The organism is Bacillus timonensis, assembly GCF_004799755.1.
Taxonomy (GTDB): Bacteria; Bacillota; Bacilli; order Bacillales; family Bacillaceae_L; genus Ferdinandcohnia; species Ferdinandcohnia timonensis_A.
The window spans coordinates 1-57671 of record NZ_SLUB01000002.1 but is presented as its reverse complement, the minus strand read 5'-3'; the positions used below and the strand labels follow the sequence as shown (position 1 = coordinate 57671).

Here is a 57671-nt window from a genome sequence, read left to right as displayed (position 1 = left end):
ATAAGAATTCTTTTCATTATCATTGATATTCACAATTTCCTCTAAAATTTGAACAATAAATGCAGTATCACACAGACCATTTAAAAAATAGAGATGTACTTCCTTATTTAGAATCTTAAACTTTCTAACACCAATATCAAAATTTGTCGTTCCTAAACCTATGCGCGATTCGAAAAATTTATCATTTTTAACTATATCAGGAGAAATTGGAGTCTTACTTGAATTCTTTTCCTTTCCGATCATAACCACTCCTTTCGAGTATTAGATCCACTGCTTTTCTTGTAATGGGGGCACCAATTTTAAGATCATCTTTACGTGCCATTTTTCCGATATCTCCCATTCCTACGATTATTGGAACATCTAGTGAATCTAAACAATACACTGTATCTCCGTTTATTCGACCAATGTCATATTCAGGAATCCCACTTTTATCGACTCCGTATTCTGTCAGATTACCGTCTCTGTCAATATTTATGTCTACTTTTGTCCATTCAGTTTGGTGGGTCTTCGAAGCAACAGCAATAACACCTAATACTTCAATTTTAGGATGAGTTGCGACATACTTTAATGCATGTTCGCCCATTCCTTCCCCCAACAATCCACTATCATCGAACATAACAAAAACAGGGTCGTAAGGGGTATCTAAAATGTACTCCACCATTTCTTTTCCTGATAAGGTTGTTGGGTTTCCATGTGATTTGGAAATACATCGTCCCCCTACTTCTTTTGCAATGTATTCTAATGTCTTTTTTGCATATTCATCGCCATCTGTTATTAGAATCACTTTTCTTCTAGCTTCGTCCATATATTTTATCCTTTCGCTCTGAAAATCAATGCAACTAAAAAGGAGAATAATATTGCAGAGGATATTCCCGCTGAAGTTAATTCAAATATCCCCATCGCAATTCCAATAAATCCATGTTCCTCCGCACTTTGCATCGCCCCATGTAAAAGGGAATGTCCAAAGCTTGTAATTGGAACTGTCGCTCCAGCACCTGCAAATCGGATTAAATTGTCGTAGAGATTAAAACCATCCAAAATACTACCTAATACGACAAAAACACTCATTACATGAGCGGGTGTTAACTTTGCAAAATCAAGTAAGAGCTGTCCAACCACACATATTGCTCCACCAACTAAAAATGCGTATAAGTATTCCATTACCTATTCACCACCTTGAACACGTTCCAACACAACACCATGTGCGATCGTAGGGATGGTTTCCTTTTGCTGTATCATTGTCGGGCTAAGAAGTGCACCTGTTGCAACAATAAACACCTTGTTTAAATTGCCACTGATAAGTTCTTTTACAATGTGCCCATACGTCACAATGGCTGAACAAGCACATCCACTCCCACCAGCAAAAACCTCTTGGTCTGAGTGATAAAGCATCAGTCCGCAATCGTTATGTTTATTGCCCAAATCATACCCTTCTTCTTTTACCATCTCTTTTAAGATTGGACTGCCAACACCTGAGAGATCACCAGTCGCTATCAGGTCATATTCATCCTGATTAATATTTAAATCCTGAAAATGTCTGGTGATGGTATCCGCCGCTGCTGGTGCCATTGCAGAACCAAGGTCAAATGGATTTGTTATTCCTAGGTCCACCACTTTTCCTATTGTCGCTGAAGTAATCCGTATCGGTCCCTTCTCTTTACTTACTAGAGCAGTACCACCACCTGTTGCTGTAAAGGTTGCTGTATCTGGCTTTTGTCCTCCATATTCGGTTGGATATCGGAATTGTCTTTCAGCCGTGGCGTTATGACTACTCGTCGATGCTAGAATTCTGTTTGCAAATCCTGCATCAACAAGAGCTGATCCTACAGCAAGAGTCTCCATAGATGTTGAACAAGCACCAAACATGCAGATTAACGGGATTTGATGATGTCTAGCAGCATAGTTTGTCGTCACATTTTGATTTAATAAGTCCCCTGCTAAAAAGAAATCTATATCATCATTTGACAAGTTCACTTTTTGCAGGCAAGAATCAATCGAATCCACCATAAGCCTTCTTTCGGCAGATTCCCAAGAATCTTCGCCACAGTGCAATTCATCATACTTTATATCAAAACTTGTACCTAAAGGACCTAAGCTTTCTTTTGGTCCAACCGCAGTTCCTGTTGAATTTAAAAAAATTTGATTCTCAAATACCCATGTTTGTTTTCCAACTAGCCTCATGTCATTCACTCCTTGCAATCAAGATATTGTGAGATTAAAGAAATAACGAATAATCCCAACAATATACGCAGAAACTGCTCCAAACACAATTACGCTGCCTGCGAGCTTAAACATATTCGTGGCAATTCCTAATACAACACCTTCGCTTTTATACTCCATTGCGGCACTTGTCATCGAATTTGCAAATCCTGTAACAGGTACCGCCGAGCCCGCACCTGCAAATTGTCCAATCTTGTCGTATAAGCCAAACCCAGTTAATAACGAGGAGATTAGAATAAGAGTTGCGACAGTTGGGTTTCCCACATCTTTTTCCGTAAAATCAAATACGGTCATATAGAAGTTCTGTATCCCTTGTCCAATAATGCAGATAAAACCTCCAACCAAAAATGCTTTAATGCAATTAAAAAAATACTTTGGTTTTGGCTGGTACTTTTTGATGCTATTTTTATAATCGTCTTTTATCTTTTTCTTAGTAGCCACTCTATGTTCACTCCCTGCGTTGTAAAATATATATCCGTTATAAGATCATTTCACATAGTACATCCATTGAAATAATGACCCGGCGATTTTCCCGAACACGATCGCCATCACTAAAATAATGATTTTATTTTCGATTCCTATGCGTTTAGCTAAGATTGGAAAAACATTTAGTACTTCTGTAAGTGCAGCTGCCAGCATCCCGACGAATATCCCACTTGCTAATCCAACGGGAAGTACTAAAATCTCCCAAAGATTAAAGATATAATCATTTAGAGTAAACCAGCCACCAAACACTGCTCCTAATACAACCCCCCATTCATAAAATCGAATGAATTTCATGGTTTTCGTTAGTTGTGTTAATCGTGGAATAATCCCTAAGACGGCTAAAAAAGCAACAAAACCGCCTCCAACAGCAAGTCCACTTCCTAGTCCAATAAACATAATTAAAAGGACTTTAATTGTCATCAATGTGTTTCATACTTTCTTTGTTTTCATTAAATATTAAATAATTATCTAAATCCTGTTGGTAATTAAACATTTCAACTTCTAGTGGACTTGGTTCTTCGTTGAGACGCTTACGGAAAAAATGATTAAAAAATAAAATCATCCCTAGTCCCAAACCTAATGAATATGGAATTTGAAATAACAAGGGTTTAGGAACTACGTCACCTGTTATCATGGTATAGATGCGCAAATGAACCTCTCTCATTGACACATCTTCATGGAAATTCATCATTGTAAGGGCTGCTCCTGTAAATAATAAAAACCAAACGGCTACAAACAGCGCAGAGGCAAATCGTTTTTTCTTAATAGCTACCTCAATGATGGTTTGTGCGGGACCAACTGTCTGAATATCAACATGAGGAAATCGCCTCCTAATTTGTTCAATCACTTTCATCACATCAATGACAATAATATTTTTGTCTTTTTTGCTTACTTGATGGATGACGATCTTTTTAATAGCCTGTACGATGCTATCCTCAGCACTTATTTGTATGATTTCACCAATAGTTATTGTTGTATTGGGTTGTACCAGTACGCGATGGCGCATTCGAACATAAATTGATTTTTCCATCACTTTCACACCCCACACATTGTTTTCCTTATATAAATAGTATGTTAAATCTAATTTATCTAATGCGACTGGTGTACAAACACCAATAATTACCACGATAAAACGGAAAAAACCGAATGGATCATACGTCCATTCGGTCTTTCATTTGTTGTAATATTTTTTTCTCTAGCCTCGACACTTGTACTTGCGATATTCCCAACCTTGTTGCGACTTCGGATTGGGTTTGGTCCTTATAATAGCGCAGGAAAACAATTAATCTCTCACGTTCATCTAGCTCGCGAATCGCTTCCTTTAATGCTATTTTATCAAACCACTTTGTTTCGTTATTATCCGCTATTTGATCAAGCAATGTAATCGGATCACCATCATTTTCATATACGGTTTCGTGAATGGATGAAGGTGCACGACTTGCCTCTTGAGCTAATACAACATCCTCAGGAGTGATTTCTAAGTATTCCGCAATCTCTGCGATTGTCGGAACTCTACCGAACTGCTTTGAAAGTTCATCCTTAGCTTTCCGGATTTTATTTCCGGTCTCCTTTAATGAACGACTCACCTTCACTGTTCCGTCGTCTCTAATGAAGCGCTGGATTTCACCGATTATCATTGGTACAGCGTAGGTTGAAAATTTAACATCATATGATAAATCAAATTTATCGACAGACTTCAATAATCCAATGCAGCCTATTTGAAACAAATCATCTGGTTCATAGCCTCGATTTAAAAATCGTTGTACAACAGACCAAACTAACCTCATGTTCTTCTGGACGATTAAATCACGTGCCTCCTGTCGTCCTTCTTGACTTAGTTTGATTAAATTCTTAACCTCGTTGTCCTTTAAATACGTTTCACTATTGTTGTTCTTGACCTCCACATCCATTGGCAAGTCTCCTTAATTGCATAACGCTTTACTCTTTGATAAATGCTTTGTTAGCCGTAAAGTTGTACCTACGCATGAACCTGTTTCTACTTCAAACTCATCCATGAAATTTTCCATAATTGTGAATCCCATACCTGATCGCTCAAGCTCTGGTTTTGTTGTAAACAATGGCTGCCTTGCTTCATCTAGATTGTTAATTCCAATTCCTTCGTCTCTAATGGTGATATAGACTGTACTGTCTTCAATTTTGCATGAAATGTAAACAATCCCACTCGGATCACTTTCATATCCATGAATAATTGAGTTTGTTACGGCTTCTGAAACAACTGTCTTAATTTCAGTTAATTCGTCCAGTGTTGGGTCGAGTTGTGTGATAAACGCAGCTACAGCAACACGAGCAAACGACTCATTTTGGCTTAGTGCTGAAAATTGAAGGTGCATTTCGTTTTTCATTACGCCACCCCCAATGACTGAAGCGCAAAAGACTCATCACGCTCTAACCGAATAATTTTGAAAAGGCCTGACATTTCAAATAAACGTTCGACCTGTGGGGAAATTGAACAAACAACCATTTCTCCACCTAGATTTTTGATTTGCTTGTATCTCCCTAAAATTACACCTAATCCCGAGCTATCCATAAATGTCAGCTTTTCAAGATTCAATAAGATGTGATTAATTTGATTGCTTTCAATCGTATCTGTTACCTTTAATCGCAATTCATCAGCTGTATGATGGTCTAACTCACCAGTAAGCCGAATACATAACACATTGTGTTTTACCTCAAGTTCAATTCCAAGACTCACTTTACAATGCCTCCTTTAAATCGTATAGTGAGTCTTTTCGCTATTGATACAAAAGAATCCTTCTTGATGACAAAACTAGTGTTCATTCGGCAAAAAAAACCGAAAAGCGCAAGTGCCTTGAAGTGGAACATCGACTAACTACTGCCACGTCCTGTGGCAAACGTCGATGTCAGCACTTCCTCGAAAATGCTATGCATTTTCTTCGTGCGAGGATCATGCTGTCGAAGCTTTCCTTGTCCTGTGCAAGTCCGACAAGCACAAGACGAGCTGGCTAGAAGGTTGTTCTTTGACCTTCTTGACAGATTGGATTGTGACCTCGAGGGGCTAGGCGCTGGAGCTAGACATCGAGAACTAGGTCAAAAAAGTTAAGGGGTTTTATTAAACGTACCCATAGTACGTTTAAATAATTTCCACCAACTCGCAGAATCGATGTCTTTTGCTGCTACAAGCGGGCTTTCACTTAATACCTTTCCATCTTTTTTAATCACCAGTTTTCCGATTTTGTCACCTTTTTTTATCGGAGCTTTCAGCTTTTCATCAACAACCACTTCTTTTTGTACATCATCAATTTTTTCACCTTTTTTTGTTAACAGTGAAATTGGCTCGGATGTAACAAGCTTTATTCTCTTTTCACTCCCTTTACTTACCTTCGCTTCAGCAACTTCCTGATTACGCTCAAATAAAGGATGTGTCTTATACTGACTAAAACCAAAGTCTAGCATTTTTGTTACTTGCGCATTGCGTTCCTTCGGTGTTGGCGCACCAAAAATAACAGATATTAAACGCATATCCTCTTTTTCAGCAGTGGCTGTTAAACAATATTTTGCCTCTGTCGTAAAACCTGTTTTTAACCCATCTACACCAGGATAAAATCGAACAAGGCGATTTGTATTGACAAGCCAAAATTTGTCGTCGGAATTTTCACGTAAATAATCCTCATATTTACCTGTAAATTTAGTGATTTCTTCGTATTTCAGTAATTCCTTAGACATGATTGCCATATCATGGGCAGAACTGTAATGATTGTCTGCAGGAAGACCAGTTGGATTTTGAAATAAAGTATTTTTAAGACCTAATTCCTTCGCCTTATTATTCATCATTTCAACGAAAGCTTCTTCAGAACCAGCTATCTTTTCTGCCATGGCAACGGATGCATCATTACCTGAACCAATAGCAATCCCTTTTAACATTTCCTCAACTGTCATTTCTTCGCCAGGCTCAAGAAATATTTGTGATCCTCCCATTGATGCGGCATGCTCACTTGTTCTAACTTTTTCAGAATAGGTGATACTACCTTTATCAAGAGCTTCCATGATTAACAGCATTGTCATGATTTTCGTCATGCTTGCTGGGGGAAGCTTTTCATCACTATTTTTTTCGTAAAGAATCTTCCCCGTATCACGTTCAATTAAAATTGCAGATTTTGCATTATTCGCTAGATCAACAGATGATTCCTTTGCAGAAGCGAAAGGGCTACTAGTAAAAATCATGATTGTTGAAAGTAACAGACTAATAAATACGCGTTTCATCCCAAACCCTCCATTCTTTATACTTTCCCATTTTTTCCAAGAAATAAAAAAATATACATTTTAAAAAGGGGCTTTGAGGTAAAAATGCATAAAAAAAATCCGAGGATTATTTTATCCCCGGATTTTGAATTATGATATTTTATCAATGATTAATGTAGGTGGTTTTACTGGATTTGACGAAATCGAGATACTTTCAGATAACTTCTTTTTGATTTCCGCCACATCTTCAAAATTACTATGAATCGTAACAAGGCTATCTCCTTTTGAAACCTTGTCACCCATTTTTTTCCGAAGAACAAGCCCAACTGCTAAATCAATTGTGGACTCCTTTGTTGCTCTTCCTGCACCTAGAAGCATAGCCGCTGTACCGATGGAATCGGCAATGATCTCTGAGACATATCCATCAGATTCTGCTTCAAACTCAAATTGATATTTTGCTTTTGGAAGCTTTTCTGGTGAATCAACGACAGAAGCGTCACCCCCCTGTGATGATAAGAAGGTTTTAAAGGATTCTAACGCTTTTCCATTTTTAATCGATTCCTCAAGTAGACTTCTTGCTTCTTCGATCGAATTCGCTTTTTTCCCTAGTAAGACCATTTGGCTTCCTAAAACGAGACAAAGCTCTTGGAGGTCGGCAGGTCCTTCTCCTTTTAACGTGTCAATCGCTTCTTTTACCTCTAGTGCGTTACCAATCGCAAAACCAAGTGGCTGACTCATATCTGAAATAATCGCCATCGTATTTCTGCCTACATTATTCCCAATATCAACCATTGTTTTAGCCAATTCTTTTGCATCATTTAAATCCTTCATAAAAGCACCTGCGCCAGTTTTCACATCTAAGACAATCGCATCTGCTCCTGCCGCAATTTTCTTACTCATAATGGAACTAGCGATTAATGGGATGCTATTAACAGTTGCTGTTACGTCCCGCAATGCATAAAGCTTTTTATCTGCAGGTGTTAGGTTTCCACTTTGTCCTATAACCGCAACCTTATTTTGATTGACGAGACGAATAAAGTCGTCGTTCGTGATTTCAACATGGAAGCCCGATACAGATTCAAGTTTATCAATCGTTCCACCTGTGTGACCAAGTCCACGCCCTGACATCTTCGCAACCGGCACCCCAACAGATGCAACTAAAGGTGCAAGTACCAATGTGGTCGTATCACCAACACCACCTGTACTATGTTTGTCTACTTTGACTCCTTCAATCCCTGAGAGATCAATTGTATCACCCGATTGAACCATTGCCATTGTGAAATCTGCTTGTTCTTGTTTGGTCATTCCACTAAAAAAGACCGCCATTGTAAAAGCACTCATTTGATAGTCAGGAATTTCACCTTTTGTATATCCATCTACCACAAATGAAATTTCATTTGAAGATAATTCCATTCCATCTCGTTTTTTTTCAATTAAGTCAACCATTCTCATATTTTTCACCTTTTTCTTGTGACTTACATTTTCTTCACAATTTGTTTAACAAGTGATAAAAAGTCAGTTTTTACTTTTTCTGTCGTTTCAATTACTTCATCATGGGTCAAAGGCTGATCTAAAATACCTGCTGCCATATTTGAGATACAGGAAATGCCAAGTACCTTTAAATTTGCATGACGTGCAACAATCACCTCAGGAACCGTTGACATCCCAACTGCATCCCCGCCTAGTGTACGTAGCATTTTAATTTCCGCTGGTGTTTCGTAAGAAGGGCCTGTCATTCCAACATATACCCCTTCTTGAATTTTCATATTCAATTCATTCGCCACTTCTCTAGCAAGTGTACGAAGTTCTTTTGTATAGGCTTCTGACATATCTGGAAATCTTGCTCCGACCTTTGAATCATTTGGGCCAATTAATGGGTTTTGCCCGAAATTAAGATGATCGGTAATAATCATTAAATCACCTGGTTCGAATGTTTCATTCACTCCACCCGCTGCATTTGTCACAATTAAACTCGTTACACCAAGTTCTTTCATCACACGAACAGGGAATGTGACCTTATCGAGGGAATATCCCTCATAATAATGAAATCGTCCCTGCATCGCAACAACTGATTTTCCTTGCAATGTACCAAATACTAGTTGCCCAGCATGACCTTCGACAGTTGATACTGGAAACTCTGGGATTTGGTCATATGGGACTTTAATTGGATTTTCGATTTCATCTGCCAACACACCCAAACCAGAGCCCAAAATTAAACCAATTTCAGGAGCTTTTGGGCTTTTTTCCTTTAAAAATTGTGAAGCTCTTTCTATGATCGATTTATCCATTCCTATTTTCCCCCATTAATCTCGGAAAGAAAGCTCTTTCCATGTTTAGGTAATGTTACATTAAAATTATCAGCGACTGTTGCACCAATGTCAGCAAATGTTGTTCGTAATGGTAATTGCTTACCACTATTCATTTTTTTGTTATATACCAGTAATGGGACATACTCTCTTGTATGATCGGTTCCAGGAGCAACGGGGTCATTTCCGTGATCTGCTGTAATGATTAATAAATCATCTTCGGTTAGTTTTTCAAATACTTCAGGTAAACGTGCATCGTACTCCTCAAGAGCGTTTCCGTACCCTTTTGGATCGCGGCGATGTCCAAATAATGCATCAAAGTCAACGAGATTTAAAAAGCTTAAGCCTGTAAAATCCATATTTAGGGTCTCAACTAACTTATCCATACCATCCATATTTGATTTTGTACGCAAGGCCTGTGTGACGCCCTCACCATCATAAATATCTGAAATTTTTCCGATTGCGATCACATCAAAACCTTGATCACTTAATTCATTCATAACCGTACGTTCAAATGGTTTTAATGCATAATCATGTCTGTTTGATGTTCTTGTGAAATTGCCAGGTTCACCAACAAATGGACGAGCGATAACACGTCCAACCATATACTTTTCATCAAGTGTTAACTCACGTGCAATTTCACATATTTTATATTGCTCATCTAATGGCACAATTTCCTCATGTGCGGCGATTTGCAAAACAGAATCCGCAGAGGTGTAGATAATTAATTTTCCTGTTTTCATATGTTCTTCGCCAAGTTCATCAATAATGGCGGTTCCGGATGCTGGCTTATTCCCTAATACCCCTCGTCCAGTCCGTTTTTCAAGTTCATCTAGTAATTCCTTTGGAAAACCATTTGGAAAAACCTGAAAAGGTGTTTCAATATGTAAGCCCATGATTTCCCAATGTCCAGTCATCGTATCTTTTCCATTAGAGGCCTCTTGCATTTTTGTATAGTATGCTAGTGGTTGATCTTGAACGGGAATTCCTTTTATTTCTCGAATGTTACTCAAGCCGAGCTTCGCCATATTCGGCATATGTAGACCATTCATTTCTTCCGCGATATGTCCTAACGTATCTGAACCCTCATCACCAAACTTTTTTGCATCTGGTGCTTCTCCAATTCCAACAGAATCCATGACAATTAAGAAGATTCGTTTATATGTATAAGCTGACATGTAGTTCCCTCCCAATGTATTCTATGAAGTATTTTCCCCTTCTAGTTGCAACTTACTCAATATTTCACATATGTTTGAATGTCGGAAGTCTGACATCTTTGAGTATAAGGGTGAGTAATCGTCTTTTCAAGTGATTTTACACGTGTTTAGAAAAAATGCCAGACGTTTTTGTCTAGCAATCTATTAATACATATTAGGCACGGGGATGATAGTTTTTATATACATCCTTCAGACGTGTTTTTGTGACATGTGTATAGATTTGTGTCGTTGAAATGTCAGCGTGACCAAGCATTTCCTGCACCGCTCGAAGGTCGGCCCCATTTTCTAATAGGTGAGTCGCAAATGAATGACGAAGCGTATGTGGGGTTAATTCCTTTTCAATACGGGCATTATTCGCGATTTTCTTTAAATTTTTCCAGAATCCTTGTCTTGTCATGCGATTCCCATGATGATTCACAAAAAAAGCGTCCGTCTTCTTTTGCTTCACGAGTTGACCACGACCATGATCTAAATATGACTGCAATGCTTTCGTCGCAACACTACCTAGCGGAACAATACGCTCCTTATTTCCTTTCCCAACGCATCGAATAAATCCCATTGATAAGTGGATATCCGCTAAATTTAAGTTTATGAGTTCACTCACACGAAGCCCTGTTGCATATAAAAGCTCAAGCATTGCTTTATCGCGTATACCCAGCGGGTTGTCCACTTTTGGTGCATCCAACAATGCCTCTACTTCGGAAATATTTAATACTTTCGGAAGTGTTCGCTCTGCCTGCGGCGTCTCAATCTGTTCGGTAGGATCATGGTCGGTTACTTTTTCACGAAATAAAAACTTATGAAAAGAACGAATTGATGCTATATGTCTAGCCAAGGTTCGTGATGAATTTCCTTGTTCCTTTAAAGCTTTTAAAAAATGAATGACTTGTACTCGTTTTACATCATTAAAGGATGAAATATTTTCAACCTTGGTTACATATTGATAATATTTTTTAAGATCCCGTTCATAGGACTTTACTGTATTGGTAGCTAGTCTTCTTTCGACAACTAGGTAATGCAAATAATCCTTCACTTGATCTTCCACTAGACTCTACTCCCCATTTCGGTAAAAAAACAGTAATCGATCTAACAGGCCCGTCTCCTTTTCTTCAATCATCGAAGCAGCCTTTACTGAGGACCCTTCTGGTTCATCATATTTGTGGTAATTTTGATATTCCTCATTAACCCATATAATACCATAATAAAAAAGAAATGTGCATCCAGTAAACAAGACAAAAACCTTTAATGTATCATATACAACGCGAAACCATTGTCCCATCTAGTAATCCTCCAATTTCATTGTTATTAGAAGATATGCCAAATTTACATGGTTTTATACACGCTTATCCCAATATTTTAAATTTCTTATTTACTTCTATAAAATAAGTTAACGCCAATGAGCTTACTTTATCTACTAAATTATGAAAATCAAAAAACCCTTTTCTTGAAAAGAAAAGGGTCGTTTATTTAAGATGATCTGTTTCTTCTTTTGCTGCTTTATCATGGCAACGATGACAAATACCATGGAAAGTTAAACGATGGTCTTTAATAATAAAATTCCAATTCTTTTCAACGATTTCTTCAACATCCTCAAGTAAATCTTCTTGAATTTCATCGACTGCACCACATTCGATACATACAAGATGATGATGAAAATGTGCAGCGCCTTCTTGGCGAAGGTCATACCTGGATACACCATCACCGAAATTTATTTTATCAACAATTTTTAATTCAGTAAGTAATTCAAGAGTCCGATAAACAGTTGCTAAGCCGATTTCAGGCGACTTTTCTTTTACAAGGAGGTAGACATCTTCGGCACTTAAATGGTCCTCTTCATGTTCAAGCAGTACCCGAACGGTCGCCTCACGCTGTGGAGTAAGCTTATAACTTGATGAATGCAACTGTTTTTTTATACGATCGATCCGATTTTCCATGTAAAACTTTCCCTCCCTCGCCATTACCTCATTATTATATCAGAAGAAGGGGCACTGTCCAAATAAAATAATTATAAATAATAAGAAATAACCATTATTAATTAATAACTTTTCTTATTTGTTAACCACATCAATTATTTCTTTCATGAGAACTGGTGAAGCGAATGCCTCTATAGCTGATGCCATTAAAATGACAAAACTTACACCAATCATCAAAAGCGAATATCGGGTCAACAACTGTAATACGGGTTCATTCATTCGTTTCATAAATTGCTGTCTGATCATTTTTAATGAGAATGCGACAGCCACTGTACCGACGATAATAAAGGTTGGAATGATTAATAGATTTTGTGGAAGTACGGAAACAAATGATAAGACAAACCCGCTCCAGCCCATTTGATTAACGAGAAAACCAACCGTAAATCCAACTACTACCCCTTTTAGGAACAACAGAATTAAGATAATTGGCAGCCCGATAATGGAGATACCTAGAATCCACATGAGTCCGACATATTTAAGGTTATGAAGTATGCTCTGTTTGAACATATCGGTCGAATTGGCATAAGTTCCTTCAGATACCTCTCCAAAGAATCGACTTAAATAGAAAAAGAGGTCTTCTTTTTGACTGGGGTTTAAGCTATTTACGACAATAGCTCCAAAGATGACACCCATTAGAAATAATACGGAAATAAATAAATATATGGATGAATGTTCACGAAAATGGTTAACGACGATTGTTTTATATGGCTGTTGCTTTCTCATCTATCGTTCCTCCCTATCAATCTTCTAGTAGATTCTATGAGGGAAAATAGATTTCTATGACAACTTGCCAAAACTATTTCTAGTGATTCGCGCCTCCCATTAAAAAGAAAGAGACTCCTTTTATTCGGAGTCTACTTTTCCATATTTACCGCCACCCCCTGATTTCAGGCGCAGTTTTCCCTCACGTGCTTGTATGATAATATCGACAATTGAACCTTTCACCACATGTCTTAGTTCTTCTTCAGGTACTTCATGTAGAATAGCCATTTCTGTTTTGAAATGGTCCCTCAGTTTTTGTAAGGTTTTTGGCCCTAGCCCTGGAATAAATTCTAACGGAACTTGATGAACATATGGAGGTCGGAGTGCATATGGTTCATCTGTGTCTTTTAACTCCTCGAGCCGGTCAAAAACACCTTTTACAAATCCTTTATGCCCACAGCTTGGACAAGCCTCTGCCATGACATCATCTATGATTGTTAAACATTTATCACAGGTTGTTTTATGATATTTTCCTAACAGTGGATCTAGTCCATAATTTGCAACAACCTCCCTCCCATCTTTTTGATGGAGTGCAAGTCTGAGTTCTTCGAAAGTGGGCTCCTGCATTTTTATGATTTGATATTCCCTCGCAATCTTTGGAAGGGAATGTGCGTCTGAATTGGATACAAAAGTGAATGAATGCAATTCTTTAATTTGGTCAGCCATATTTGTATTTGAGCTCAAACCAAGTTCAATTGCATCAATTAAATCCCCATCAAACACTTCGGTTAACGATTGTTTTACACCTCTACCATACATACTTTTGTAAGGAGTAAAGACGTGGGCAGGAATAAAAATGCCTGATAACTCTTTCACCTTTCGTTGCAGCTCTCTTCCACCCACATAGATTCTTTGTGAACTCAATGTTATATTTTTCATTCGTTCGGATAGCCATGTGGAGAATAGCTTCATTTTTTCAATCGTCGGCATAAACGCAAGGACATGTATGGGTCCTTTACAATTTTCATCATAGATTTCAAGCTCACTCCCTAAAAGGAGTGTTACATTCTTAAAACGTAAACCACCTTCTTCATAAGGATACACTTCTCCCATTTCGATTAAGGCTTCAAGCTCCCCAATGACTTCCGGAACATGACAATCTATAACACCAATCATGTCCATCCCTTTAATTTCAGTGGATTCCTGCAGGATGTTTCCTATAGTAAGTGACTTGGCACCTGTAATTTTTACTGGCCTACCGGAATTCGTTCTTCCTATATGAATATGGAGGTCAACATAGTAATTGTTCATCTGGCCTATTCTCCTAATGCTTGTTGTAATTGTAAATACTGAACCGCGTAAGCCGTCTTCGCATCATATATTTTCTTTTCTTTTATAAATTCAACAGCTTCCACTAATGTAACCTCGAGCACATCGACAAATTCATCCTCGTCCAAACCTGCTGGGTTCTCGATCTTTTTTAAACCTTTTGCCATAAAAAGATGGACTAATTCATCTGCAAAGCCTGGAGAAGTATAAAATGAAATAAGCGGCATCAATGTTTCACAACCATAACCAGTTTCTTCCTCTAATTCTCGCTTTGCGGTTACTTCTGGGGCTTCTCCTTTTTCAAGCTTTCCAGCTGGAATCTCAACAATTACCTTCTCTAATGCTTTTCGATATTGTTGCACCATTACGAGTTTGCGATCGTCAGTTATAGCTAGTACAGCAACAGCTCCAGGATGTTTAATAAGTTCTCGTTTACTCGTATGTCCATTCGGTAACTCTACCTCTTCAATATGTAAATCTATAATCTTTCCTTCAAAAAGAACTTCCTTACTAATTGTCTTTTCTCGTAAATGATCCATTACAGCCAGCTCCTTGTTCTACTAAATGTTTATACTTCATACATTTTAGCATAGTTCTCTTCACTTTTTTTAACCCACAAGGAGGTTTGCAATGAAAATTGTGATTGGTGAAAATCGGGTTACGCTTGTTGGCAAGGCTTGGGAAATACGTGCCAAACTAAAGGAATATAGTCGTTCCTTTCAAACTGTCCAGGAGTGGATTAATCAGGGAAAAATGGAAAAGGAGAAAAAATGAACTCGATTGACTCCTCTTTCAAATCATTTGTGATTCAGACATCAAAAGGATAAAATATGTCTAGATGTAAGAAGAATGACAAATTTGGGAGGGGATCATAATGGACAAAAGAAGGATTGGGGCTTCGGACTTATATGTAAGTAAACTAGCACTTGGCTGTATGTCCATTGGTACGGAAGAAAAAAAAGCCCTACAGATCATTGATGCTGCTTTAGATTTGGGAATCAATTATTTAGATACGGCTGATTTATATGATCAAGGTCTAAATGAAGAATTCGTTGGTAAAGCTCTAAAATCAAAAAGACAAGATATTATTTTAGCGACTAAAGTTGGAAACCGCTTTGAAGTTGGAAAGGAAGGATGGTCCTGGGACCCGTCAAAAAAATACATAAAGTCCGCCGTTAAGGACAGTCTCAGACGTCTCCAAACCGATTATATTGATCTATACCAACTCCATGGTGGAACCATTGAAGATCATATCGATGAAACAATTGAAACGTTCGAGGAGTTAAAAGAAGAAGGTGTCATTCGCTATTATGGAATCTCTTCTATCCGCCCAAATGTGATCCGGGAATTTGTGAAGAAATCTTCCGTCGTTAGCGTGATGATGCAATACAGTATTCTTGACCGACGCCCCGAGGAGCAGATGTTTTCCTTTTTAAAAGAACATGAAGTCAGTGTCGTTGCACGCGGTCCCGTAGCTAAAGGCTTACTCACCAATCGACCTGTTGAGGATGCAAGTCAAAGTATAAAACATAATGGATACCTAGATTATTCTTTTGAAGAGCTTAAGTCTGTGATTTCTACCATACAATCAGATGTGGCAGGTAATAAACCATTAACTGAAATCGCACTCCAATACTGCTTATACGAGGATGTTGTTGCTTCAGTCGTAACCGGGGCAAGTTCACCCCGTCAAATTGAAAAAAATGTGGAAGCTGCTAATGCAATATCTTTAACAGCAGAAGAAATTCAGAAAATCAGAGAGCGATCAAAAGCTTCAATCTACACACAGCATCGATAATTCTAAAAGTGAACCCCACAGAATCTGTGGGGTTTTAACATTATTTGTAATCAGACCATTTAAGGTTACTCTCGTTGAATAGCTCCTCAAATGACTTATTTTTTTCTCGTTGTCTTCTTTCCTCTCTTTGTCTTTCAAGCTCTTCTTCTTGTTTCTTCTGAGCTTCTTCCTTCAACTGTTGTTGTGTATTTTTTAACTTCGAAACAATATCGTCATTCAGTAAGTCTCCAAGGCTTAATTTCTCATCCTTTTGCTTTTTAACAGATGGCTTTTGCTTCTTCTTAGCCATAGTATTCCCTCCATGCATCAACCGTTTGACTACTATTATAGCAAAAAAAGCGAATAACCGCATGGTAGGTTATTCGCCGAAGTTTCCTTTAGTAAGCATCGAGTACGACATCATTATCGATTAGTAGCTTTGGCTCAGTAGATGCTATTATGTCTTCTACCGTATACCCTTTTGCCACTTCTACTAATTTTAAACCGGTGTCGGTCACATCGATGACAGCACGATCAGTGATGATGCGATTTACGACACCTTTTCCGGTTAAAGGCAGGGTACATGTTGTTAAGATTTTCGCTTCTCCTTTTTTATTGACATGATCCATAATCACAATGATTTTCCTGGCTCCATGAACAAGGTCCATTGCCCCGCCCATTCCCTTTATCATTTTTCCTGGAATCATCCAATTTGCAAGGTCACCCTTCTCGGAAACTTCCATTCCACCAAGGATTGCAATATTGATATGTCCACCGCGGATCATTGCGAATGATTCCGCACTGTCAAAATAAGCTGCACCCGGAATCGCAGTAACCGTCTCTTTTCCGGCATTGATTAAATCTGGGTCAACATTTTCCTCATTTGGATATGGACCAATTCCAAGCAACCCATTCTCGGATTGGAGAACAACTTGTTTATTAGTAGATATATAATTTGCAACAAGGGTTGGCATTCCAATTCCAAGATTTACATAAAAGCCATTTTCAATTTCCTTCTCAGCCCTTTTTGCAATCTTTTCACGCGTGTTTGTCATCGCCTTCTCCTCCCCTCTTACTTAGATAATGTCAATCGTTCAATTCGCTTCTTTTGTTCACCTAAGACTAATCCTTGGACATAGATACTCGGTGTATGAATCATATTTGGGTCAAGTTCACCAATTTCGTAGAGTTGTTCAACCTCTGCAATCGTGACCTTTCCTGCAGCCGCAATCATCGGGTTAAAATTACGGGCCGTCTTGTTATAGATTAAATTCCCCATTTTATCAGCCTTTTCAGCGCGAACTAGACTAAAATCAGCCACGAATGCTTCTTCTAACACATATTCCTTTCCATTAAATACACGGGTTTCTTTTCCTTCAGCAATTGGGGTTCCGACTCCTGCAGGTGTATAAAACGCTGGAATCCCGGCTCCACCTGCTCTAATTTTTTCAGCCAATGACCCTTGAGGAACAAGTTCAACCTCAAGTTCACCTGACAAGGCTTGTCGTTCAAATTCCTTGTTTTCCCCAACATATGAACCGATCATTTTAGAAATTTGTTTGTTCTGTAAAAGTAAACCAAGTCCCCAATCATCAACACCACAGTTATTTGAAATAACGGTGAGATCCTTCACCCCAGATTCGGCCAATGCGATAATTAAATTTTCTGGGATTCCACATAAACCAAATCCACCCACCATAATCGTGGAGCCGTCTTTGATTTCCTTAACCGCTTCCATAAAAGAGGAATATACTGGTTTCATTTGCACACCCCATTATTCAATATTTTCAACAATTGTCGCTACACCTTGACCGCCGCCAATACATAATGTCGCTAATCCATAACGATCATTACGACGTTTCAGCTCATGAATAAGAGTAACTAGAATTCTTGCTCCACTTGCTCCGATTGGATGACCTAAGGCAATTGCACCACCATTCACATTTAAAATATCATGGTTAAAATGAAGCTCTCGGTCTACCGCAATAGACTGCGCTGCAAAGGCCTCATTTGCCTCAATTAAATTCATATCATTAATACTTAATCCGCATTTTTTCATTGCCTTTTGTACAGCTGCGACCGGACCAATCCCCATAATACTTGGGTCAACTCCAGCATTTCCATTCGCTTTTATGGTCACTAATCCCTTAATGCCAAGCTCATCAGCCTTCTTTTTGCTCATAATGACAAATGCTGCAGCTCCATCATTAATTCCAGAGGCATTACCCGCAGTTACAGATCCATCTTTCTTAAATGCTGGACGCAGGCTTCCAAGCTTCTCAACTGTTGTGCCTGCTTTTGGGTATTCATCTGTATCAAAGACAATGCTTTCTTTTTTACGTTGTGGAATCACAACTGGCACAATTTCTTCCTTGAATTTACCTGCTTCAATTGCCGCTGCTGCCCGCTCCTGGCTACGAGCTGAAAAACGATCCTGTTCCTCCCTCGTAATCTCATATTTATCGCATAAATTTTCAGCTGTAATCCCCATATGATAATCATTAAATGCACACCATAACCCATCGGAAATCATGCTATCAATCATCTTTTGGTCGCCCATTTTAAATCCATTTCGCGCTCCCTTTAACAGAAAAGGAGCCTGACTCATATTTTCCATTCCACCCGCCACAATTACGTCTGCATCACCAGCTATAATTGCCTGCGTGGCTAAGTGTACAGCTTTTAATCCTGATCCACACACCTTATTTATTGTCATCGCTGGAGTTTCCTGTAGCAAACCTGCTTTTATCGCTGCCTGTCTTGCAGGATTTTGTCCTAAACCCGCTTGTAAAACATTGCCCATAATTACTTCATCCACAAGCTCTAGGTCCACCCCTGCTTTTTCAATAGCCGCTTTAATAACGACAGCACCTAGTTCTGGTGCTGAAACAGACTGCAAACTCCCTCCAAAACTACCAATTGCCGTTCTGACAGCGCTTACAACCACTACTTCATTACTCATTTCAACATCTCCCTTACGTTCGAACTTTATGTACTCAATACCATATATATTTCGATGCATTTTTCGAAATACCTCTTATTTTGTCTAAATTTCTATTATTCTTGATTTTTAGAAATGAGCTCCACTAGAATAAGAATTAAGACTATGTTGCTGGAGGGTTGACCATGCAATTACCAAAGCATGTCACGATTATTGAAGTCGGGCCAAGGGATGGGCTACAAAATGAAAAGAGTATAATCCCAACAGATGCAAAGATTGATTTTATAAAAAAGTTAAAAATGGCGGGCCTTCAAGAAATGGAACTTACCTCATTTGTTTCACCAAAATGGGTTCCACAGATGAAGGATGCTAAAGAAATTATCTTGTCTTTTGAGGATGGTACTCGGAATCTTGTTTTGACTCCGAATCGTAAAGGAATTGAAAGACTGTATGAAACAAATTGTAAAGCGGTAGCAGTTTTTGTTGGGGTAAGTGATCGTTTTAATAAAAAAAATATCAATAAAACGACTAGTGAAAGTATGGAGGAACTTAAACCTCTTATTCAGGAACTAAAGGAAAAGGGATATTTTGTACGTGCATGTATTTCTACTTCTTTTTACTGTCCGTTCGAAGGAAAAGTAGATGAAGAAGCTGTATTAAAGCTATGCTCAACTTTTGTACAATATGGGGTAGATGAATTAAGTGTCGCCGATACAATTGGAAGAGCAAATCCAAAAGAGGTTTTCTCCCTTTTTTCAATATTAAAAAAAGAACTATCAACTACCATGTTAACTGCACATTTCCATGACACTCGCGGCATGGCGCTTGCAAATGTGTTAGCAGCTCTTCAAGCCGGAATAGACCGTTTTGACACCTCTGCTGGTGGCTTAGGTGGTTGCCCGTTTGCACCTGGTGCGACTGGTAATGTTGCTACTGAGGATGTAGTGTATATGCTTGAAGAAATGGGGATTTCCACAGGGATCAATCTTTCAAAGCTCGTGGAGGCTATTGATGTCATAAATCCTCACCTGACCAGACCGATCGAAAGTAAATTTTACCGGCTGGCAAAAGCCAAATAAGAATATTTCGCTTTAAAACTCCACATCCTAACTATGAAAAATAAAAATGTGGTTCAAAAAGTCGACAAATCAGAAGCAAAAAGGTCAAGGAACTCGCGTCTTGAGGACCGGAGCGTATGCCTTTAATACGTGAGGACCGGAGAGACCGAGTGACGCAGAGATTTGCAGCTTATCATTTGGTGACTTTTTGAACATCCTCTTGGAAATGGAGTTGTTACCATTGGCAAAACGTGACAAAGGTCGTGCTCAAAAAGGAAAACCGAATGCTGACACGACAAACAATACGATGGCTGCTGAAGAAATGGAAAAAGCCATTCACCCTACAAACCGTCAAAATTCACAGCAATGAAAACAATCCCCTGGTTAAGTCCATCGTGACCTATACCAGGGGATTTGTTTAGATTTTCGGTGCTGTTTCTACTTTTGCTGTTGACCTTGCTTTTAATTTATTTCTTGCTCTACGCGTTTCGGGTATCCTTGAGAATGAAAACAATCGGTAAACAGCAGGAATTAACAATAATGTAATGAGCGTTGCAAACGACAACCCTGAAATGATGACAGTTGCCATTGGCGCCTGATAATTCCCAGATGCTCCGGTTTCAAGGGCAAGCGGAAGCATACCGCCAACTGTTGTCAAAGTCGTCATAAATATCGGGCGAATCCGATCATTGCCTGCTCCGATAAGTGATTCCTCAATCGTAAATCCTTCCTTTCGAAGCTGGTTTGTTCTGTCTATAAGCAATATTGCATTGTTTAAAACAATGCCTACAAGCATGATAATCCCCATTCCCGACATGAGATTTAATTCCATCTGGGTAATAAACAATCCTAAAATAACTCCAATGATTGTAATCGGAATAACGGACATTACAAGCAATGGATGCCCAAAATGGTTAAATTGAACAGCCATAACCAAATAAACAAGGAAGATTGAAATCGCAAAAACAAATATCATATCCGCCATTAGCTCCTGTTGCTGCTCTAAATCCCCACCTGCTGATAGAGTATAGCCTGTTGGAATCTCAAATTCATCAATCACTTTCTGAATATCTCGATTTACTGCACCGAGATCACGATCCTTTATATCAGCGGAAATTGTCACAAGTCTTTCTCCATCAGAATGAATGATTTCATTTGGTGTTTGAATCGTTTCAAGTTCAATAAATGTAGAAAGTGGCATTTCAACACCATTAACGGGTATTTTCATATCAAGTAAATCCGTTTTTGTATCAGGTATTTTCGTCCAACTTAGGTGTAAAGGTATTGTTTCATTATCATTCTGCATCGACCCGATTGGCATTTGAATAAAGGAAGTTTCAATAAATTGTTTAACTTGTGAAGGCAATAAGCCCGCTTCTTCCATTTCTTTTTCTTTTAAAACAACGATTTGCTCTTCAGAAGTTCTTTCAACTGAATTTGTGATTGCTGAGACTCCGTCTACTTTTTGAAGCTCATCTGCAAATTTGTTTGAAATCGTTTGAAGTTCCTCAAAACTATCACCTTTAATATTTACTTTAACAGGAAACCCTCCCCCGCCAGCCATTGCACTTTGAACACTTAAAACGGGTTGATTTTCCTGCATAGTTCGTAAGGTATCTAGAATATTTTCATTTACCTCCTTTTGTTCTACTGTAATATGATCGCCCTTGGTCATATTAATAATGATGTAAAGCATGCTTCCATTATCCATTACATAATTTGTTTCAACATCTTTTACTTTTTGCAGTCTCTGGTTTATTTCATCCACTACACTCTGCTTCTCTTCAACAGATAAGCCCGGTTCTAAGTCTACGCCAAGTTCTGCATAGCGATTTAACATATCAGGCATGATGGTCATCGGTATTTTCGATACAAGAAATAGAGAACCAACTAGCATCAGAAGAAACAGTGTCACTACGGCAAAGCTATTTCTTTTCTTTTTAATCACCCAAGCAACCACATTGCGATAGCCTTTCATAAAAATCGAGTCTTTTTTCAATTTAGATGGTTTTCTCAGCTTTAAAAATACTTCTGACAAAGACGGAATTAATGTGAAAGATATGATAACAGAACTAATTAGGGTTATTGCCACAACAGCAGACAGCATTATGACAAATTCACCCATCTCACCACCTATTAAACCAATGGGGAGGAAAACAACGATGGTTGTCAGCATAGATGCAATGACTGCCGAAGCTACTTCCTTAGTCCCTTCGATTACAGATTCGAACCTGCCAAATCCAAGCTCCTTCTTTTTATATATAGCTTCTAGGATGACAATAGAGGAATCCACCATCATTCCTATTCCTAGGCCCAGTCCAAGTAGGGTTAGCATATTAAAGCTATAATCAAATAACCACATCGCTGTGAAGGTTAATAGAACGGAAGATGGAATCGATAAAGCAATAATAAAGGTTGCTCTAATATTACGTAAAAACAGTAATAATATAGCAATGGCAATGACTCCACCAATTAAAATATTGTCTTTAACCCCATCAATGGATTCACTGACATAATCTGCTTGGGCAACTACCTCGTTTAATGCTAAGTGGTTTAAAAGACCCTCACTTTGAATTTTTTTCACTTCCGCACGTATTGCTTTTGCCATTTCAATTTGCGTGACATTCGATACACGCCCAATTTGTACGAGAATAAAATCCTGCGAACCATTTTTCCATACATATGAATTATTATCTAAGGGCTGGATTGTGATAGTAGCAACATCCTTTAATAAAACTGGTCCATTTTCCGTTGGAAATGAAATATTTTCGATATCTTTAACACTTTCTATCCTGGAACTCCATCTCAAGGAAGGTGAACCCTTATCATTTTGTAATTCTCCTAACGTCGCTTCACCGTCAGATTGTTGAATTGCTGCGACCACTTGGGAAACCTCAAGATTGTGTTCTTGTAATTTTTCACGGTCTATTTTAATGGCAGCCTCTTGCTCCATAATCCCTGTAAGTAAGACATCTCTTACCTCAGGCAGAGCTTCTAATCTTGGCTCTAAAATGTCTTTTGCAAATGTAGACATATCCTCCATGTTGCCACCAGATACATCCATAAAAAATTCGTAGCTTTGGCTTCCACCATACTGACCTGATGCAATATCAGTGATATTCGGAAACTCTGATTTTGCAGACGCAATGACCGACTCTACTTCTTTGTAAATCTCTTCGCCTCGCCCCGTCTCAAATGTAAGATCCAACGTGGTCCTTCCGATATTTGTAGTAGACTGAACCCCCTCAATACCATCCATTGCTAAAATGCGTTGTTCAATGGGCGTGGTGATCGTTCTTTCTACTTCAATTGCTGCCATTTCTCCAGCATAAATCTCAACAAACGCTCCGTCTAGTTTTACAGGTGGCATGAGCTCTTTGTCTACTTTTAATAAAGAATAGCCTCCTAATACGGTTACTAGGAAAATCATTAAGGTAATTAAGATTTTCCGTTGTACAATAAATTTCAATAACTTCACAGTTCATCTCCTCTTTCTTCCTATAGGTAAAATTTAGTATTTTTGTATAAATTAATCATATTGGCTTATGAGAAGTGCCATAATGAGCCGGAGATATATCTTTACCTAAGACCTAAGGCGTAGGAAAATTATGGAGAATCGTTTAAAAAAAGTTATAATAAAGAAAGACTACATCTTCAATCGGATTTTTTAGAAGGAGCGTTTTTTCATGAAAAGAATGAAAAAGATATTGATATTGCTTGGAATTCTCATCGGCTACATAACCACAATTGGAATGATTTTTACTAACATTGTTATGTTTATGAAGAAAAAAACCGATGATGAAATTCTTGAACGTGAAACACGGGAGGGGCGTCTTACATTAGATGAGGTTGAGTCTCTAAAAAAGGAGGATGTATCCATTCAATCTAGATTTGGATACATGATTAAAGGCTGGTTTGTAAAAGGAACCGATAAGAAACGAGTTATTATCATCTCCCATGGTGTGACTCAAAACAAACTAAATTCCATTAAATACATGAAGCTTTTCTTAGAGCGTGACTGGAATGTCCTTTTATATGATCATCGTCGCCATGGAGAGACCGGTGGAAAGACAACTAGCTATGGACATTATGAAAAATTCGATCTTGAATCGGTTGTTTCCTGGGTAAAAGAAAAATTTGGGGATGACACTACGATTGGTATTCACGGGGAATCGATGGGGGCTGTGACGACTCTACTATACGCCGGAATGATTGAAGACGGAGCAAATTTTTATATTGTAGACTGCCCGTTTTCCGATTTTGAAGCACAACTGAAATATTTATTAAAAGTTGATTATAAAGTTCCCGCCCCACTTGTTCTTCCTTTTGCTAATGTCTTTTTAAAGCTTCGCGATGGATATAGCATCAGGGATGTCTCTCCTGTTTCCGTGATTCAAAATATCAAAAAGCCCGTTTTATTTATCCACAGTGCGAAGGATGATTATATTTTGCCTGAAATGACAATGGAGCTATATAAAATGAAGGAAGGACCCAAGCAGATGCTGATTGCTGAAAAAGGCAAACATGCTTATTCTTTTGCTGATAACCAGGAAGCCTATGAAAAAGTGATTGACGATTTTCTAGACAAATATGTAGGGACTGATTGATTTCAGTCCCTTACCCAAGTACATCTGTAATGTCTGCTAAGTTCTCATCTATCCAGGCTAATGCGAGTTCAATTGTTTCAAATTCCTGAACCTCAAAAGTCACCTCATCCTGAAGCAACCAAACATCCTTTTGATCATGGTTTGCCCCTGCAATTGACCAGTGTAAGAGGCTATATGGATGGTTGTCATGTAAAAAGGAAACCCATGTTTTATCTTCTGCAATATTTCGGATTGTGTTAAGCTTGGAACTCATGTACATCACTCACTTCTACTAGCCGTAAACGTGGATTTAAAATCTCATTTGGGCTCTTTAACATATAGCAATTAGCCTGTTCAAGAAAATCGACTGTCATCTTTTCATCTAAGAACACCATTTTCGATTTTTCTACTAACAATGGTTGATAATTTGTTTCAAGGGTTAGGTCGTCTTCGTCTCCAGAGTCTACCAGCCACAATGCCGTTACCCCACTCATCACACAGCCGCATCCCTCTGTTTCATATTTTAGTTTTAATTTTTTATCTTTATTTTTAATTTGTGTATTTAGTTTTTCAATAGCCCGTTCTGTAAATGTAACGTTCATTTTGGTTCTCCTTTTTCTTTTTAGATTACGTCTATTCTAACATATCTTGGCTTCTTCTACATATCATTACAGTGTCTCTATACTTTACCAAGCGATTTGAAATTTGGTAAATCCTGGTTTATTATCAATAGTAAGATGATTACTTTAAGGGGGGATTTCGGAGATGTCGAAGGTTACCATCAAAGTAAATGATAATGGTTCATTAAGGATTACAGGTGATGTTGATTTGATTGATGCGGAAGGGAATACGTTTCCAACAAAACAAACCTTCTCATTATGCAGATGTGGAAGATCTAACAATAAGCCATTTTGCGACGGTTCTCATAAAGGTCACTTTGAATCAGTCGTACGCGCTCCAAAAGAATAATCCTTATTACACCGAATGCACTCCGCATTCGGTTTTTTCGTTATCCGGATTGCCAATTAACTATGTTACAATACGGGTAAAAGCCTTTCATGGAGGACAAAACATGCCTGATTGGTCATATCACGGACTCTTTAAGCCTATTTTATCTCGTCTAACTCCCTACCAATCCCGGGAATTTATCCACCGGGGAATGAATCTGGTTGCCTCGATACCTGGAGGAAAGCATTTCATTCATTTTCTTGGTAGAGAGGAATCTTCTGAACTTGTAAAAAAGGAAATTCATGGCGTAACCTATCCAAATCCTATTGGACTTTCTGGAAAAATCGATCCGCTTTTAACTGGTTCACACGCTTTTTCAAATCTTGGGTTTGGTTTTATTGAAATTGGCCCGGTAACAAAAGTGCCGACAAAGAACCCTTCTCTTCCAATTGTAGATTGGCAAAAACAGCAAATCGACTTTTCTACAAACTATGAATCAATCGGAATTGAAAAAACGGTTCAAAAGCTTAAAAAGTGGAAGCCGAAACAGCCTGTCTGGGCAAGGGTGGCTGGAACAAGTAAAGAACAAAAGGATTTGATTACGAAATTAGATCCATATATTGCGGCGTTTGTAACTTCTACTCCAAATATTCGGTGGACTACAGACCGTCCCGTTTATCTTTCTGTTCCAATACATGAGGTCAAGAATCTTTCATTTGATGGGATTCAGTCTACTTGTTCTGGTATCGTCATTGATGAACCTTTGGATATGGCACAGGAGCATTATTTAAGGGAACTACTAGATTCTATTCATTATTTAAGAAAAAGTGGGTTTACGCTTCCTATCATCACAGTAGGTGGCGTCTTTGAACCAGCCAATGCTCTTGCACTTTTTGATGCAGGGGCTGACCTTGTGTTACTTTCAGAAGGTTATGTTTTTTCAGGACCTGGTCTTACAAAAAGAACTACTGAAGCCCTTTTGCACCAACTTCAACCACATCCTCCGTTACATTCAGCGTGGATCTGGTATTGGCTATTTGGTTTGTCCATCTTTATTGGTGGATTAATTGCTGTTCTTTTTAGTTTGACAACTATTATTCTTCCTTATGATGAACAATTTCTTGGAATGCAAAGAGAAGAAATCCTTCTGTTTAATGAACGGATTCTCTATTTTATGGCTCATGATCGGATGACACTCGCTGGGACAATGATTTCTGGTGGTATCGTCTATATGGCATTGGCTCGTTTCGGAGTTCGAAAGCAGATTCTCTGGACCAAGCAGACTATCGATCTGGCAGCTATCCTTGGTTTTTTAGGAATATTCTTATTCATTGGATACGGATATTTCGATTGGCTTCACCTTATTTTTTGGCTCATTTTACTCCCAATCTATTTAACTGGTTTTATTAAAACGAGACATTTGAGGGGGACGCCAACATCGCTTAACACTCGTAATCACCGAGTCTGGAAACATAGTTTACTTGGACAACTAGCCTTTATCATCCTTGGATTTTCATTTGTTTTAGGCGGTATTGTGATCTCATTTATTGGGATTTCGTATGTGTTTGTTCCTACTGATATTCTCTATATTTGTATGCCACCTGAAATGTTGGATTTGTTTAATGATAAATTGATTTCAGTCATTGCTCATGACCGTGCAGGCTTTGGAAGTGCCCTTCTAAGTGTTGGATTTTTAGTGTTAACTATTTCTCTCTGGGGATTTCAGCAGGGGAATAAATGGGTTTGGTGGACTTTGCTCATAGGTGGACTACCCGCTTTTTTGGCAGGAATTTGGATTCATTTTGCAATCGGATATACGACCTTTATTCACCTTCTTCCCGCTTATTTCGCCCTTTGCTTGTTTTTTATTGGACTTATTATGACGTACCGATTTTTTCATTTGGGGAAAGATAAGTAAAAGGAGCCTCATGGGCTCCTTTCTTAGTTTTCTGGATTCCAATCCTTTGCGAGCATGCCATATACAACATGGTCCACATAGTGATCGTAGAGCCATTCGGTTTGCCGAACCACACCTTCATTCACAAAGCCTAATCTTTCTGGAATCGATCTGCTCTTATGATTTTCGACCGCTGCCCTGATTTCCACTCGATTTAGTTTTAAATGGGTAAAAGCATAATCAGTTAATGCCTTCGCTACCCTTGTCATGACTCCGTTTCCTTGGTATTGCTGACCAAGCCAGTAGCCGATGTAGGCTATTTTATTGCTCCAATCGATTGAGTTGAAGCTTGCGACACCCACGATTTCATTTTTATAGACAATAACGGTATGCAATCCTTTATTGTCTGCATAGCTTTTCCTGCACGATTCAATATAGGCTTTTGTGTCCTCTACCTTTGTTGTCATATCAAGCCATGGTAGCCATTCTCGTAAATACGCTCTTGACTGATCTGTTAATTCAAAAATTCGCTCAGCATCGCTTACCTCTGTTAATTTCAAGGACAGTTCCTCATCAATTTGGTATACAAACATAATTTTTACTCCATTCTATTCTTTTACCATATTAACTTCTATCCTTTGTCTAAAAATCCTTCTAAAATTAGTCTGAAAAGCGTAGATCGACTAATGAATGTATAGGGATGTAATGCACTTCCCCGAATTTATCAATGATATGCAATCTATTTTGTAAGTTATCGTAATGATGAATAGTGCCCAGAAGGAGTTTGTGATGTTTGGCTTCATAATGCGTGATAACCAACTCTCTCCCCTCCTCCATCGCCTGACAAAGAACACTGTTCATCTCCTCGATTTGTTGCTCATCTAGTTCTGGCTTTTGCTCATACCTATCTTCTTCTGCCCAATCTCTAAGCAATTTCACATGTTCTGGCAGCATCATTGCTGTCCATTTAATTTTTCCGCGGTCCCGTATCATCCTTATTACCTTCTTTCTTACGTCTATCTCCAGCACCTAACCCTTGAGACGCTCTACTCTGCCTTATGTCCGCCAACGAGCTTACTACGATGTCTTGATGTTCCGGCATTTGTATAGGAAACTGCACGTAGGATTGCATCTGAACCGTATTTACCACGGATACCATCCATTACGTATCCAAGCTTATGCTGCTTGACTCGATTAAGATAAAACAAATCCAACTGCATTTGTCTGTCATCCTCAATGTTGGAAAGCGCAATTGAAATTTTGCGAACCGTTTTTTGGGCATAAAATTTTTCAAATAATTCGAGACAGACGCGATACATTTCCATCGTAATATTTGTCGGAGTTTCAATTGTTTTCGACCTATAAAATCCCCCGCCAAACTCATCTTGGCTATAATGAATCCCAAGACTAATTGTTCTTCCTGCCTTTTTATGTCGACGTGCTCGCCTTGCTACCTCTTCACACATTTCAAGAATGACGTGCTTCACTTCTTCTGGGTCTGGGTAATCACGCAAGAGGATTTGGCTTTTTCCAAAGCTTATCTGCCCCTGCATAATAGGTGCACCAATTTCTGATAGGTCGACACCCCAGGCATGATAATAAAGCTGATTTCCCATCACTCCAAATTTTTTCTCAAGTAATTCAAGCGGATAGTGGGCAAGCTGACCAACGGTTGTAATTCCCATCCCATTTAAGGTTCGCTCTACCCTTCTTCCAATTCCCCACATTTCTCGTAGCGGCGACACGGGCCATAGTTTTTCGGGAATATCATCATAGGTCCATTCTGCAATTCCTTTTTTCTTTGCATCTAAATCTAAGCATAGCTTTGCTACCAGCATATTAGGACCAATCCCAACGGCACAGGTTAGCCCATATTCAGTTTCAATCTCTTTCTTGATTTTACGGGCAATCGTTGTCGCATCGCCCCATAATTTTTCAGTTCCATCAATTTTTATAAAACTTTCATCGACGCTATATACATGGATCGCATCTTTTGGCACGTACCGGTTAAAAAGTCTGGTAATTTCCGTTGAAATTCGTAAATACGTTGCCATTTTGGGATTTACTATTTTAATTTGAGGGTCCTTAGGTATTTCAAAGAGTCTTGATCCCGTTTTTATCCCAAATTCCTGTTTTAGCTTTGGCGAAGCTGCGAGCACAACACTTCCGGGGCGCTCTGTATCTCCAACAACCGCCAAATAGCACTCGAGTGGATCAAGCCCTAATAACACTGCTGCACAGCTCGCATAAAAGCTTTTTATATCCACGCATAAAATCTTTTGAACGGGCAACTGACTGTAATCCACCATCTCATATCATCTCCAAAAAGAATGTACGTTCGTATTCTATTCCTAATAATAGGAGAATATACGTTCGATTTCAATGGAAATTTAAAGCAGAACCTACATAATAGCTTAAAAGACGTTCTGTACAAATGGTAACTACCTAACCAAATGCCTCGTAACAAAAGAAAAACCAAAACGCCTAGATTGCGAATTGGTTTTTTCAGGTTTATATAGATAAGCGAAAAGCTTTAACAATAATTCCATCATTGGCTGGCTCAAAATCGTAGTGTGGCAAGCGCTCAAAGCCGTGTTTTGTATAGAGCTTAATCGCCTGTTTCATGAATTCACCAGTATGTAATCCGATAAATTGATAATTTTTTGCTCGGGAGCGCTGTATGCATTCGGTAATTAGGGCTGAAGCGACGCCTTTTCCACGAGCCTCAGGACTCACTGCTAGCATCCGTATTTCAGGATATTCCAGTTCTTCTAATTGACCTTCATATGCATCTGTGTTAGCTGGAAATAAGACTACGCTTCCGACTATTTCCCCATCGAGTTCACATACAATAAGCTCAGAACCATGGAGGCGATCAGCCTCAGATGAAATTCCCTGCTTAAGAGCTTGCCAGTGAGCAGCTGGAATTACAGTTGAATGTTCAAGATAAGCTGCAACTCGTTGCTCTCGAATAAATTCCAATTCATCCTGTTTTGCATCACGAATTTTCATTACAGATTTCACCTACCCTTAGATCAAGAACTTTTCTTTTTTTCCACTTAACTGCTCACGGTTATGTTCGGTACGCCATACTGATTCATCTGGACCCTTAGGAAGAATATTCACTTCTCCTTTTGCAGGATCAATGGTGATGGATAGATGATAATGTCGCTTAATCGCATCAAAATCAGTCGTTTCACCAAAACCAGGAGTCTGGTATAAGTCACGGGCATACCCCCATAAATTTTTAAACTCACGGATTAAATTTCGGTTTGTGCGAAAAGCAGAATAATAAGCAGCGTCAAAGCGCACCAATGTTGTATAGAAGCGGACATCAGAATCCGTAATAAAATCCCCAAATAAGAAACGATGCTTGGACAAACGCTCCTCTAATTCATCCAATCTAGTAAACAATTGATCATAGGCTTGTTCATAGGCTTCCTGAGAACGAGCAAATCCACATTTATACACACCATTGTTGATATCATGAAAAATAACGTCATTTAATGCATCAATTTCTTCGCGCAAGCTACTCGGATATAAATCAGGAGCATTTTCCTTATGAAAAGGAGCCCAAACGGTTTCAAAATAGTTGGTAAGCTTAAAATAGTCATTGTTAATCGCTTTTTTGGTTTCAAGATCAACCATGACTGGTACAGTTGGTCTACCTGTATAATCAGGGTCCGCATTCTTATAAACCTCACTCACATACTGAACATTAAGAACAGGATCCGCTCCATTTTTATCTAAGGAAAATTCCCAATCTACACGTTCAATTCTTGGTCGAAGTGGACTTACTGTTCCTAAGCTAATTGAACTTTCTAATCCAAGCACTTTGCGAACGATTACAGAGCGGTGTGCCCATGGGCAAGCAGCAGACCATAGCAAACGGTAGCGTCCAGACTCAACGGGTAGCTCGTCTGGCTGGTTTCCAAAAGGAGTTGTAAAGCGATTTGTTTGACGATTAAACGAGCCATCCGCTTTTATTTCTGCAGGTTTATTGGTTGAAGTATTGTTTGCTTCTGTGGGAATCTTACAGCTAATTGTCTGATCATTTTGTGACATATCATTCTCTCCCTCATGTTCCTTCTTTTTAATGCATAGTAACTCAATGCGTTTAATGTAGTTTACTCATTATCTAAATCATTCGTCAAGAATTAATACTCAGAAAATGGAACTTCAATCGGTGGGAATTTACCACATGTTAATGCGGGGTAGGATTAAGTGAACTCTATGTATAAGAGGAGAACAAATCAGAAAGCTGTGAGATTCCCCAATCAATCCCTTTTAAACTAGACTCAATATATGAGAGTAAGTTTGGAAGAATATATTGTAAAAATACAGATTTTTTTGTAAAATTATGCTGAAAGGATGTGGTAGATTGATTTTTAAACCTCGTGGTGAAAATATTAAATTAGAATTTTTACAATCTTTACGAGTCCACAAGAAGTTAGAGGAAAAGGATGAAAACAATTACATATACCTCGAAAAAGGCTGGCTCGGTGAAAAACAGTTCGACCAATTGCTTTTAGGCCTCACAAATGAATGCCTCATTTTAAATAACCTTCTCCTTGAAGTGAATAACACCAAATTCCAAATAGACTCTCTACTAATCACACAAAAGAAAATCTATATCTTTGAAGTAAAAAACTACGAAGGCGATTATTACATCGAAGGTGACCGATTGCACATGATCTCTGGAAAAGAAATCAAAAACCCCTTAATCCAACTCACCCGTAGTGAATCATTGTTTCGGCAACTCCTGCAAAAGTTGAGGTTTAATTTTGCTGTTGAATCTCGAGTGGTATTTATCAACTCGGAGTTTTATCTGTATAACGCACCGATGAATGGACCGTTTGTTTTTCCCACACAACTTGGTCGATATTTGAAAAGTTTAAACACAGTTGCGGCTACCGGTGTATCATCAGGTCATGTAAAATTAGCGGAAAAATTGGTTTCATTGCATATTAAGGAAGATCCATATTCACAGATGCCCATCTACACATACGAAGAGTTAGAGAAGGGGATAGTATGTGAGCGTGGATGTTCGTTTATGGAAATCGCCAATCAAAATTATCTTGTGTGTCCAAATTGTGGCAAGCTGGAGCTTAAGGAATCAGCGGTTTTACGAAGTGTGAGAAAGCTTAGTTTACTTTTTCCGGATAAGAAGATTACAACGAATCTGGTTATGGAGTGGTGTGGCGTTATTAGTTCTAGATTAACACTGAGAAAATATCTGTTAAAAAAATATAAGCTTGTAACTATTGGAAAATCATCATACTTTGTAAAAAAGGATGATGATTGAACTTCGATTATTCACTTTATTAATTGCGATATACCATTTATCGTTTTACAGCTTCGTGGTATACCGATTAACTCAATTGCGGTATATCATTTATCGTTTTTCGGCTTGATGATATACCGATTAACTCGATTGCGGTATATCATTTATCGTTTTACAGCTTGGTGGTATACCGATTAACTCGATTGCGGTATACCATTTATCGTTTTACAGCTTGATGATATACCGATTAACTCGATTGCGGTATATCATTTATCGTTTTACGGCTTCGGGATATACCTTATATCAGTTTTGAGAATTTTTAATAACCAATTACTGCTGCATTATATTTTTAGAAAATTCCCAAACAAAAAAATACCCCTTATAAAAGGAGTATGGTTGAAACTTATTTCTTAAAAAACGCCTTCCCGCCCACTTTTTCAACAAGTCGAGGAAAAAGGGTATAAAAAACACTACCTGCATTCATCCAGCCTGGCAGGTTAACTTCGCGTTTTGGAGTTAACATGGCATTTACAATTTTAGATGCTACTACATCCGGATCCAGCATAAAACGATTTACATTCTTCGCATAGGTTCCAGACTCATCTGCAATATCGAAAAAACGTGTTCGAATGGGTCCTGGATTTACGGCTGTTACATGAATATTTGTACTCGATAGCTCCATCCGTAAACTATTTGTAAAACCGAGAACCGCATGTTTTGACGCAGAATATACACTTGATTTTGGTGTCGCAATTTTTCCAGCCTGTGAAGCAATATTAATAATATGACCTGAGTTTTGCTCAATCATAGTCGGCAATATCATTTTTGTACAGGAAATGAGCCCGAAAACATTCACTTCGAACATTTCCTTCATTTGCTCTATTTTTGCATCGACAACATTCGCGAACACGCCAAACCCTGCGTTATTCACGAGCACATCAACTGTTTTTACATTGCGAAGGATGTCATCGAATACTTCTTTTACATTTTCGGTATCCCCCACATCTAATTTATAAAACAAGCAATCGATATTGTATTTTTCTTGAATATTCTTTGCGATTTTGTCCAGCTGGTCATAACTTCGAGCCAATAGAATCGGAGTTGCCCCCTGCTCTGCCACAAGATATGCAATTTTTTCACCTATCCCGCTCGAAGCCCCAGTAATAACGATTGTCTTTCCTTTAAGTCTTGAATTCATAAGAATTTTTTTCACCTCGGGAACTTGTTAATTTGAGTGATATATATGTTGTCCGTTCACTACTTCTATCTTAATTTCCCCTAATTCCTCAAGGAAGTCAAGCTGTCCAACTGTTTCAGAAATTGTGAAAAGAGGCTGCCTTAAATAGACTTTCGGGAATAACCTGGAACATACTTCAAATGCTGTCATCGGCTTTTCCTCAATCATTTTCAGAACATGATAGGCTCGTTCTTTTTGTGAGATGAATCTTTCTTGAATTAAGTGATGAGCATTCGTAATATCGTCACCATGCCCTGTTACGACCTTTGACATGTCGAGCGTTAGTAGTTTTCTTAAAGAATTATTATATTGAATTAAGGGTCTTGGTCTAGAAGTTTCACCAAATTGCGGTGGTTCAAGCAATGGATTTGGTGAGATTTTTGCTAAAATTGTATCTCCTGCAATTAGCATTCCATCCTCTTCCCGATATAAAACAATATGACTTTGGGCATGCCCAGGTGTCTCTAATACCTTAAAACCAGGTAACCCTTCAAGAGTATCTCCTTCTCCAATTGTTGAACTTAACGATCTGCGGCAAGAATATTCAAATTCTTCATCCATATTGATTAAAGCTACAAATGCGGGATTAAGCCCCAATTGAGTAAAAAGTTCTTTATAAAACGGTTCATTCTGTGCGAAGAATTGCTGATCCTGACTAATCCATGGCTGATTTTTTGGATGACCAATGATCGGAATATCCTTACTAAAATAATCAAGAAGCCCGACATGGTCTGGGTGATGATGGGTAATTACAATTTGTTCAATATCAGAAGGTGTATAGCCTAACTGAGCAAGTTGCTCCTTAAAGGATTGCCATGCTTCCTCTGTTTTTGCACCCGCATCAATTAATGTTAGTGCGTCTCCTTTAACAACATATACATTCACATCCCCGACAGAAAAAGGTGTGGGTAAGGTAATTTTAAAAACATCCTTCGTGGTCGTAAGTTTGCTCATAGTAATCTCCTTTGTACTAAATCCAAATCATTTAGGTTACATTTATCCATTTATAAGTTTACCTTTTCATCCTCATTTTGTCATTATATTCGAATAATTTCTCTGTTATGTAAAAAAATTGGGCTTGTTTTTAAAAAAATGTGCCCTTGACATCCCGCTAAAATCAGTGCATAATGACCATTAATATAAAATCGTAAAGCAATGATTAGGACTAGTAAATCATGTAATGGTGAAAGAGAATGAGATCCATCGGCTGAAAGATCTCACCGCCCGCTTCTTGGTTGAACCTACCTATGAGCTGTTAGGAAAAACTAACCGTTCCCCACGATACGGGTTCAAGTGGAACATTGAAAAATCATTTTTTTGATGTTAAGTAAGGTGGTACCGCGGATAGCTGACCTATTCCGTCCTTTAACAAGGATGGAATAGGTCTTTTTATTTTATTAACGGAGGGATCGTTATGGAAATGAAACAAAATATGGTGTTTGTTGGAGCTGGCTCAATGGCCGAGGCAATGATTTCTGGGATGCTACAAAAGGAGCTATTCTTGCCGAGACAAATTTCTGTAATGAATCGCTCCAACCATGCACGATTAGAAGAGCTAAACAACACATATGGAGTAACGATTAGTCAGAACCAAAAAGAAACGATTGAAAATGCCGGAATCATCATTCTTGCGATAAAACCAAAGGATGTTGCGGAAGCTGTTTTAGCCATAAAAGAATATGTCAATGAAAGCCACCTGATCATCTCTGTACTAGCAGGAGTAGCAACAACAACCATTACTGATTTACTCAACAAAGAAGTAGCAGTAGTCCGTGCGATGCCAAACACATCAGCTACCATCGGAAAATCTGCAACTGCCCTAGCAGTAGGAATGCACGCAAACGAAAACCATCTTCTCATAGCACGCCAATTGTTTGAAACAATTGGAATTGTTACAACAGTCGCCGAAAAAGATCTTCATGCAGTCACAGGTCTATCGGGAAGTGGTCCTGCGTATGTATATTATTTAGTTGAAGCGATGGAAAAAGCAGCTGATGATATCGGGCTCGAAAAAGGAATTGCCAAAGAATTAATTCTTCAAACGATCATTGGGGCGGCCGAAATGCTAAAAAACTCAACAAAGCAGCCCGCTACCTTACGAAAAGAAGTAACAAGTCCAGGCGGTACGACAGAAGCAGGAATAAAAGTGTTGGAGCAATTTAACTACCAGCAGGCTATGGTAGCATGTATTAAACGTGCGACTACTCGCTCCGCTGAGCTCGGAGAAGCCATGCTTCAATCCGTTTCGAAAGAAAATTAAACGTCAAAATGAAAGCAAACATAGTCAGTGAAATTTTACCAAATCCAAAAAAAGTAGTGAAGGAGGGGTAGGATTTCACTGACATTTTTGGTAAAATTATTTAGGTAACCGAAATATCACATGATGGGGAGATTCTATGAGTGCACCGCTTATGAAAGAAACACCACCACAATTGCTTATGACCAAAGAAAAAATTTGGACCCGCGATTTTACCCTTATTTGCATTTCAAACTTTTTTATATTTCTTGGCTTTCAAATGACATTACCAACCATTCCACTCTTTGTCGAACAACTCGGAGGCAATGATCAGCTCATTGGATTAGTCGTAGGAATTTTTACCTTTTCAGCACTTTTAATCAGACCTTTCGCAGGCCATCAATTAGAGAAAAAAGGACGACGCTTCGTTTTTCTACTTGGCCTTTCCATTTTCGTATTATCTGTTGGTTCCTATGGAATCATCTCCAGTTTACTCTTTTTATTCATGTTCCGAATCATACAAGGAATTGGTTGGGGCTTTTCAACAACAGCCTCAGGAACAATCGCTACAGACTTAATCCCTGCCAAAAGACGAGGAGAAGGAATGGGCTATTTCGGTTTATTCGGCAATATTGCCCTTGCGTTTGGACCTTCTTTAGGTCTAACACTTGCGGGTACCATATCCTTTACAAAACTCTTTTCGATTTGTGCCATTCTTGGATTAGTGGCACTCATCCTTTCATCTAGAATCCGCTACAAAAAAATTGAGCCAATAAAAGAAAGCCCTAGAAAATGGGACTTTTATGAAAAAACAGCCCTTCCACCATCGATTCTATTATTCTTTATAACTGTGACATTCGGAGGAATTGCAGCCTTTTTACCAATCTATACTTTACAAAAGGAAATACCCGGGATTGAATGGTACTTTCTTATTTTTGCAGTTGCTTTAATGATTTCTCGTACCTTTTCCGGTCGCCTCTATGATTCAAAAGGTCATCAAGCTATTTTTGCACCTGGAGCTGTTTTGATTGTTATAGCTATGTTTCTACTAGCATGGTTACCTAGTAGTCTTGTCCTTTATATTGCCGCCTTTCTTTATGGACTTGGTTTCGGCGCCTTACAACCAGCCTTACAAGCATGGGCTGTCCAAACAGCTCCGGCACATCGTAAAGGAATGGCAAATGCAACCTTTTTTTCATCGTTTGATTTAGGAGTTGGAATTGGTGCAATTACGTTCGGTCAACTTTCCCACCTCTTAGGTTACCATTCAATTTACATTGCCTCAGCATTCTCGGTTCTCATTTCTATTTTGCTATATTTCGTATGGATTGGTAAAACAACAACTTCAACTTCCATTTAAGGGGATCCTCTCCCCTTTTTCGTTTTTCGTCTGTAAAAATCCTTATCGTTTCGAAGAAATTTGGATAGAATGTATTTAGGATGGGAGGTTAGTTATGAGGAGAATCCTATTATTTTTATCCTTTTTATTTTTCTTATATGCCGCTTGGACGGTACTTGATAAACTCTCTGCAAAATCTGATAATCAATCAGTTTTCGATACTATTACGTCTGAGATTGACAAAGTTTCTGAATCTGAGGAAATCGCAACGATTAAAACCAAATTAAATGCTGGCATCGACTATATCGCTACCTTACTGCAAACATTGGAGGAAAAAGCACCCGAAAATTCAATTATTGGTGAGAATGAAATTGAAAAACCCGAGTTACATGTACCTAGTGAACAGGCTTTTTCGATACACAATATTGAGCTTGGAGAGAGTAAACAGAGTGTAGAAACGAAACTTGGTCCTGCGCAACGGACATCATTAAATGAATATGGAACGAACTGGTATACGTATCATGAAAACTACCATAATTTTATAATGGTCGCTTATGACTCTCGTAATAAGGTTGTCGGATTATACACAAATCAAGACCTTATTTCATCAACGAAAGGAATCAAACGTGGAACACCAAAACAAGACGTTCTCGATCTACTTGGTGAACCTATGACCCGAATCCAAAAAGGATTTGTCTATTATGAATTTCAGAAGGATCGCGACTATGACGTTTTCCAAATCGATAACACCTATGTCACCCTCTTTTATGATAAACATGAAAACAATACGGTGACTTCGATTCAGATTGTTTCAAAAGCACTCGAACAAAACAGAGCAGATTTTTATACAGATGCTAGTGATCAATTAAAAGAAGGCTTTGAATATCAATTATTTGATCTAACGAATGCATCCAGGGTTAATCACGGGTTAGGGGTACTTACTTGGGATGAACGAGTGAAAGAAACAGCACGAAAGCATAGTTCAGACATGGCAGAAAACAATTATTTTAATCATACAAATTTAAAAGGTCAATCCCCTTTTGACCGGATGCTTGAAGATGAAATATTATTTACGATTGCTGGAGAAAATCTTGCATACGGACAGTTCAGCAGTATTTTCGCCCATGAAGGTTTAATGAACTCCATGGGACATCGAGAAAATATTTTAAAAAAAGAATATACGTATTTAGGGGTGGGAGTTGCCTTTAATACAGAGTCTCATCCATATTACACGGAGAACTTTTATACAAAATAAGAAATCTCACCTATATCCCTCTCAATTTTTGGTTATCCTACCAAAGAGGTGATTTTGTGAAACTAGTACGATTTTTAGTATTACTAGGCCTTCTCATCGGCTTTCATAGTGTGACTCTTGCCCAGCAAACCGATGTTGAGTATGGTCCCTTTACAATTGTCCAAAAGGAATATATTGATTTAGACGGAGATGGTAATAAGGATATTATCGAGTTATATGCGAGAAAAAATCAATATAATCTCGCGAATGAGTGGTCTTTAAAAATCAATGGTGAACAATTAGGTACCTATCATAATAAACAGGATTTATACCAATTGGCAGACATGAAGTTTGCTGACGTCCTTCAAAATGGAAAACAAGATATCCTTCTCTATTTTCATTCTGTAGGGAGTGGAGGGATTACCGGGTTAACGGTCCTGAGCTATACAGGTGAAAAAGTTGAGGAAATTTTCAAAGACCCTAATACGTCAGGCTGGTTTGACGAAGCGAAAAAGCGTTTTTCGATGAAATACTTGGGTGATTATCAAGTTGAATTTATCGATAAACAGACTGACTTAGAGGCAATCATTCCGTTATCAGAGGATCGCTACAGAGATTTTCCTGACAAGGAAGAATTAAAAGAAAGACTTGAAGGAATCGAAACATGGGTTGACCCGGTTTCCAGCTATCGTTTTGATAAATTAACAAAAATGAAGCCTCAGGAAATCGTGGCAATTCGAGCTGTTTCAGGTATTGCCCATTATGATGTCATTGCGTATTTTGAAACAAGATATATTTTTGATAAACAAATTCAAAAATATGTGCCTACGAAAGTGGCACTCATTAGTACAGAAACGGGCAAGAAATTAGCTGAAATGCCATATAAATAAACAACAAGCATCGACAATGGTAAGGTCGATGCTTGTTTAAATTGTTATGCACAATCGATGAACTTTGGGTCATAACTTGATATACTATTTAGTGTAACGAAATACATAGGAGGCTGTAATTTTATGGAAACAGCATTGTTCTCACCTTACACAATCAAAAATGTAACCTTAAAAAATAGAATTGTAATGTCACCAATGTGTATGTATTCCAGTCATAATAAGGATGGAATGCTACAGGATTGGCATTATACCCATTATATAAGCCGAGCTGTTGGTCAAGTTGGTCTTATCATGGTGGAGGCAGCGGCTGTTACACCACAAGGAAGAATCTCTTCACAGGATTTAGGAATATGGAGTGATAAGCATATACCAGGCTTCAAAAAACTTGTTGAAATGATCAAAGTGCATGGTGCAAAGACAGCTATTCAAATTGCTCACGCGGGTCGAAAGGCAACTGTTGAAGGAGATATCGTGGCCCCTTCTGCTATTTCATTTAATGAAAGATATAAAACTCCAAAAGAATTAACAATTAATGAAATTAAAGAAATAGTTGAAGCATTCAAGGATGGAGCAAGACGCGCAAAAGAGGCTGGTTTTGATATCATTGAAATTCACGGAGCACATGGCTATTTAATTAATGAATTTTTGTCCCCTCTTTCCAATAAACGAGTGGATGAATATGGCGGAAGCAGCGAAAATCGCTACCGTTTCCTACAAGAGGTAATCGAGGCTGTTAAGGAAGTTTGGAATGGCCCCTTATTTGTTCGTATATCCGCAAATGATTATAAAGAAGATGGCTTAACTCCTGCTGATTATGTTGACTATACAAAACGTATGAAGGACCAAGGTGTTGACCTTATCGACGTTAGCTCAGGTGGCGTAGCACCAGCTAAAATTGATGTATACCCTGGATATCAGGTCGGTTTTGCAGATATGATTCGAAATGAAGCTGATATCCCTACCGGTGCAGTTGGTCTAATCACAAAAGCTGTTCACGCTGAAGAAATTCTAAAAAATAATCGAGCAGATTTAATATTTATCGCACGTGAGTTATTACGCGATCCATACTGGCCAAGAACTGCTGCAAAAGAATTAGGTATATCCATTGAAAGCCCGAAACAATATGATCGCGGTTGGCTCTAATTTTTCGCAAATCGTATAAAAGGCACTTTCCTACGTGGAAAGTGCCTTGTTTAAATCATTAGAAGCTCTTGAATATCCTCTTCCGTCAGCTTCGTATTTTCCTCAGAATCAATAAGGTCTGAAATAAGATCTCGCTTCTTTTCTTGTAACTCATTCATTTTCTCTTCAATGGTACCGCGGGCAAATAGCTTAATCACTTGGACAACCTTTTTTTGACCAAAGCGATGAGCACGGTCTGCAGCTTGTTCTTCTACCGCAGGATTCCACCAAAGGTCATATAAAATAACCGTATCAGCACCGGTCAGGTTCAGGCCTGTTCCGCCTGCTTTTAACGAAATTAAAAACAATTCCCGCTCTCCCGCATTATAACGTTGGCATAATTCCACACGTTCATCTGTAGGGGTTTGTCCGTCTAAATAAAAGAAGCTAAAGCCCCGTTTCGTAAGTTCCCTTCCAATCAACTCAAGCATTTTCGTAAACTGAGAGAAAATTAAAACTCTTCTTCCAGACAATTTAGATTCCTCAAGGATTTGAAGAAGTTGCTCAAATTTTGCCGAACTTCCCTTGTAGCCATCCACGAATAAAGCCGGGTGGCAGCAAATTTGCCTCAAGCGAGTTAACCCTGCAAGAATTCGAATTCGATTTTTTCGAATCGTATCCTTATCAAGACGCTTTAATGTATCGTGCCGGAGCTTCGCTAGATAGGCAGCATAAAGCTTTTTTTGTTCAGGTAATAACTCGGATGATTCCATGATTTCAATTTTTTCTGGTAGCTCTGAAAGTACATCTTCTTTTACACGACGCAACAAAAAGGGTCGAGCCCTTCTTGAAATGTCCTTTCTAGTTAAATGACTATACTCCTTTAAGCCTTTAAACAGTTGCGGAAAAACAACGTGATATATAGACCAGAGCTCCTCGATTGAATTTTCAATTGGGGTTCCGGTTAATCCAAAACGATGATCTGCTTTTATCCGTTTGACAGCCCTTGCTGTTTGGGTTACTGGATTTTTAAAAGCTTGAGCCTCGTCAAAGAATACGGTATGAAAGTGTTGAGATTCATACCATTTAATATCTCGTCGTATTAGTGGATAGGATGTGATAACAACATCCATGCTTGCACTCTCTTTTTGCAGCTCTATTCGTTCTGCCTTATTCCCATCAATCACAACCGCTTGAAGCTCAGGTGCAAATTTCAATAACTCATGGAGCCAATTATAGGTTAAAGAGGATGGGCAAACAATGAGTACAGGCTGCTTCTTTTCTCGGATAGTAGCAACTTCCGAAACCATAAAAGCAATGCTCTGCAAGGTTTTCCCTAGCCCCATATCATCGGCAAGGACGCCACCAAATCCATAGCTCGCTAACGTCTTCATCCATTTGTAGCCCACCTTCTGATAATCTCGTAAAATGGACTCTAAAGGCTTCGGAACATCAACAGCTAAATCACTCGGATGTTGGATAGAGTCAAGAAATTGACGGAATGATTTCTCTAACGTAAAAATATCACTGTCATCAATTGAGCCTAAAAGGGGTAAAGCCTCAATCATTGGTATATTTAAAGTTGATTCAAAATCATCATCCTGGACCGGAACAGCATGTAAAAAACGCTGTATCTCCTCCATTTCTCGCGTTTCAAGTGAGAGTAGTGACCCATTTTTCAAACGGTAATATTTTCGTTTTTCCTCAAGAGCGACTAGAATTTCTCGAATTTCTTGGTCAGCAATGCCCTTCATCTCAAATTTGAATTCGAGCCAATTGGTTCGTTCTTTTTTAATCTTCACCCTTATTTTCGGATGTTCATTTTTCGGAATGATGCGATTACGTATCGCTGTTGTGGCATAAATTTGGCAGAGTGGCTGAAGTCTTGGAATGACATGATATAAAAACTCATACTCAAGTTCCTCATTATGCATATGATATCCGCCTTCCGTTTTCGAAAGACCACTCTCATCCATGATTTGTAGGATTTCATCCTCTTTTTCCACATCTCTGAAGATCAAAGGACCAGTTGGCAGATCACGATTCTCTAATGGTTGGATGATGATATTTTCATAGTGAAATTCCAGACCTGCAAGCAACTTATGTCTCAGCCGGTCCAAATACAGCTTAGCAACAAGAGGTGTTTTCATCATCTCTTTGGATATAGCTTGAGACATATGAACAACACCTATTTTTTTCAGGCTTGGGACAATTTTCTTAAGAAAAAATTGCGCTTGCTCCTTTTGAATAGGAATATGGTTTGCTCCTGGGCTCGTAAGCATTTGTTTAAGCTCTAATAACCGGTCACAATCCTCTTCTTCGATTTGATAAAGAAGTCCATCACTCAGGACGGTGTGGTAGGATTTTAAAATACTCATACGATTGAAACCCTGGATCCTTAAGAGATAATCATTCTCTTCCCCTTCCTCAAATGAAAAATGAAGTGGAGGTGGCTCCTGAACAATCTGTAGCCCTTCATAAAATTGACCATTGTATTGTAGAAAAACGAATGGACATTTTGAAAATAAGGGAATGAGCCCTTTCCAGGATGATGGAGGAATTAACAACGTTTTAGGACTACCTTTATAATTTGAATGCCCAGTAATCATGTCTAGAAAAATTTTTTCATCCTCGGTTACTTTCACTAATTGGTGAAGAAGATTATCTGCTTCATCTAAGAAGCAATGAAGATTTGGGTCATATATAAAGTGGGAAGAAATTTCACTTTGCTCTCCCTGTTTTACCCCCTTTAAAAAGGTACGAATATCATGTATTTTGATCTGATCGATTTCAATCTCAACGTCAAATAAAATTTGGTCATCTGCAACTTTAACAGGTTGAAATATGAAGCGAGCATCCAGGACTTCTCTTTTTTCAAAATGAAGCTGGTGACCACTCGACCGCGTTGGGCGATTTAAAAAAAGGGTCATGAAATCGCTTGTGAGGTTTTCGTTTTTTGATCTTGTCGTCGTTGAGAATTCGATTGGTTCCTGACTTTGCTGTTCATGAATCGCGATTAAAACTGCTGCAATATGCTGGCAATCCTTATCGAAATTCGCAAGTGTTGGACATGTGCATGTAGCTTCCAGCTTTCCATTTATGTTTTTCTCAATGTTAACGTGAAAGTCCTCTGTCCCTTTTACAATGGCTTTGCATTGATCAGGTCCGGATTCCGTAAATGTCACTTTATTCGTTCGATAAAAAGCGTCCCCTCTTTTGAAGGAGACGGTACCACACTTTTCTTTGATCATTTTACGATTGATTTTGATATCCATGGTTCCGCTCCTTTCTCTTTGTTTTAGGGGTTACTGTTGATTAAATCCTTGTTTTTTTACAAAGTCCTTCATATACATTCGTTTCGGATTTTCAAGCATATTTGCCATCTGCCCTGTCCACGTATCTGTACGCTTCCCTTTTGTACGTTGTGTATAATAATCAGAAATTGTTTGATTGTAGGTTGCAAGTTCTTGTTTATATAGATCTTTGTCTTGTTGATATCCCTCTTCATGATAAACATGTTCGAATGGAAGTCGTGGCTTTTTATCAGGCATTTGTGCCGGATAGCCAACAGCAATTCCGAAAAGTGGAATCACAAATGTAGGGATATTTAAAATTTGACAAACCTCTTCTAGATTATTACGTAAGCCGCCAATATAGCAAGCACCTAATCCCATTGATTCTGCCGCAAGTACAGCATTTTGTGCAGCTAAAGCAGCATCAATTGTGGCAACCATGAACTTTTCTGTACTCTCCAAAGAGGTCGATAAGTCCTTCTCTTCTATTTCACTAATAACTTGGTGGCGATGAAGATCACCACAAAACACGAAGAAATGTCCATTTTCCGCAACATAGGCTTGATTACCAACTATCTCAGCAAGTCTCTGCTTTTTATTTGGATCCTTCACTCCGATAATGGAATAAGCCTGAATAAAGCTAGAAGTTGAGGCCGCTTGGGCACATTCAACAATAGTGCGGATTTGTTCGTCTGTTAATAATTTTTCTTCAAATTTACGAATCGAACGATGATTCATAATGGTTTCAATAACTGGATTCATGATTATGTATCCTCCTCATGGCGTCTTACTTGGTATGGCTTGACTTAATATCAAACTTAAAAAAATCCTTAGACATATATGTATGTTGAAACACCTGCTTCGCTTCTTCAAGGAGTTTCTGACAATCTTCTCCTTGGTATCTTGAACTAATATGAGTCAATATCAAGTTTTTAACTCCAGCCTGTCTAGCAACCTCTGCTGCCTGAGTAGTCGTCGAGTGAAAATAATCATGAGCTAAACCCGACTCATTCGAGCTAAAAGTCGCTTCATGAATAAGAAGATCCGCATTTTTTGCTAGTTCAATACTTTCTTGAACAAAACGAGTATCACCTAAAATGGTTACAATTCGTCCCTGTTTAGGCGAACCAATATATTCTTCTCCATTAATCATACGCCCATCCTCAAGAACGACCGTTTGACCTTCTTTAATTTTTTGATAGATGGGACCAGGTTTAATCCCTTCATTGGATAGCTTGTTAACTAGCAATGTTCCAGGCAGGTCTTTTTCAACAATGCGATACCCGTAGGATTGAATTCCATGGTCTAGCTCTTTTGCAGTCACACAAAATTGGTCATCTTCAAAAACCACTCCTTCTTCGATTTCAACCACATCTAGCGGATATCGAATATGAGTCGTACTTACGGTTAATGAAGTGTCAATAAATGCTTTTATTCCCTTTGGACCATAGACGGTTAATAAAGACTCTCCTCCTTGAAAGGAGCGACTTCCTAAAAATCCAGGCAATCCAAAGATATGGTCACCATGTAAATGAGTGATAAAAACCTTTTCTATTTTCCCTGGTTTTATGGATGTATATAAAATTTGATGCTGTGTTGCCTCCCCACAATCAAACAACCAGGTTGCTCTCCGCTCATCAAGCAGTTGTAAGGCAATTGAAGTGACATTCCGCTCTTTTGCAGGCACCCCTGCACCCGTTCCTAAAAATACGACTTCCACTTGAGAAATCCTCCAATTAATCGATAAGTTTATTACGTTTTCCTCTGTTTTCCTATTACCTACTATATCATATTCTGCCTTTTCTTCTCCATATATGCCCTTTTACGTCGTTCTACCGAATATCCATTCCCTGTTAAGGCATACTTTAGATGAATACAAAAAAATAATTTGAATTAGTTGATTTACTAAACAAAAAAGTATAAATTAAATAGATAACAAATTGCGTGGAATTGGGGGATTATTATGACAAATACAGCACCAAAATCAATCGTAATTATTTTTGGAGCAACGGGTGATTTGGCAAATCGAAAGCTCTATCCTTCTATATATAATCTTTATACAAAAGGAAAACTTTCTGAGGATTTTGCAGTAATCGGTGTAGCAAGACGTCCATTAAAAAATGAAGAATTTCAAGAAAACGTAAGAAATTCAGTTGCAGGACAATTTGAGGAGCAGCGAAATGATATTGAAAAATTCTCAAAACTTTTTTACTACCATCCATTTAATGTGAATGACACTGCTTCTTATCGAGAATTGAAAGTAATTGCTGAAAAATTAGATTCAACTTACAACACAGGTGGAAATAGAATCTTTTATTTGGCAATGGCTCCAGAGTTTTTTGGCACAATTGCGGTCAATTTAAAAACAGAAGGATTAACCTCAACAGAAGGTTATACAAGACTTGTCATTGAAAAACCATTTGGACATAATCTACCTTCTGCAAAACAACTAAATGAACAGCTTCGCCATGCCTTTTCAGAGGACGAAATTTACCGAATTGACCATTATTTAGGTAAGGAAATGGTACAAAACATTGAAGTCATTCGCTTTGCGAATGCCATTTTCGAACCACTTTGGAACAATCGTTACATATCTAATATCCAGGTCACTTCAAGTGAGGTGCTTGGTGTAGAAGATCGTGGTGGCTATTATGAAAAATCTGGGGCACTTCGTGATATGGTTCAAAACCATATGCTTCAAATGGTGGCACTTTTAGCTATGGAGCCACCGATTAAATTAAATACTGACGAAATTCGAAGTGAAAAAATAAAGGTATTACGCGCCCTTCGACCATTGGAAGAGGAAGATGTTAAAAAGTATTTTGTTAGAGGGCAATATGATGCTGGCACAATAAATGGAAAAAATGTACCTGGTTATCGCCAGGAAGAAAAAGTAGACCCGAATTCAAATACGGCTACATTTGTTGCCGGTAAGCTGATCATTGATAATTTCAGATGGGCAGGTGTCCCTTTCTATATCCGTACAGGAAAAAGAATGAAGGAAAAATCAACAAAAATTGTTGTTCAGTTTAAGGACATTCCTATGGATTTATATTATAGAGAAGAAAATGACCGTCAAAATCCTAACCTGCTAGTCATTAATATTCAACCCGACGAAGGCATCACGCTCTATTTAAATGCGAAAAGACCGGGACAAAATACAATGACATTACCTGTAAAGCTTGATTATTGCAATAACTGTATCGACGGCATTAATACACCTGAGGCTTACGAAAAGCTTATTTTTGACTGTATGATGGGTGATACGACAAACTTTGCTCACTGGGATGAAGTTGCCCTTTCTTGGCGTTACGTAGACTCCATTTCAAAAGTTTGGGAAAATCAAATTGCAACGGAATTCCCGAACTATCCTTCTGGATCTAACGGTCCAAAAGCAGCTGATGAATTATTGGCCGAGGACGGATTCCACTGGTGGTCAGTAGAGGATTAAAACAGCAAGAGACCCCTTCTCTAATGAGTTGAGGTCTCTTATCAAATACGCCAATGCGTATTTGCGCCCAGATTTTTAGACCCACAGGAAGTGGGTCATAAAGACGTTGCCACAGGACGTGGCGTATTTAGTCTTTGATCTTACTGCTCGAAAAACTTCCTCTAAAAAATCTGAGGCATCCGCCGGAAGCTTTAACTATATTCAGCAGAAGCCCTACTTCTGCTGAATATAGTTAATCACTTAAAAAATCCTTCTCGAAGCTCGTTCCATGTTCATTATTTCGAGGATTTTTATCTTTTGGAAGCTTGATTCCCTTTGTTAGAATCTCGTTCCCATACTTGCCTTTCAATTTGTCTATCGCCTTAAGTAATGGTTCTCTCTTTGCTTCTTTTTCATAAGAAAACAGATCGAGCTGTTTATATGCCTCATGTTTCTCAACTAGTTCCTGTGCTGTGACACCCAATAATCGGATGGGTTCACCATTCCAATGTTTTTTCCAGAGATGCTTAGCAGCAAGAAAAATTTCATTATCTTGATCAATCGGATTCTCAAGCTTTCTGCTTCTTGTTACCGTTTTTCGATCGCCATAGCGAATCATTAACTGGACATTATTTGATAGCATGTCCTTTCGTCTAATTCGACCCCCGACAGAGTTCGAAAGTCTTTTGATGACCCCAAGAAGCTCCTCTTCGTCTGTTGAGTCATATGGTAATGTTGTTGAATTCCCGATGCTTTTGAAATCTGAATAGGCATCTGGATCAACAGGGCGATTATCTATTCCATTTGCTCTTTGCTTTAGTCTTTCCCCATTAATACCTAACAATTGCTTTAATTGAATGTCATTTCCTTTTGCAAGATCACCGATTGTTTGAATTTTAATAGTCGAAAGCTTTTCAGCCGTCCGTGCTCCCACACCATGCATTTCACCAACTGGCATTGGCCAAAGGACAGTGGGTACATCTCGTTTTCGTAGAACAGTAATTCCTAACGGTTTTCTCATATCCGATGCCATTTTTGCTAGAAATTTATTAGGCGCAATCCCGATACTAGAAGGAAGCAGAAGGTTCTTTTGTAAAGTTTCTTGAATAGAGTTCGCAATTTCAATCGGAGTTCCTTTTTTATAACAGTCCGTAATATCAAGATAGCCCTCGTCGATGGAAACAGGTTCAACTATGTCCGTATATGAACGAAGAAGATCAAACATCGCTAATGATGCCCTACGGTAGCGTTCAAAATTTGGCTTCCGGACGATGAGGTTTGGACATTTTCGTTTCGCCTCCCACAATGGCATCGTCGTTTTTACCCCAAATGCACGTGCCTCATAGCTACAAGTGACGATAATCCCTTTACGCTCGTCAGGATTACCTGCAATCGCCAGTGGCTTTCCTTGTAAGCTAGGATCATAGGCAATTTCAACCGACGCAAAGAAACTATTCATATCCACATGTAAAATAACCCTTCCATTTTTTGGATACATCTCTTTCATGTTATGCACTTCCCTACTCATCCACTATCACTAGTTTATCATAGAAAAAAGCCACCTATTCTAATGGTGGCTGTGAATGTGTTCCTCAATTCGTTCGAATCCTTCTAGACCGTAAAAAAGTTTGTGAGGGTCTAGTAAAGTAATCAATCTCCCCTCAAGGGTCGCAACTCCTGTAATATAAGAGGAAAGCTGATAGGTTACATTCAATGGTTTTACTTGATTTTGAGGAATATCGATAATTTCTTTCGCATCATCAACGAGTAAGCCAACTGATAGTGTATCCGTTTTGACGACAATGATCTTCGTTTTATCCGTATGATTTACTGATTTATTAAATAAAATAATTCCCGTATCCACAATCGGAACAAGTTCTTCTCGAATGGTTAGGACCCCTAGCATGTAGTTCGGCATTTGTGGTATAGCATTAAGCCGCTGTGCCCTTTCGATGGATATCACGTTTAATACAGGGACACCAAATTCCTCGTTTCCTGCTGAAAAAACAACAACCTTTTGGTCTTCCTTCATAAGTTTCACCTCTACCGTAGTAACAACAATCTATATTCTCTTTTTATCATACTTTACCCATTTGGGAAAAGAAATAAAAAAAGAGAAACTCCCATACTAAAAGAGAATTTCACTTTTTGGAATGAACTTTATTTTGCAACCTCTTCAACAATCGCAACGATTAGTTCAGCCGTTTTAACGAGTTCTTCGATTGGCATTTTTTCATTTGTTGTGTGGATTTCTTCATAACCAACTGCTAGATTTACTGTTGGAATGCCATGTCCTGCGATGACGTTCGCATCACTGCCTCCACCACTTTGTTGTAGTTCACTTTGACGTCCGATTCTTGCAACTGCTCGTTTTGCAACCTCAACAACATGGTCACCATCTGCAAATTTAAAACCTGGATACATGACTGTCGTCTCAACCTCTGCTCTACCACCCATTTCAGCAGCTACAGATTCAAAAGCTTCTTTCATTTTTCGAACTTGGCTTTCCATTTTTTCTGTAAGTAATGAACGAGCTTCAGCCAAAATTTCAACATGGTCACAAACGATATTTGTTTGTGTTCCACCTTCAAAACGTCCAATATTTGCAGTTGTTTCTTCGTCAATTCGACCTAAAGGCATTCTTGAAATTGCTTTAGCAGCCATTGTAATCGCTGAGACACCTTTTTCAGGGGCAACACCGGCATGTGCTGTTTTGCCAATAATTGTTGCTTTCACCTTCGCTTGTGTTGGTGCAGCTACAATAATGTTACCAACCTTGCCATCACTATCAAGGGCATAGCCATATTTTGCAGTAATCATCGAGCGGTCCAATGCTTTAGCGCCCATAAGACCTGATTCTTCACCTGCTGTAATAATAAATTCGATTTTACCATGTGAAATTTGATTTTCCTTAAGCACTCGAATCGCTTCAAACATTGCAGCTAAGCCTGCTTTATCATCTGCACCTAAAATGGTTGTTCCATCTGAGACAATATATCCATCCTTGATAGAAGGCTTTATGCCCTTACCAGGGACAACTGTATCCATGTGAGATGTAAAATATATGGTATCCACATCATTTTTTGTTCCTTCAAGGGTACAAATTAAATTCCCTGCACCATGTCCGGTTTGACCAGTTGTGTCATCCTCAACAACATGTACACCCAATGCTGTAAATTTTTCTTTTAAAACCTTGGCAATTTCTGTTTCGAATTTTGTTTCTGAGTCTACTTGTACTAACTCTAAAAATTCATTGACAAGTCTATCCTGATTAATCATAATTATGTACCTCCAAGATGTATAGGCTAATGAAATTAGCCTACCACATTATCTTCAAAAATCAAATTCGTATGCCTACAAAGGAATATTTCCATGCTTTTTATTTGGGCGAGTTTCTTTTTTATTACGAAGCATTTCTAATGCCTGAACGATTTTAACTCGTGTTTCACGAGGATCAATGACGTCATCAACCATGCCCTGACTAGCTGCAACATATGGGTTGGCAAACTTTTCACGATATTCTTCAATTTTCATGGCACGGGTTTTTTCCGGATCATCACTTTCACTAATCTCACGAGCAAAAATAATATTGGCTGCACCTTGTGGACCCATTACAGCAATTTCGGCGTTTGGCCATGCAAAAACTAAATCAGCCCCAATTGATTTACTATTTAATGCCACATATGCTCCACCATAAGCTTTTCTCAGGATGACCGTTAGTTTTGGTACTGTTGCTTCAGAATATGCGTATAAAATTTTTGCACCATGACGGATAATACCTCCATGCTCCTGTTTTACCCCTGGGAAGAAGCCGGTCACATCCTCAAATGTAATAAGGGGGATATTGAAGGAGTCGCAAAAACGAATGAATCTTGAGGCTTTATCAGATGAATCGATATCAAGCCCACCAGCCATATATTTCGGCTGGTTACATACGAGACCTACAACTTCCCCTTTTATCCTCGCAAAACCTACAACAATATTTTTAGCAAAATCTTTATGAATTTCCATGAATGATTTTTCATCCACCACTTGTTCAATCACTTTGCGAACATCATATGGTCTGACTGCATCAAATGGAATAATATCTGTTAGATTAGGTCGATAATCATCATCTTCTTTTACAGGTAGAATGGGTGATTTTTCTTCATTATTTTGAGGTAGATAGGTTACTAAATCTCTTACCTGCTTTAGTACCTCCTCCTCTGTTTCTCCTGAAAAATGTGCGTTCCCACTGATTGAATTATGTACGCTTGCTCCACCTAAGTCCTCTGAACTAATTTTTTCACCTGTCACGGTTTCAATGACTTTCGGTCCTGTAATAAACATTTGAGATGTCTTTTCCACCATAAAGACAAAATCCGTAATCGCTGGAGAATAGACAGCCCCACCTGCACACGGTCCCATAATTACAGAAATTTGTGGAATGACCCCTGAATAGATTGCATTTCGGTAAAAAATATGACCGTAACCATCCAGAGAGACAACCCCCTCTTGGATTCTTGCACCTCCCGAATCATTTAAGCCAATAAATGGCGCACCATTTTTAGCTGCTAAGTCCATGACATTTGCGATTTTTTTCGCATGCATTTCACCGAGCGCTCCACCAAAAACAGTAAAATCTTGTGAAAATAAATAAACCGCTCTTCCGTTGATTTTTCCATAACCAGTAACGACACCATCGCCAGGTCCCTTTTTATCAGCTAAGCCAAAATCCGTACTACGATGTTCAATAAATGGATTTAGCTCTACAAAGGTTCCTTTATCAAGTAATAAGTCAATTCGCTCTCTAGCCGTTAATTTTCCTTTTTCATGCTGTTTATCAATCTTTTCATCACCACCGCCTAGCTCTACCTCACGACGACGATCATATAGTTCGTTTATTTTCTCATAGATATCAACCATTATTTATTTCCCCCTTACTTGGTTTCTCGCAAAGTTCATATAGAATACTCCCCGTAGATTTTGGATGCATGAAGGCAATCTTAGCACCGCCTGCGCCGAGCTTAGGCTTATCTGCAAGCATTCGAATGCCATGTTTTTTGATTTCTTGGATACGCTCTTCAATGGAGGATACACCTAAAGCGATATGGTGAATTCCTTCACCTCGTTTTTCAATAAATTTAGCAATTGGACTTTCTGGGGAAAGTGGCTCCAATAACTCGAGTTTTGACTCACCAATTTTGATGAAGGCCACTCTAACTTTCTCTGATTCTACTTTTTCAATTCCTTCTAACTTAAGATTGAGAACGTTTGTATAAAATGGAAGGGAATTTTCAATTGATGAGACAGCAATTCCAATATGGTCAATCTTTTCAATCATAGTTTCACTCCTCAAGCGAGCGCTCGCTCAATGTTGTAAGCGCTTCATAGATATATAAGTATATTTTATCACGAACTCATCAAAAATTGTGTATTTTCAGTTTAAATGAAGAGGACTTAATGGTTGTCCAACTGTCATTTTCGCGGTAAAATATGAGTAAACATGTAAGCAGAAGGGAGTATGTGACATGTCCCGTAAAACTCAAAAAATTGTGGTTTATTTAATGATTGCAGTAATGGTTATTACTACTCTTTTAGCAGGGGTAGGTATGTGGTTCTAATTCGAAGATGTAAAGTGTTACGAGGCTTGTAGACATCCTAAGGAGGTGACCTAAATGGTCACCTTTAGCTATATTATTTTACGTTGGCAACCCTTTGAATAATCTTTTTATAATTAAATATTCTTCCATTTCTTTAATAAATTGAAGAAGAGCAGCTCTTGTCTCAAACTCTTCCCGAGTTTTTGGCAATGGCATTTCCCTAAACACTTTCCTCATCTCTTCAAGTTTCTTCAAGAAAACACTTGCTGTGTTACCAGGATGAATGGATTGGCTCACTTCCAAGATAAAATCGGCAACCATGCTCCTTTGCTCAACCGACTGAGTAATCGAAGTAATCGTAGGTAACATCCTTTGCAGAATTTCAAATTGCTTTTCTCTCATTTCAAAATACGTATAATATAAATTTTCATCGCGCATGAGGTTATTTTCAACATCTCTAAATGCAATTCTTTTCGCCTTATTTAATAAATTTTCAACAGCTGTTATCTCTCGACCATCCCATATACTTTCACCAGTCCGAAGATAATGAACCATTTCATTTAAAATATTTCCAAACAGGGATTCAAGTTCTTGTTGGTAAGCCCGAAGTTGCTTGTCAACACTCGGCATATATAAGTTTATGAGTAGAGCCACACCAATCCCAATAATAATTAAACCTAGTTCATTAACAATCAAATCAAATGTTACCTTTCCGGCTGAAAATATATGCAAAATAATGACGGTACTTGTTACAATCCCATCTTTAGCTTTTACGGCTACAACAGTAGGGATAAAAAATAGCAATAACAAACCAATTGTTAATGGATGATAGCCTATTCCCTCGAAAAATACGGATGAAAATAGGATTCCAACCACACATGCAATAAATCGTTCCCACGAACTCTCCAGCGATTTTTTCCTTGTTACTTTTATACATAAAATCGTTAAAATTCCAGCAGAAGCAAAACTATCAAGTCCTATTAGTTTTGCGATTGATATAGAAATCGTTGTACCTATTGCTGTTTTTAAAGTGCGATAACCTATTTTAAACATAAATCGGCTCCTAAAAATCAATAATGGTTTTATTATATTGTTATCAATAGGAAAAATAAAACACCTATACAATTCCTAGTATGACTAAATTCACGAAAAAAGGAATGATCACATGGATCATTCCTGTTAACTTATAGAACTTTTTCTAAGAAATCTTGCGCACGTTGGCTTTTTGGATTTGTGAAAAATTCATCAGGTGTTGTTTGTTCAACGATTAACCCATCATCCATGAAAAGTACTTTGTCTGCCACTTCACGTGCAAAGCCCATTTCATGAGTTACAATGAGCATCGTCATTCCAGTATTAGCTAAGCCCTTCATAACATTAAGAACTTCTTTTACCATCTCAGGATCAAGTGCGGAAGTAGGCTCATCAAAAAGCATGATTTCTGGTTCCATTGCTAAAGCCCTTGCGATCGCAACCCTCTGCTTTTGTCCTCCAGAAAGACGATTTGGATATTCATTTTCTTTTTCTGATAAACCAACTTGCTTTAATAGCTCCCTCGCTTTGTTTTCCGCTTCACTTTTTGAAATCCCTTTTACCTTCATTGGAGCGTAAGTAAGATTTTGAAGAACCGTCTTATGCGGAAATAGATAAAAATGCTGAAACACCATTCCGATATGCTGACGAACCTTCGTAATATTCGTCTTTGCATTTGTGACTTCATCTTCCCCAACCCAAATCTGTCCTTGAGTTGGTCTTTCAAGTAAATTTAAACATCTTAGAAATGTTGATTTTCCAGAACCAGAAGGACCAATAATAGCAACAACCTCACCTTGTTTAAAGGTGGTCGTAATCCCTTTTAACACTTCAAGCTTTCCAAAAGATTTATGAAGACCTTCTACTTTAATATGATCATTACTCACTACGACGCAACCTCCTCTCAAGTCTTCCTCCTAGGAATGTGAGGATTGTAACAATAATCCAATAAACTAGACCAGCAATTAATAATGGCTCAAAATAGCGGAATGTATTGGATCCGACAACTTGAGCACGTCTCATAATATCTAATAACCCAATTGTACTTACAATTGCAGATTCCTTTGTTAAGGTTATAAATTCATTTAAAAGTGCAGGTAAGATATTTTTTACTGCCTGTGGAAGGATAATATCCAACATCATTGGGCGGTACGAAATCCCAAGTGCTTCCGCTGCTTCTTGTTGACCTTTATCTACAGCCTGAATACCCGCTCTAATGATTTCAGAAATATACGCACCTGAGTTTAATCCAAATGCTAACACCCCAGCTACAAATTTATCAATATCATAATGAAAAAGCTGTGGGACTGCAAAATAAATTAAAACCAATTGGAGGATAAGTGGTGTTCCTCTAAATATGGATGTATAAATATCCGCAAACCACTTTAAAAATGAAACCTTACTAATTTTAAAAACCGCTAAAATTGTCCCCAAAATTAAACCTAAAATTGCCGATACTAGTGCAAAGGATACCGTAAGGCCGATCCCTTCTAGTATAAACGGAATTGAAGGCACGATTCGGGAAAAATCAATATCCAAACCCATGCCTTACACCTCATTTCTACATTTATTCAAATACGTCTCGACGTATTTGCGCCTAGATTTTTTAGGCCCACACGAGGTGGGTCACAAAGACGTTGCCACAGGACGAGGCGTTCTTAGTCTTTGATCTTATGCTCGAAAACCTTCCTTTGAAAATCTGTGGCATCCGCCGGAGGCTAAACTTTATTCAGCCTATGGGTGCTCACAATCATAATATACATAATATAGATGATAATTTCATTCCCCACTTAAAGTGGAAGGACCTTTGCTGAATAAAGTTTTTTTATTTTTCGATCCATTCTTGTTCGATTGCTTTTAACTCGCCATTTTCCTTCATTTCATCTAAAACCTTATTAAATTCCTCAGTCAGTTCACTGCCTTTTGCAAATGCAATCGCCATACCTGGTGAAGCTTCTGTTGGGTCATCAAAACCTGCTAAATCAAGTTCTTCAATGAATCCTACTGCAACTGTCTTATCTAAATACACTGCATCGATTCTTCCTGCTTTTAGCTCTTGAATTAATTCTGGAGCCTTATTTAAAGCTGAGATTTCAAGATTTTTAAGTGTTTCTTCTTTAATCTTTTTAGCTCCTTCTTCTTGAATGGAACCTAATTGAACCCCAACCTTTTTACCGTCTAAATCCTCTAATGATTTAACATCAGAATCCTTTAATGTAACAAACATTTCCCCAGATTTATGATATTCTGTTGAAAAATCTACACTTTCTTTACGTTCGGCAGTTGCTGACATACCTGAAATGATAAAATCAATACGTTCTGCTTGTAATGCGCTTATAAGACCACCAAAGTCCATGTTTTCAATTTTCAGGTCATAACCAAGTTTTTCTGCAATTTTCTTCGCTAACTCAATATCAAATCCAATATATTCGCCTGTTGTCTCATCAATTGTTTCAAATGGTGGGAAATCAGCAGATGTTCCCATTGTTAAAACTTTCTTTGATTCCGTACCTTCTTCAGATCCTGTTGCATTGTCATCGCTTGTCCCACAAGCTGCTAAAAATGCAATTGATAAAATAGTAATCAATGATGCTAGTAAAAACTTTTTCATTATATTTTCCCCCTAAGACGTTATTTATAATTATTCGATAGAATGTATTTTAACACATCTGCATAAATATACAATATGTTTTTTAAAAATAATAATTGATTAATAATTCTATCATTTGCATAATGATTACAATTTATTCGGATTACAAGGGAGTTCAGAGGGAAAATTTAGTGTTTATTTTAGTGCAATCTTCATTTAATACTTTACTAATATAAACTATTAAAGTAAAAAAGTAATAAAAGATTCATCTCATTATGCATAATTTATGACAAAAAAAGAAGCCTAAAAGGCCTCTTAAACTTCTTCACAATATTCTTCAAAGGTTTCTTGTAATTTAGTGATGACATCCATTGGCTCATGCCCTTCGATTTCATGACGTTCAATCATTTTAACAATTTTTCCATCTTTTAATAATGCAAATGATGGAGATGACGGCGGATAACCTTCAAAATATGATCTGGCTTTTTCTGTTGCTGCTTTATCTTGCCCTGCAAATACTGTTACTAATTGATCTGGGCGCTTATCATAATGGATCGAATGTGCTGCTGCTGGTCTTGCAATTCCACCTGCACAACCACAAACAGAATTAACCATCACTAAAGTTGTACCCTTACGATTTAATACTTCATCCACCTCTTCAGGTGTTTTTAATTCTTGATATCCAGCATCAGTTATTTCTTTTCTGGCTGTTTGTACTATATCTGTCTCTTATACACATCT

62 protein-coding genes (1 of these 62 running past the window's edge) are annotated in these 57671 nt (G+C 38.3%); 15 read left to right on the top strand and 47 right to left on the bottom strand.

Annotated features, from left to right (window positions below):
* The 20 genes from E1I69_RS01525 to E1I69_RS01430 form a co-directional block, all read right to left on the bottom strand.
* Positions 1–243, bottom strand: the 5' end (the start) of a protein-coding gene (locus tag E1I69_RS01525; RefSeq protein ID WP_136377874.1) for a spore germination protein. 1236 nt of this gene lie to the left of the window's left edge; only the first 243 of its 1479 coding nucleotides appear in the window; the start codon lies at positions 241–243; the stop codon falls past the left edge of the window.
* Positions 215–805 (bottom strand): stage V sporulation protein AE, encoded by a 591-nt coding sequence (locus E1I69_RS01520; protein ID WP_136377873.1) that lies wholly within the window; start codon positions 803–805, stop codon positions 215–217. Before E1I69_RS01520 ends, E1I69_RS01525 begins: the two co-directional genes overlap by 29 nt.
* A 5-nt stretch (positions 806–810) precedes the next feature.
* Positions 811–1161: a stage V sporulation protein AE gene (spoVAE, locus tag E1I69_RS01515; RefSeq protein WP_136377872.1), complete on the bottom strand. Its 351-nt coding sequence runs from the start codon at positions 1159–1161 to the stop codon at positions 811–813.
* A gap of 3 nt (positions 1162–1164) precedes the next feature.
* Entirely contained in the window at positions 1165–2181 is a 1017-nt protein-coding gene (spoVAD, locus tag E1I69_RS01510) for a stage V sporulation protein AD (RefSeq protein WP_136377871.1), read from the bottom strand.
* Positions 2182–2199: 18 nt separating this feature from the next.
* Entirely contained in the window at positions 2200–2661 is a 462-nt protein-coding gene (gene spoVAC / locus E1I69_RS01505) for a stage V sporulation protein AC (RefSeq protein ID WP_136377870.1), read from the bottom strand.
* A 45-nt stretch (positions 2662–2706) separates the two neighbouring features.
* Entirely contained in the window at positions 2707–3126 is a 420-nt protein-coding gene (locus E1I69_RS01500; protein WP_136377869.1) for a stage V sporulation protein AB, read from the bottom strand.
* Positions 3116–3736, bottom strand: a complete 621-nt coding sequence (locus tag E1I69_RS01495; RefSeq protein ID WP_136378029.1) for a stage V sporulation protein AA — start codon at positions 3734–3736, stop codon at positions 3116–3118. The genes E1I69_RS01500 and E1I69_RS01495 overlap by 11 nt, the downstream gene beginning before the upstream one ends.
* A gap of 121 nt (positions 3737–3857) precedes the next feature.
* A complete protein-coding gene (sigF, locus tag E1I69_RS01490) occupies positions 3858–4616 on the bottom strand; it encodes an RNA polymerase sporulation sigma factor SigF (protein ID WP_116352444.1) in 759 nt (252 codons plus the stop codon).
* Between the two features lie 12 nt (positions 4617–4628).
* On the bottom strand, positions 4629–5069 hold the full coding sequence (gene spoIIAB, locus E1I69_RS01485) for an anti-sigma F factor (RefSeq protein ID WP_136377868.1): 441 nt from the start codon (positions 5067–5069) through the stop codon (positions 4629–4631).
* Positions 5069–5419, bottom strand: a complete 351-nt coding sequence (gene spoIIAA / locus E1I69_RS01480; protein WP_116352446.1) for an anti-sigma F factor antagonist — start codon at positions 5417–5419, stop codon at positions 5069–5071. Before spoIIAA ends, spoIIAB begins: the two co-directional genes overlap by 1 nt.
* 365 nt (positions 5420–5784) lie before the next feature.
* On the bottom strand, positions 5785–6948 hold the full coding sequence (locus tag E1I69_RS01475) for a D-alanyl-D-alanine carboxypeptidase family protein (protein ID WP_136377867.1): 1164 nt from the start codon (positions 6946–6948) through the stop codon (positions 5785–5787).
* A 129-nt stretch (positions 6949–7077) separates the two neighbouring features.
* Positions 7078–8379 carry a pyrimidine-nucleoside phosphorylase gene (locus E1I69_RS01470; RefSeq protein WP_136377866.1) on the bottom strand — a complete coding sequence of 434 codons (1302 nt, stop codon included), beginning with the start codon at positions 8377–8379 and terminating at the stop codon, positions 7078–7080.
* 23 nt (positions 8380–8402) lie between these two features.
* Positions 8403–9215, bottom strand: a complete 813-nt coding sequence (locus E1I69_RS01465) for a purine-nucleoside phosphorylase (protein ID WP_136377865.1) — start codon at positions 9213–9215, stop codon at positions 8403–8405.
* A 2-nt stretch (positions 9216–9217) separates the two neighbouring features.
* Entirely contained in the window at positions 9218–10411 is a 1194-nt protein-coding gene (deoB, locus tag E1I69_RS01460; RefSeq protein WP_136377864.1) for a phosphopentomutase, read from the bottom strand.
* Between the two features lie 193 nt (positions 10412–10604).
* Positions 10605–11495, bottom strand: coding sequence for a site-specific tyrosine recombinase XerD (gene xerD / locus E1I69_RS01455; protein WP_136377863.1), 891 nt, complete (start codon positions 11493–11495; stop codon positions 10605–10607).
* 6 nt (positions 11496–11501) lie between these two features.
* On the bottom strand, positions 11502–11729 hold the full coding sequence (locus tag E1I69_RS01450) for a YqzK family protein (protein WP_136377862.1): 228 nt from the start codon (positions 11727–11729) through the stop codon (positions 11502–11504).
* A gap of 184 nt (positions 11730–11913) precedes the next feature.
* Positions 11914–12384, bottom strand: coding sequence for a Fur family transcriptional regulator (locus E1I69_RS01445; RefSeq protein ID WP_136377861.1), 471 nt, complete (start codon positions 12382–12384; stop codon positions 11914–11916).
* A gap of 114 nt (positions 12385–12498) precedes the next feature.
* Entirely contained in the window at positions 12499–13146 is a 648-nt protein-coding gene (spoIIM, locus tag E1I69_RS01440) for a stage II sporulation protein M (protein WP_136377860.1), read from the bottom strand.
* Positions 13147–13266: 120 nt separating this feature from the next.
* A complete protein-coding gene (locus E1I69_RS01435; protein ID WP_136377859.1) occupies positions 13267–14436 on the bottom strand; it encodes an endonuclease Q family protein in 1170 nt (389 codons plus the stop codon).
* A gap of 5 nt (positions 14437–14441) precedes the next feature.
* On the bottom strand, positions 14442–14993 hold the full coding sequence (locus E1I69_RS01430) for an NUDIX domain-containing protein (RefSeq protein WP_136377858.1): 552 nt from the start codon (positions 14991–14993) through the stop codon (positions 14442–14444).
* A gap of 91 nt (positions 14994–15084) precedes the next feature.
* On the opposite strand from E1I69_RS01430, the gene mciZ reads away from it, so the two are divergent.
* A complete protein-coding gene (mciZ, locus tag E1I69_RS01425) occupies positions 15085–15228 on the top strand; it encodes a Z-ring formation inhibitor MciZ (protein WP_136377857.1) in 144 nt (47 codons plus the stop codon).
* A 100-nt stretch (positions 15229–15328) separates the two neighbouring features.
* Entirely contained in the window at positions 15329–16252 is a 924-nt protein-coding gene (locus E1I69_RS01420) for an aldo/keto reductase (protein WP_136377856.1), read from the top strand.
* Positions 16253–16292: 40 nt separating this feature from the next.
* On the opposite strand, the gene E1I69_RS01415 is transcribed toward E1I69_RS01420, so the two are convergent.
* From E1I69_RS01415 to E1I69_RS01400, 4 genes are all read right to left on the bottom strand, one after another.
* Entirely contained in the window at positions 16293–16541 is a 249-nt protein-coding gene (locus tag E1I69_RS01415) for a YqkE family protein (protein ID WP_136377855.1), read from the bottom strand.
* An 88-nt stretch (positions 16542–16629) separates the two neighbouring features.
* The gene (locus E1I69_RS01410; RefSeq protein ID WP_136377854.1) at positions 16630–17286 is read right to left on the bottom strand and encodes a CoA transferase subunit B; all 657 of its coding nucleotides are present in this window, start codon (positions 17284–17286) and stop codon (positions 16630–16632) included.
* Positions 17287–17303: 17 nt separating this feature from the next.
* The gene (locus E1I69_RS01405) at positions 17304–17993 is read right to left on the bottom strand and encodes a CoA transferase subunit A (protein ID WP_136377853.1); all 690 of its coding nucleotides are present in this window, start codon (positions 17991–17993) and stop codon (positions 17304–17306) included.
* 12 nt (positions 17994–18005) lie between these two features.
* The gene (locus tag E1I69_RS01400; RefSeq protein WP_136377852.1) at positions 18006–19193 is read right to left on the bottom strand and encodes an acetyl-CoA C-acetyltransferase; all 1188 of its coding nucleotides are present in this window, start codon (positions 19191–19193) and stop codon (positions 18006–18008) included.
* A 164-nt stretch (positions 19194–19357) separates the two neighbouring features.
* Here E1I69_RS01400 and E1I69_RS01395 point away from each other — a divergent pair, with 164 nt between their 5' ends.
* Both E1I69_RS01395 and E1I69_RS25175 read left to right on the top strand, forming a co-directional pair.
* Entirely contained in the window at positions 19358–20251 is an 894-nt protein-coding gene (locus tag E1I69_RS01395; RefSeq protein ID WP_207308492.1) for a hydroxymethylglutaryl-CoA lyase, read from the top strand.
* A gap of 220 nt (positions 20252–20471) precedes the next feature.
* Positions 20472–20600, top strand: coding sequence for a hypothetical protein (locus E1I69_RS25175; protein WP_278186136.1), 129 nt, complete (start codon positions 20472–20474; stop codon positions 20598–20600).
* Positions 20601–20648: 48 nt separating this feature from the next.
* On the opposite strand, the gene E1I69_RS01390 is transcribed toward E1I69_RS25175, so the two are convergent.
* Entirely contained in the window at positions 20649–23708 is a 3060-nt protein-coding gene (locus tag E1I69_RS01390) for an efflux RND transporter permease subunit (RefSeq protein ID WP_136377850.1), read from the bottom strand.
* Between the two features lie 217 nt (positions 23709–23925).
* On the opposite strand from E1I69_RS01390, the gene E1I69_RS01385 reads away from it, so the two are divergent.
* On the top strand, positions 23926–24837 hold the full coding sequence (locus E1I69_RS01385; protein WP_136378028.1) for an alpha/beta hydrolase: 912 nt from the start codon (positions 23926–23928) through the stop codon (positions 24835–24837).
* Positions 24838–24847: 10 nt separating this feature from the next.
* On the opposite strand, the gene E1I69_RS01380 is transcribed toward E1I69_RS01385, so the two are convergent.
* Positions 24848–25090: a DUF2552 family protein gene (locus E1I69_RS01380; RefSeq protein WP_136377849.1), complete on the bottom strand. Its 243-nt coding sequence runs from the start codon at positions 25088–25090 to the stop codon at positions 24848–24850.
* Positions 25074–25418: an iron-sulfur cluster biosynthesis family protein gene (locus tag E1I69_RS01375; protein ID WP_136377848.1), complete on the bottom strand. Its 345-nt coding sequence runs from the start codon at positions 25416–25418 to the stop codon at positions 25074–25076. The genes E1I69_RS01380 and E1I69_RS01375 overlap by 17 nt, the downstream gene beginning before the upstream one ends.
* Positions 25419–25581: 163 nt before the next feature.
* Between E1I69_RS01375 and E1I69_RS01370 the strand changes: the two genes are divergently transcribed.
* Both E1I69_RS01370 and E1I69_RS01365 read left to right on the top strand, forming a co-directional pair.
* The gene (locus tag E1I69_RS01370; protein WP_116352468.1) at positions 25582–25785 is read left to right on the top strand and encodes a CDGSH iron-sulfur domain-containing protein; all 204 of its coding nucleotides are present in this window, start codon (positions 25582–25584) and stop codon (positions 25783–25785) included.
* A 103-nt stretch (positions 25786–25888) separates the two neighbouring features.
* On the top strand, positions 25889–27682 hold the full coding sequence (locus tag E1I69_RS01365) for a dihydroorotate dehydrogenase (protein WP_136377847.1): 1794 nt from the start codon (positions 25889–25891) through the stop codon (positions 27680–27682).
* 23 nt (positions 27683–27705) lie between these two features.
* Here the strand turns inward: E1I69_RS01365 and E1I69_RS01360 are convergent, their stop codons facing one another.
* The 5 genes from E1I69_RS01360 to E1I69_RS01340 all read right to left on the bottom strand — a co-directional run bounded on the left by E1I69_RS01360 (position 27706) and on the right by E1I69_RS01340 (position 31726).
* The gene (locus E1I69_RS01360) at positions 27706–28254 is read right to left on the bottom strand and encodes a GNAT family N-acetyltransferase (RefSeq protein ID WP_136377846.1); all 549 of its coding nucleotides are present in this window, start codon (positions 28252–28254) and stop codon (positions 27706–27708) included.
* 67 nt (positions 28255–28321) lie between these two features.
* Entirely contained in the window at positions 28322–28654 is a 333-nt protein-coding gene (locus E1I69_RS01355) for a YolD-like family protein (protein ID WP_136377845.1), read from the bottom strand.
* 53 nt (positions 28655–28707) lie between these two features.
* Positions 28708–29970 (bottom strand): DNA polymerase thumb domain-containing protein, encoded by a 1263-nt coding sequence (locus tag E1I69_RS01350; protein WP_136377844.1) that lies wholly within the window; start codon positions 29968–29970, stop codon positions 28708–28710.
* Between the two features lie 202 nt (positions 29971–30172).
* On the bottom strand, positions 30173–30673 hold the full coding sequence (locus E1I69_RS01345) for a GNAT family N-acetyltransferase (RefSeq protein WP_136377843.1): 501 nt from the start codon (positions 30671–30673) through the stop codon (positions 30173–30175).
* Between the two features lie 18 nt (positions 30674–30691).
* Positions 30692–31726, bottom strand: a complete 1035-nt coding sequence (locus E1I69_RS01340; protein ID WP_136377842.1) for a glutathione S-transferase family protein — start codon at positions 31724–31726, stop codon at positions 30692–30694.
* A 316-nt stretch (positions 31727–32042) separates the two neighbouring features.
* Here E1I69_RS01340 and E1I69_RS01335 point away from each other — a divergent pair, with 316 nt between their 5' ends.
* Positions 32043–32966 (top strand): nuclease-related domain-containing protein, encoded by a 924-nt coding sequence (locus tag E1I69_RS01335; RefSeq protein ID WP_136377841.1) that lies wholly within the window; start codon positions 32043–32045, stop codon positions 32964–32966.
* Positions 32967–33348: 382 nt separating this feature from the next.
* Here the strand turns inward: E1I69_RS01335 and E1I69_RS01330 are convergent, their stop codons facing one another.
* Both E1I69_RS01330 and E1I69_RS01325 read right to left on the bottom strand, forming a co-directional pair.
* On the bottom strand, positions 33349–34143 hold the full coding sequence (locus E1I69_RS01330) for an SDR family NAD(P)-dependent oxidoreductase (protein WP_136377840.1): 795 nt from the start codon (positions 34141–34143) through the stop codon (positions 33349–33351).
* Positions 34144–34170: 27 nt separating this feature from the next.
* Positions 34171–35136: an MBL fold metallo-hydrolase gene (locus E1I69_RS01325; RefSeq protein ID WP_136377839.1), complete on the bottom strand. Its 966-nt coding sequence runs from the start codon at positions 35134–35136 to the stop codon at positions 34171–34173.
* Positions 35137–35596: 460 nt separating this feature from the next.
* On the opposite strand from E1I69_RS01325, the gene proI reads away from it, so the two are divergent.
* From proI to namA, 5 genes are all read left to right on the top strand, one after another.
* Positions 35597–36442 (top strand): pyrroline-5-carboxylate reductase ProI, encoded by an 846-nt coding sequence (gene proI / locus E1I69_RS01320; protein WP_136377838.1) that lies wholly within the window; start codon positions 35597–35599, stop codon positions 36440–36442.
* Between the two features lie 136 nt (positions 36443–36578).
* A complete protein-coding gene (locus tag E1I69_RS01315; RefSeq protein WP_207308491.1) occupies positions 36579–37778 on the top strand; it encodes an MFS transporter in 1200 nt (399 codons plus the stop codon).
* 94 nt (positions 37779–37872) lie between these two features.
* Positions 37873–39012 (top strand): CAP domain-containing protein, encoded by a 1140-nt coding sequence (locus tag E1I69_RS01310; RefSeq protein WP_136377837.1) that lies wholly within the window; start codon positions 37873–37875, stop codon positions 39010–39012.
* Positions 39013–39068: 56 nt separating this feature from the next.
* Positions 39069–39881: a hypothetical protein gene (locus E1I69_RS01305; RefSeq protein ID WP_136377836.1), complete on the top strand. Its 813-nt coding sequence runs from the start codon at positions 39069–39071 to the stop codon at positions 39879–39881.
* A 123-nt stretch (positions 39882–40004) separates the two neighbouring features.
* A complete protein-coding gene (namA, locus tag E1I69_RS01300; protein ID WP_136377835.1) occupies positions 40005–41024 on the top strand; it encodes an NADPH dehydrogenase NamA in 1020 nt (339 codons plus the stop codon).
* Positions 41025–41074: 50 nt separating this feature from the next.
* Here the strand turns inward: namA and E1I69_RS01295 are convergent, their stop codons facing one another.
* From E1I69_RS01295 to rnz, 3 genes are read right to left on the bottom strand one after another with little or no spacing between them, the layout of a single operon-like run.
* Positions 41075–44278 carry a DEAD/DEAH box helicase gene (locus E1I69_RS01295; RefSeq protein WP_136377834.1) on the bottom strand — a complete coding sequence of 1068 codons (3204 nt, stop codon included), beginning with the start codon at positions 44276–44278 and terminating at the stop codon, positions 41075–41077.
* 30 nt (positions 44279–44308) lie between these two features.
* Entirely contained in the window at positions 44309–45058 is a 750-nt protein-coding gene (gene nfsA / locus E1I69_RS01290; protein ID WP_136377833.1) for an oxygen-insensitive NADPH nitroreductase, read from the bottom strand.
* Between the two features lie 25 nt (positions 45059–45083).
* On the bottom strand, positions 45084–46016 hold the full coding sequence (gene rnz / locus E1I69_RS01285; protein WP_136377832.1) for a ribonuclease Z: 933 nt from the start codon (positions 46014–46016) through the stop codon (positions 45084–45086).
* A 243-nt stretch (positions 46017–46259) separates the two neighbouring features.
* Between rnz and zwf the strand changes: the two genes are divergently transcribed.
* A complete protein-coding gene (gene zwf, locus E1I69_RS01280) occupies positions 46260–47747 on the top strand; it encodes a glucose-6-phosphate dehydrogenase (RefSeq protein ID WP_136377831.1) in 1488 nt (495 codons plus the stop codon).
* Positions 47748–47979: 232 nt separating this feature from the next.
* On the opposite strand, the gene E1I69_RS01275 is transcribed toward zwf, so the two are convergent.
* From E1I69_RS01275 to mce, 5 genes are all read right to left on the bottom strand, one after another.
* Positions 47980–49233 (bottom strand): DNA polymerase IV, encoded by a 1254-nt coding sequence (locus E1I69_RS01275; RefSeq protein WP_136377830.1) that lies wholly within the window; start codon positions 49231–49233, stop codon positions 47980–47982.
* Positions 49234–49293: 60 nt separating this feature from the next.
* A complete protein-coding gene (locus E1I69_RS01270; RefSeq protein WP_136377829.1) occupies positions 49294–49758 on the bottom strand; it encodes a chemotaxis protein CheW in 465 nt (154 codons plus the stop codon).
* A gap of 128 nt (positions 49759–49886) precedes the next feature.
* Positions 49887–51005: a tripeptidase T gene (locus tag E1I69_RS01265; RefSeq protein WP_136377828.1), complete on the bottom strand. Its 1119-nt coding sequence runs from the start codon at positions 51003–51005 to the stop codon at positions 49887–49889.
* A gap of 75 nt (positions 51006–51080) precedes the next feature.
* Positions 51081–52631 carry an acyl-CoA carboxylase subunit beta gene (locus tag E1I69_RS01260; protein WP_136377827.1) on the bottom strand — a complete coding sequence of 517 codons (1551 nt, stop codon included), beginning with the start codon at positions 52629–52631 and terminating at the stop codon, positions 51081–51083.
* The gene (gene mce / locus E1I69_RS01255; RefSeq protein ID WP_136377826.1) at positions 52624–53049 is read right to left on the bottom strand and encodes a methylmalonyl-CoA epimerase; all 426 of its coding nucleotides are present in this window, start codon (positions 53047–53049) and stop codon (positions 52624–52626) included. The genes E1I69_RS01260 and mce overlap by 8 nt, the downstream gene beginning before the upstream one ends.
* A 187-nt stretch (positions 53050–53236) precedes the next feature.
* Between mce and prli42 the strand changes: the two genes are divergently transcribed.
* Positions 53237–53329, top strand: coding sequence for a stressosome-associated protein Prli42 (prli42, locus tag E1I69_RS24320; RefSeq protein ID WP_152983165.1), 93 nt, complete (start codon positions 53237–53239; stop codon positions 53327–53329).
* A 78-nt stretch (positions 53330–53407) separates the two neighbouring features.
* Here the strand turns inward: prli42 and E1I69_RS01250 are convergent, their stop codons facing one another.
* The 5 genes from E1I69_RS01250 to E1I69_RS01230 form a co-directional block, all read right to left on the bottom strand.
* Positions 53408–54361, bottom strand: coding sequence for an aromatic acid exporter family protein (locus E1I69_RS01250; RefSeq protein ID WP_136377825.1), 954 nt, complete (start codon positions 54359–54361; stop codon positions 53408–53410).
* A gap of 131 nt (positions 54362–54492) precedes the next feature.
* Entirely contained in the window at positions 54493–55227 is a 735-nt protein-coding gene (locus E1I69_RS01245) for an amino acid ABC transporter ATP-binding protein (RefSeq protein WP_278186132.1), read from the bottom strand.
* Positions 55220–55879: an amino acid ABC transporter permease gene (locus E1I69_RS01240; RefSeq protein ID WP_136378025.1), complete on the bottom strand. Its 660-nt coding sequence runs from the start codon at positions 55877–55879 to the stop codon at positions 55220–55222. The genes E1I69_RS01245 and E1I69_RS01240 overlap by 8 nt, the downstream gene beginning before the upstream one ends.
* A 286-nt stretch (positions 55880–56165) precedes the next feature.
* Positions 56166–56951: a transporter substrate-binding domain-containing protein gene (locus E1I69_RS01235; RefSeq protein ID WP_136377824.1), complete on the bottom strand. Its 786-nt coding sequence runs from the start codon at positions 56949–56951 to the stop codon at positions 56166–56168.
* A 294-nt stretch (positions 56952–57245) separates the two neighbouring features.
* Positions 57246–57650: a BrxA/BrxB family bacilliredoxin gene (locus E1I69_RS01230; protein ID WP_153206433.1), complete on the bottom strand. Its 405-nt coding sequence runs from the start codon at positions 57648–57650 to the stop codon at positions 57246–57248.
* Positions 57651–57671 lie beyond the last annotated feature (21 nt).

Coding starts and splice junctions, on each gene's coding strand:
- E1I69_RS01520 (WP_136377873.1), bottom strand. CDS start 805: ATGGACGAAGCTAGAAGAAAAGTGATTCTAATAACAGATGGCGATGAA.
- spoVAE (WP_136377872.1), bottom strand. CDS start 1,161: ATGGAATACTTATACGCATTTTTAGTTGGTGGAGCAATATGTGTGGTT.
- spoVAD (WP_136377871.1), bottom strand. CDS start 2,181: ATGAGGCTAGTTGGAAAACAAACATGGGTATTTGAGAATCAAATTTTT.
- E1I69_RS01500 (WP_136377869.1), bottom strand. CDS start 3,126: ATGACAATTAAAGTCCTTTTAATTATGTTTATTGGACTAGGAAGTGGA.
- E1I69_RS01495 (WP_136378029.1), bottom strand. CDS start 3,736: ATGGAAAAATCAATTTATGTTCGAATGCGCCATCGCGTACTGGTACAA.
- sigF (WP_116352444.1), bottom strand. CDS start 4,616: ATGGATGTGGAGGTCAAGAACAACAATAGTGAAACGTATTTAAAGGAC.
- spoIIAB (WP_136377868.1), bottom strand. CDS start 5,069: ATGAAAAACGAAATGCACCTTCAATTTTCAGCACTAAGCCAAAATGAG.
- E1I69_RS01475 (WP_136377867.1), bottom strand. CDS start 6,948: ATGAAACGCGTATTTATTAGTCTGTTACTTTCAACAATCATGATTTTT.
- E1I69_RS01470 (WP_136377866.1), bottom strand. CDS start 8,379: ATGAGAATGGTTGACTTAATTGAAAAAAAACGAGATGGAATGGAATTA.
- E1I69_RS01465 (WP_136377865.1), bottom strand. CDS start 9,215: ATGGATAAATCGATCATAGAAAGAGCTTCACAATTTTTAAAGGAAAAA.
- deoB (WP_136377864.1), bottom strand. CDS start 10,411: ATGTCAGCTTATACATATAAACGAATCTTCTTAATTGTCATGGATTCT.
- E1I69_RS01450 (WP_136377862.1), bottom strand. CDS start 11,729: ATGGGACAATGGTTTCGCGTTGTATATGATACATTAAAGGTTTTTGTC.
- E1I69_RS01445 (WP_136377861.1), bottom strand. CDS start 12,384: ATGGAAAATCGGATCGATCGTATAAAAAAACAGTTGCATTCATCAAGT.
- spoIIM (WP_136377860.1), bottom strand. CDS start 13,146: ATGAGAAAGCAACAGCCATATAAAACAATCGTCGTTAACCATTTTCGT.
- E1I69_RS01435 (WP_136377859.1), bottom strand. CDS start 14,436: ATGAACAATTACTATGTTGACCTCCATATTCATATAGGAAGAACGAAT.
- E1I69_RS01430 (WP_136377858.1), bottom strand. CDS start 14,993: ATGGATCATTTACGAGAAAAGACAATTAGTAAGGAAGTTCTTTTTGAA.
- mciZ (WP_136377857.1), top strand. CDS start 15,085: ATGAAAATTGTGATTGGTGAAAATCGGGTTACGCTTGTTGGCAAGGCT.
- E1I69_RS01420 (WP_136377856.1), top strand. CDS start 15,329: ATGGACAAAAGAAGGATTGGGGCTTCGGACTTATATGTAAGTAAACTA.
- E1I69_RS01415 (WP_136377855.1), bottom strand. CDS start 16,541: ATGGCTAAGAAGAAGCAAAAGCCATCTGTTAAAAAGCAAAAGGATGAG.
- E1I69_RS01410 (WP_136377854.1), bottom strand. CDS start 17,286: ATGACAAACACGCGTGAAAAGATTGCAAAAAGGGCTGAGAAGGAAATT.
- E1I69_RS01405 (WP_136377853.1), bottom strand. CDS start 17,993: ATGAAACCAGTATATTCCTCTTTTATGGAAGCGGTTAAGGAAATCAAA.
- E1I69_RS01400 (WP_136377852.1), bottom strand. CDS start 19,193: ATGAGTAATGAAGTAGTGGTTGTAAGCGCTGTCAGAACGGCAATTGGT.
- E1I69_RS01395 (WP_207308492.1), top strand. CDS start 19,358: ATGCAATTACCAAAGCATGTCACGATTATTGAAGTCGGGCCAAGGGAT.
- E1I69_RS01385 (WP_136378028.1), top strand. CDS start 23,926: ATGAAAAAGATATTGATATTGCTTGGAATTCTCATCGGCTACATAACC.
- E1I69_RS01380 (WP_136377849.1), bottom strand. CDS start 25,090: ATGAGTTCCAAGCTTAACACAATCCGAAATATTGCAGAAGATAAAACA.
- E1I69_RS01375 (WP_136377848.1), bottom strand. CDS start 25,418: ATGAACGTTACATTTACAGAACGGGCTATTGAAAAACTAAATACACAA.
- E1I69_RS01370 (WP_116352468.1), top strand. CDS start 25,582: ATGTCGAAGGTTACCATCAAAGTAAATGATAATGGTTCATTAAGGATT.
- E1I69_RS01365 (WP_136377847.1), top strand. CDS start 25,889: ATGCCTGATTGGTCATATCACGGACTCTTTAAGCCTATTTTATCTCGT.
- E1I69_RS01360 (WP_136377846.1), bottom strand. CDS start 28,254: ATGTTTGTATACCAAATTGATGAGGAACTGTCCTTGAAATTAACAGAG.
- E1I69_RS01355 (WP_136377845.1), bottom strand. CDS start 28,654: ATGATACGGGACCGCGGAAAAATTAAATGGACAGCAATGATGCTGCCA.
- E1I69_RS01350 (WP_136377844.1), bottom strand. CDS start 29,970: ATGGTGGATTACAGTCAGTTGCCCGTTCAAAAGATTTTATGCGTGGAT.
- E1I69_RS01345 (WP_136377843.1), bottom strand. CDS start 30,673: ATGAAAATTCGTGATGCAAAACAGGATGAATTGGAATTTATTCGAGAG.
- E1I69_RS01340 (WP_136377842.1), bottom strand. CDS start 31,726: ATGTCACAAAATGATCAGACAATTAGCTGTAAGATTCCCACAGAAGCA.
- E1I69_RS01330 (WP_136377840.1), bottom strand. CDS start 34,143: ATGAATTCAAGACTTAAAGGAAAGACAATCGTTATTACTGGGGCTTCG.
- E1I69_RS01325 (WP_136377839.1), bottom strand. CDS start 35,136: ATGAGCAAACTTACGACCACGAAGGATGTTTTTAAAATTACCTTACCC.
- proI (WP_136377838.1), top strand. CDS start 35,597: ATGGAAATGAAACAAAATATGGTGTTTGTTGGAGCTGGCTCAATGGCC.
- E1I69_RS01315 (WP_207308491.1), top strand. CDS start 36,579: ATGAGTGCACCGCTTATGAAAGAAACACCACCACAATTGCTTATGACC.
- E1I69_RS01310 (WP_136377837.1), top strand. CDS start 37,873: ATGAGGAGAATCCTATTATTTTTATCCTTTTTATTTTTCTTATATGCC.
- namA (WP_136377835.1), top strand. CDS start 40,005: ATGGAAACAGCATTGTTCTCACCTTACACAATCAAAAATGTAACCTTA.
- E1I69_RS01295 (WP_136377834.1), bottom strand. CDS start 44,278: ATGGATATCAAAATCAATCGTAAAATGATCAAAGAAAAGTGTGGTACC.
- nfsA (WP_136377833.1), bottom strand. CDS start 45,058: ATGAATCCAGTTATTGAAACCATTATGAATCATCGTTCGATTCGTAAA.
- zwf (WP_136377831.1), top strand. CDS start 46,260: ATGACAAATACAGCACCAAAATCAATCGTAATTATTTTTGGAGCAACG.
- E1I69_RS01275 (WP_136377830.1), bottom strand. CDS start 49,233: ATGAAAGAGATGTATCCAAAAAATGGAAGGGTTATTTTACATGTGGAT.
- E1I69_RS01270 (WP_136377829.1), bottom strand. CDS start 49,758: ATGAAGGAAGACCAAAAGGTTGTTGTTTTTTCAGCAGGAAACGAGGAA.
- E1I69_RS01265 (WP_136377828.1), bottom strand. CDS start 51,005: ATGATTAATCAGGATAGACTTGTCAATGAATTTTTAGAGTTAGTACAA.
- E1I69_RS01260 (WP_136377827.1), bottom strand. CDS start 52,631: ATGGTTGATATCTATGAGAAAATAAACGAACTATATGATCGTCGTCGT.
- mce (WP_136377826.1), bottom strand. CDS start 53,049: ATGATTGAAAAGATTGACCATATTGGAATTGCTGTCTCATCAATTGAA.
- prli42 (WP_152983165.1), top strand. CDS start 53,237: ATGTCCCGTAAAACTCAAAAAATTGTGGTTTATTTAATGATTGCAGTA.
- E1I69_RS01250 (WP_136377825.1), bottom strand. CDS start 54,361: ATGTTTAAAATAGGTTATCGCACTTTAAAAACAGCAATAGGTACAACG.
- E1I69_RS01235 (WP_136377824.1), bottom strand. CDS start 56,951: ATGAAAAAGTTTTTACTAGCATCATTGATTACTATTTTATCAATTGCA.